The sequence below is a fragment of the Amycolatopsis sp. lyj-109 genome (assembly GCF_046548995.1).
Taxonomy (GTDB): domain Bacteria; phylum Actinomycetota; class Actinomycetes; order Mycobacteriales; family Pseudonocardiaceae; genus Amycolatopsis.
Window position 1 is genome coordinate 335188 of the sequence record NZ_JAJPWR010000005.1, and the last position, 54843, is coordinate 390030.

The following is a 54843-nucleotide window of genomic DNA, read 5'->3' on the forward strand; positions in this document are numbered from 1 at the left end:
GGTCGACGCCGATCGCCGTCTGCACGGTGAAGGACTCGCCGTCGGGCTCGATCCAGCGCAGCGCCGACGTCTCCGCGTCGACGAGCCACAGCTTGTCGCCGTCCACGGCCAAGCCGGACGTCTGTGCGAAGAACGCCTCACCGATGTCGCCGTCGCGCAGGCCTTCGACCGTCGTGCCGGCGAAGCGGCGGATCGTGCCGCTGACCGGGTCGAACACGCTTAGGGTGTGGTTGCCCGCCATGGCGACGACGACCCCGCCGGCCGGGCCCCACCAGGCGACGTCCCACGGGCTCGTGAGGTCGACCTCGGCGCCCTTGCCCGAGTCCGGTCCGGTGCGCCACTGCGCGCCGGTGCCGGCGACCGTCGTCACCTCGCCGGTGATCAGGTCGAGGCCGCGCAGCCGGTGGCCGGCCGTGTCGGCGACGACGGCGTGGTAGCCGACGCGCTCGGCGATGTCGTACGGCAGGAGCGCGATGCCGGACGGCTCGGTGAAGGTCGCGATGTCGAACGGGCCGTCCTGGCCGCCGCGGGCCCCGCTGCCGAAGCGGCGGATGACGGTCTCGCCGTCGGACGCGAACTCGACGATCGCGTGGTGCCCGGTGTCGGCGACCAGGACGCGTCCCTCGGCGGTGGCGACGGCCTTGCTCGGGAACCGCAGCTCGCCGGGCTCCTCCTCGACCGGCACGTACGGGCTGCCGCCGCGGCGGAGCGTTCCCTTCGCTTCATGCTTGGTCACGAGGTCCGCGATGACGCGGCGAAGCGCTTCTTCGTGCCCTTCGCCCGCCGCGACGTGCACGACGTACCCCTCGGGGTCGACGACGACCAGCGTTGGCCACGCGCGGACCGCGTACTGCGACCACAGTTCCATCTCGGGGTCGTTGACCACCGGGTGGTGCACGTCGTACCGGCGGACCGCGGCTTCGATGGAGGCGCGCTCGCCCTCGTGCAGGAACTTCGGCGAGTGGACACCGATGGTGACCAGCACGTCCGCGAACTCGGCCTCCAGCGGCCGCAGCTCGTCGAGCACGTGGAGGCAGTTGATGCAGCCACTGGTCCAGAAGTCCAGCAGCACGACGCGGCCGCGCAGGTCGGCGAGGGTGATCGGGCGGCCGCCGGTGTTCAGCCAGACGTCGCCGCGCAGCTCGGGGGCACGCACGCGGCTCTGCGGTCGTGGAGAAGTCACGGCATGAGTGAACTACACGCGCTCACGCTCTGTTCCACAGTCCGCCCCGATGAGAGAACAAACTCACCCGGCCGTGGGTCCCCAGGTCGGCGGGAAAAAGGACGCGCGGGCGGGTGAGCCGCCGCTTAGGCTCGGGTCATGACCCCCGTCCAACCGGCCGGCGCCCTCACTCCGGAGGAGGCGCGGCACCTGCAGGAGAACCTCCGGGAACCCGTGCGTCCCGGGCTGAGCGAAACCGAGCTCGACGACGTCGAGCGCCGGTTCGGCTTCCGCTTCGCCGCGGACCACCGGACGTTCCTGTCCGCCGGCGTCCCGATCGGCGACCGCTGGCCCGACTGGCGCTGCGGCAACGCCGAGCAGCTGCGCAAACGCTTGGCCTGGCCGGTCGACGGCGTGCTGTACGACGTCGAGCACAACGGCTTCTGGCTGCCGGACTGGGGCACGCGCCCGGTCGGCCCGGAGGACGCGGTCCGCGAGGCCCGCCGGCGCCTGGCCGAAGTGCCGCAGCTGATCCCGGTGTGCGGGCACCGGTACCTGCCCGGCCTGCCGGGCACGGTGGGTTACCCGGTGCTGTCGGTGTACCAGACGGACATCATCGTCTACGGCAGTGACCTGCGGGATTACCTGCACCGCGAGTTCGCGACGGGCGGGATCAGCACGGCCCCGCCGGACGGCCCGCGCTACATCCCGTTCTGGTCCCGCTTCATCGACTAGCTTCGACGACCCGCTTCAGCAAGGTGCTCGAGCAGCGTCATGAATGACTCATTCATGACCTCCGACGCCAGGAATGAGTCATTCAGTGCACCCCCGGCTCAGTTCTCCCGGCGCAACATGCGGCTCACGCCGGCCGCCACGGTCGTCGCCAGGATCCAGCCCGAGGCCGTGAAGCCCGCCGCCACCCAGTTGTCCGATCCGTGCATGTACCAGCGGGACTTGTTGCCGAAGTCCACGATCGGCACCAGCAGGTCCGCCGTGTAGATCACCGGGTTCCACTGCAGCCCGGTGTCCTGCTGATTCACCACGCAGCGCGGGCCGCTGGCCATGAACCGGCCGGACTTGTCGTGGACGCAGTCGTCGGTACCCAAGCCGAACCACAGGCTGCCCAGGACCAGCAGCGTGAGCAGCCAGCCGAGCGCGCGGACCGGGCGGTAGCCGTAGCCGACCATCGAGCGCTGGAGCCAGCTCCACAGCCGCACCCCCGGGCCGAAGAACTTGAAGCCGCGCGCCAGCGCCTCGTAGCGGAACTGCTGTTTGCGCAGGGCCACCGTCGAAGCGTGCTCTTCGTTTCCCGCCGCGCGCAGCATGTGCGCGAGCTGGTCGTACGGCCCTGGCCGGTAGCCGCGCATGGCGTTGCGCAGCAGCTCGATGCGCTCGTCCAGGGCCTTGTCGTCGGCGAGGGGAATGCCCTTCTTGAGGGCGTCGTAGCGGAAGTCCTCCAGCTCGATGCCCTCGGACGCCGCCCAGAACTGCTGGTTGTCGCTCAGCGTTCCGCAGTGGGCTCGCCGGAGGATGATCCGGCCGGTCGGTGGGCTGCTCGGCGTCAGGATGAACTCGTCCGAGGCGACGTCGCCGGCGTCGAGGGCCACGCCGAACGGCGGCAGCGAACCGAGCTGGGATCCGCGCAGGTCGACGCGGCGGGCGACCTGCGCGCCGTCGAGGTTGACGCCGCCTTCGGCCACGAACGGGCGGCCGTTGTTGTCCCGGAGCGTCAGGTCGCGGCCGACCCGGCCGGTCCGGACGTCGAGCGAATAACTGCTGGTCGCGCGCTGGCCCGGGTCGGTGAGCCGGGTGCCCGCGAGGTTGATGCTGCCGCCGACGTCCACACCCTGCAGGCGCAGCGTGCCGTGGATGGTGGCGTCGGTGAGCTGGAAGTTTCCGGCGATCTTCGACCGGCGGGCGGAGAACACGTCCCGGCCGGGGTGGCGGAACATCGAGTTCCAGGCCAGGAAGTTGCCGCCGACGGTGACGTCGGCCAGGCGCAGCTGTCCGGTCGGCACGCGCAGGCTCGTCGCCTCGATGTCGCCGCCGATCTCGGTGCCGTCCAGGTGCAGCGCCCGGTCGTAGTACGGCACCGTCTTGCCGCGCTCGACGCGGATCTCGGCGCCGGCCAGCCGCAGCGAGCCACCGATCCGGGCGTTGACCATGCGCAACGTGCCCAGCGCCTGCAGGCCGTCGGACAGCTCGACGTTGCCGTCGACGCGCATCCGGTCGGCGACCAGCGCCGGCCGCGGGTCGATGTACGGGTCGTTGGACTTCCACGCGTCGATGGCGATCGGCCCGTGCTGGGACACCGTCAGCTTGGCCTCGCGCAGCGAGATGTCGCTGTCCACGGTGGCGCTCGGCAGGTACATGATCCCGGTGGCGGAGAACCGCTTGCGCTGGCTGGCCGGCCCGTAGTTGTCGACCTCGCACAGCAGGCTGCCGCCGATGTGCAGGCCGTTGCCGTTGAGCGCGAAGCCGTCCGGGTTGTTCAGCGTGGCGCCCGAAAAGTTGACGTTACCGCCGGTCCGTACGCCGGGGAGCCGGACTTCGCCGTTCGCGACCATCCGGTAGGCCAGCAGCGCGCCGGTCAGCACGAGCCGGTCGGCCTGGATCGCCTTGCCGTGCGGGTGGGAGATGACGGTGCGGGTGAGCACCATCGAGCCTTCGATGACCGCGTCGGTCAGGTTGACGGCGGCGTTCGGCATGCCGCGTTCGCGGTCGTCGCCGCGCTGGACGGTCGTCTCTTCGATCTCCCGCCGGTCGCCGTCGACCTGGACGACGCTGCGGATCAGCCGGACGTCGTTGCGGCTGCGCATGTTGCGGGCCTTGAGCCCGGGCAGCCAGCACTTGCGGAACACGAGCCCGAGCAGGTTCGCCTCGCGCACGTCCGGCGGCTGCTCGAACCGGCAGCGCTCGAACCGGAACAGGTACTTCAGGTCCGCGGCCCGCAGGTCCAGCGTCCCGGTGATGTAGGCGTCCTCGACGTAGACGATCGGGGCGTTCGTGGCCTGCCGCCGCCAGCGCATCAGGCCCGCGTTGCCGGGTTTCAGCAGCTCGGAGGCCTTGACCTCGTAGCGGCGGTCCGGGATGCCCGCGAACGGGTCGAGAGGGGGCAACGCGCTTTCGGTCGTCAAAACGCCCCGCCCCCTCCCTCACCCGCTTTCAAACTAGCGAATCCGAACGGTTTTCGTCACGCGTTCGGGTTCAGCACCCGGGAGAGGAACTCCTTGGTCCGCTCCTCGCGCGGGCTCCCGATGACCCGTTCGGGCGGCCCTTCTTCGACGACGACGCCGCCGTCCATGAAGAGCACCTTGTCCGCCACCTCGCGCGCGAACTGCATCTCGTGCGTGACGACGACCATGGTCATGCCGTCCTTGGCGAGCTGCTTCATCACGCCGAGGACGTCGCCGACGAGCTCCGGGTCCAGTGCGGACGTCGGCTCGTCGAACAGCATCAGCTTCGGCTGCATCGCCAGCGCCCGGGCGATCGCGACGCGCTGCTGCTGCCCGCCGGACAGCTGCGCCGGGTAGTTCTTCGCCTTGTCGGCGAGGCCGACGCGCTCCAGCAGCTCGTGCGCCCGCTGCCGGACCTGGGCCTTCGGCTCGCGCCGGACCTGGATCGGCGCCTCCATGACGTTCTCGAGCGCCGTCATGTGCGGGAAGAGGTTGAAGCGCTGGAACACCATGCCGATGTCCTTGCGCTGGAACGCGACTTCCTTCTCGGGCAGCTCGTGCAGCTTGTCGCCGCGCTGCTTGTAGCCGACCAGCACGCCGTCGACGTAGAGTCGGCCGGCGTCGATCTTCTCGAGGTGGTTGATGCAGCGCAGCAGCGTCGACTTGCCCGAGCCGGACGGCCCGATCAGGCAGAGCACCTCCCGCTCGTGCACCTCGAGGTTGATGCCCTTGAGGACGTCGACGCTGCCGAAGCTCTTGTAGATCCGCTGCGCGGACACCACGGGGGTCATGTGACGTTCCCTCCACCCCGGCTGAACATCCTCGCCGCCCAGCCCTGGCGCTGGACCACATCACGCGAAGTGCCGCGCGCGAACCGCTTCTCGATCTGGATCTGGATCAACGTCAGCACCGACGTCATGAACAGGTACCAGGCGGCCGCCGTGATGAGCAGCGGGACCGTCTTGTAGTTCTGCGAGTAGATGGTCTGCACCGCGACCATCAGCTCGAAGTACCCGATGGCCACGACCAGCGACGTCGTCTTCAGCATGGAGATCGTCTCGTTGCCGGTCGGCGGAATGATCACCCGCATCGCCTGCGGCAGGATGATCCGCCGCAGCGTCTTCGTCCGGCTCATGCCCAGCGCGCTCGCCGCTTCCAGCTGGCCCGAATCGACCGACTGGATGCCACCGCGCACGATCTCCGCCATGTACGCGGCTTCGTTGAGCCCGAGGCCGAGCAGCGACGCGGTGAACTGCGTGATCAGCTGGTTGGTGTCCCAGCTGACGAACTCCGGCCCGAACGGGATGCCCAGGCCGAGGCGCGGGTAGGCCAGCGCCAGGAAGTTCCAGATCACCAGCTGCGTGATCAGCGGCGTGCCGCGGAACAGCCAGATGTAGATCGACGCCGCCCCCTTCATCAGGGGGTTGGGCGACAGTCGCATCACGGCCAGCAGGATCCCGCCGACGATCCCGATCAGCATCGAGATCACGGTCAGGATCAGGGTGTTCTGCAGGCCCCGCAGCACCCGGTCGTCGAAGAGGTAGTCCCCGACGACCGGCCACTGCAAGGCGTCGTTCGTGATCACGCTGCGGGCCACGATGAACGCGACGAAAAGGATGACCACCCCGGCCACCCAGCGCCCGTAGTGGCGCACCGGGACGGCCTGGATGGGCTCGGCTTCGGTCGGCGCCTCGTCCGGAGGCGCTTCGGAGGAACTCACGAACTACGTCCTAACTCGACAGACTCAGGAGGCCGGGTTGATCTCCGACTTGGTGACCGCGCCGGCCGCGTTGAGACCCCACTTGTCGAGGATCTTCTTGTACGCGCCGCTGTCGATCAGCTTCTGGATCGCGCCCTGGACGGCCTTGCCGAAGTCACCGCTGTTCTTCGGCAGCACGATGCCGTACGGCGCCGTGTCGTACGGCGCGCCGACCGACTCGAGCTGGCCGTTGGTCTGCTTGACCGCGTAGTCGATGACCGGGGAGTCGGCCAGCTCGCCCTGCACGCGCTTGGCGGTGAGGGCCAGGTTGACGTCGGTCTGGGCCTGCAGCTGCGTGACCTCGATGGCGGGCTTGCCGCCGCCGGTGCAGGCGGCGTTCTTCTTGTCGAGGTCCTCGACCTGCGTGGTGCCCTTCTGGACGGCGACCTTCTTGCCGCACAGGTCGTCGGCCTTGAGACCGTCCGGGTTGCCCTTCAGCACGGCCAGCGAGGTGCCCGCGCTGTAGTACGAAATCATGTCGACCGACTGCAGCCGCTCGGCGTTGATGCTGAACGACGACATCGCCAGCTCGTACTTCTTGGCGCCGATGCCCGGGATGATGCCGTCGAACGCGGCGTTCTGGAAGTCCATCTGCACGCCGAGCACCTGGCCGATGGCGGTGCCGAGGTCGACGTCGAAGCCGGCCGGCTTGCCGTTGTCGACGAACTCGTTCGGCGGGTAGCTCTGGTCCTGGCCGACCACGATCTTGCCGTCGGACTTCACGTCGGCGGGCACCAAGGCGGCCAGCGCGTCGTCCTTGGCGACGGTGCCGGCGTCACCCGACCCCGGCGCGGCAGCCGAGCTGCTGGGGCCGACGTTGCCCGCGCCGCTGCCTCCCGCTCCGCACGCCACGGTCAAGCCGACCAGGGCGAACGCAGGCAGCAGGGCGATCGCCTTGAGCTGGGTTCCTCGGGGCACGTCGTCACTCCTCGTAGTTCTCAGTTCGTGAGAGCACGCATATTGCCACTCATCCATACCAAAGCACAGCACTGTGAAGTTACGGCGATGTTTAGACCGGCGCCCGAGCGTCGCGCCCACCCCCGGGCGTGAGTAAGGATGTCGTTCATGAACGCCACCCCGCCGCGGCTGCCCCCGTCCGGTCGACGCGCGAGGAAGGCGGCGACCAGCCGGAGCACCCGTCCGGGCGCCCGGTTCGAGGGGTACCTCTCGCCGGAGCGGCCGCACGCCGGTGCCTACGACGAGATGTTCGCCGCCGACGGCACGGTCCGCGGCCCGTACCGGGCGCTGTACGAATCCATCGCGGCCCTCGACGCGCACGACCTGCAGTCCCGCTCCCAGGCCCTCGACCGGGCGATGGTCGACCAGGGCATCACGTTCTCGCTGTCCGGACAGGAGCGGCCGTTCCCGCTGGACCTGGTCCCGCGGGTGATCCAGGCCGCCGAGTGGACGAAGATCGAGCGCGGCGTGGCCCAGCGCGTGCGCGCACTGGAAGCGTTCCTCGCCGACATCTACGGCGACCGGCAGATCCTGCGCGAAGGCGTGCTGCCGCGGCGGCTGATCACCTCCTGCGAGCACTTCCAGCGGGAGGCGTTCGGCATCACCCCGCCGAACGGCGTGCGCCTCCACGTGTCCGGAGTGGACCTGGTGCGGGACGAGGAGGGCACGTTCCGGGTGCTGGAGGACAACCTCCGCAACCCGTCCGGGGTGTCGTACGTGATGGAGAACCGGCGCACGATGGCCCGGGTCTTCCCGGACCTGTTCGCCCAGCACCGCGTGCGCCCGGTCGGTGACTACGCGTCACACCTGCTCCGGGCCCTGCGTGCGGCGGCCGCGGCGAACGTCGCCGAGCCGACGGTCGTCGTACTCACCCCCGGCATCCACAACTCGGCGTACTTCGAGCACTCGCTGCTGGCCCGGCTGATGGGGGTCGAGCTGGTCGAAGGCCGCGACATGTTCTGCCGCGACAACGTCGTCTACCTGCGGACCACCGAGGGCGAGCGCCAGGTCGACGTCATCTACCGGCGGATCGACGACGAGTTCCTCGATCCCGTGCACTACCGGCCGGACTCCGTGCTCGGCATCGCCGGCGTGCTGAACGCGGCGCGCGCGGGCAACGTCGTCGTCGCGAACGCTGTCGGCAACGGCGTCGGCGACGACAAGCTCGTCTACACCTACGTGCCGGAGATGGTGAAGTACTACCTGAACGAAAAGCCGCTGCTGCCCAATGTGGACACCTTCCGCTGCTGGCTGCCGAACGAGTTCGACCACGTCATGGCCCACCTGGACGAGCTGGTCGTGAAGCCGGTCGAGGGCTCCGGCGGCTACGGGATCGTGTTCGGGCCGGAGGCGACGAAGAAGGAGCTGGACACGCTGCGTCGCAAGGTGCGGGCGCACCGCCGCGGCTGGATCGCGCAGCCGGTGGTCCAGCTCTCGACCGTGCCGGCGAAGGTGGACGACCGGCTCGCCCCGCGGCACGTCGACCTGCGGCCGTTCGCCGTCAACGACGGCAAGGAGATCTTCGTGCTCCCCGGCGGGTTGACGCGGGTGGCGCTGCCGGAGGGCAGCCTGGTCGTCAACTCCTCGCAGGGCGGCGGCTCGAAGGACACGTGGGTGCTGACGACCCGGGCGTCGACGGCCGAGCGGGAGCTGGCGCAGCCCGCACTCGGCGCGATGTCCAGTGTGGATGGACTGGTCGCGGAACAGGGGCCCGAGCTGACGACGTCCCAGCAGCAACAGCAGCAGCAACAGAGCTAGGGAGGTTTCGCATGCTCGCCCGCAACGCGGAGTCGCTGTACTGGATCGGCCGGTACGTCGAACGCGCCGACGACACCTCCCGGATCCTCAACGTCTCGGTCCACCAGCTGCTGGAGGACGCGACCGTCGACCCGGACCACGCGAGCCGCCAGCTCCTGGCCGTCCTGGGCATCGACCCGGCGGGCGCGGAGTCGCTGGACGTGTGGAAGCTGACCGAGCTGGTGGCGTACGGGAAGGACAACCCGGCGTCGATCGTCGGCTCGATCAACTCGGCGCGCGAGAACACCCGCGGCGCCCGCGAAGTCGTCTCGACCGAGCTGTGGGAATGCCTGAACGCGACGTGGAACGCGGTGCCCGACCGGCAGCGCTACGCCCGGCGCGCCGGCCCGCACGCGTTCCTGTCGTTCGTCGAAGAGCGCGCGGCGATGTTCGCCGGGCTGGCCGACTCGACGATGAGCCGCGACGACGGCTGGCTGTTCATGGTGCTGGGCCGCTCGATCGAACGCGCCGACATGGTGGTACGGCTGCTGCTCTCGCGGGTCGCGGACCGCGCGTCGTCGCCGGGCTGGATCACCGTGCTGCGCTCGGCCGGCGCGCAGGACACCTACCTGAGGACGTACCGGGGCGCGCTGGACGCCGGCCGCGTCGTGCAGTTCCTGTTGCGGGACAGGCTGTTCCCGCGTTCGGTGTTCCACGCGCTGCTGCAGGCCGAGGAGTGTCTGCAGCGGCTCGACCCGGGCGGCGGCGCGCGCACCAACGAGCAGTCCGAATCCCTGCGCGAGCTCGGCCGCGCCCGCAGCGAGCTGGAGTTCCTCCGCCCGTCGGAGCTGCTCACCGACCTGCCGCGGCGGCTCGGGGGTTTGCAGACGTCGATCAGGGAAATCGGGGAAGCGGTTTCGATGCAGTACTTCAGCACGTCGCCGTGGGTGGCGTGGAGCGGCGCGGAGGTTTCGCTGTGACGTGGCAGCTGCGCGTGGCGCACCGGACCGGGTACCGGTACGCGACACCGGCGACGCAGTCGTACAACGAGGCTCGGCTGACCCCGCGCTCGGACCGCCGCCAGACGACGGTGGCGACCCGCATCGAGACGGCCCCGGCCACCCGCGCCTACCGGTACACCGACTACTGGGGCACGGTCGTGACGTCGTTCGACCTCCACGCGCCGCACACGGAGTTCACCGTGCTGGCGACCTCGGTCGTCGAGACGGCGGACGAGGCCGAACCGATCCGCACGGCGTCGTGGAAGGACCTCCGCGGTGAGACGGTGATCGACCACCGCACCGAGTACCTGACCCCGACCGACTACACCCCGCGAGACGTCACGTTGGCGCGCGAGGCCCGTTCGCTGCGGACGGGCCTCGACCCGGCGGACGCGGTGCTCGCGGTGTGCGAGTGGGTGAACAAGCAGCTCAAGTACCAGCCGGGCACCACCGGCGTCCACTCGACGGCGACCGACGCCTGGCAGGCGCGCGAAGGCGTCTGCCAGGACTTCGCGCACGTGACCCTGGTGATGCTGCGGGCGATCGGGGTACCGGCGCGGTACGTGTCGGGGTACCTGCACACGAAACCGGACGCGAAGCTCGGCGAGGTGGTCGAAGGCGAGTCCCACGCGTGGGTCGACGTCTGGACCGGCGGGTGGTGGGCGTACGACCCGACGAACGCGATCCCGGTCGGGCCGCGGCACGTGTGGGTGGCCATGGGCCGGGACTACGCCGACGTGGCCCCGTTGAAGGGCATCTTCACCGGGGGTGGGCAGTCCACTTTGGACGTCTCGGTGCACCTGACCCGGCTGGCCTAGGCCGTTCGCTCGTCGAGCAGGTTCCGCAGGTGGTCGATGGTGGCGCGGATGTCGTTTTCCCACTTCCGCGCCTCCTCGTCGCCGCCCTTGGCGGCGTCGAGCTGGGCGAGCACCCAGGTCCGGATCAACGCGGTCGGCTGCACGTTCCGTGCAACGGCGAGCTGCCGGAGTTCTTCGATCCGGTCGACGGGGATGCGCACGCTGTAGACGGCGGTGGGGTTCTTGGACGGTCGCTGGTGTCGCACCCAGTCGACCTCGGCGTCGGCATCCGGATCGGCCTCTCACTCCAGCAACGTATTACGCCGTAATACGGGAACCCGATCGGGGCAATACCCCTACCCCAGCCGGCCTGAGCTTCAGAGCAAGAAGGTCCCGCCTGCCGCTTCGGCCACGTCCGCGCCGAGGGCTGACGCCGGCGTGTGCGCACCCGGCTTGCCTTCGCCGCGGGCCAGGCGAGCCGCCGTTTCGCCCACGACCCCCGCGGTGAAGTCCATGGCTTCGTCCGCGCGCAGCCAGCCCTCGCGGGTGGCTCCGCCGGGCCAGGTCACGATGGCGTGGCCCCAAGTGTGCGTGCGGGGGCGGGGCGCCGACTTCGTCCGGACCGCGGCGAGCCGCCGGACGGCGAACCGGCGCACGGCCGGGATCGACACCAGCCGCCCGAGCAGCGGGAGCAGGGCCCGGACCACCGGCGCGGTCGGGGCGAGCCCGGAGAAGACTGTGACGTCCGGCGCGCCGGACGCGCGCTGGGCGGCGATCAGCTCACCCGAGTCGATGCCCGCCACCTTCGCCGACTCGCCGTCCGGCAGGACGAGGGTGCGCGGGCTCGCGCCCCGGGCCGAAACCGCGGTCACGCCGTCGACGATGCTGGCGGCCAGCGCGACTCCCACGGCCCCCTCTTTGATGGCGACGGAAGCCAGCGCGTCGACCTGCACGCGGCTCGGCGTGTCACGCCCCTCGCACAGCTTCGCGACGACGGCCTCGGTGGCCAGGACGCCGAACCCGGCGCCGGTGACGAACGTGCTGCCGCCGGCCAGGGCCTCGTCGTGCAGGTCGAGCAGCCGCCGGACCGCGACCAGGTCCGCGGCCATGTCCACGTAGTGCCCGCCGGGCAGGCAGGCCCGCGCGATCGCCGGGGCGGTGGCGGCGTACTCGCCGATGGTGTTGATCACGACCGTCGGCCGCTGCCGCCGGATCTCCGCCGCGATCGCCTCGGCGCCGTCGGCGACGACGAACTTCGCGCCGGTCGCGTCCAGACGCTCCCTGCTGCGCCCGACCAGCACGGCCGGCAGGCCCCGGCGCTCGAGTTCGGCGGTGATGGCCCGGCCGGTCCGGCCCAGCGCTCCGAGAACCCAGATCTCCATGTCGACTCCCAGTGACGTCTCAGTGTGTCATCACTGAGGCTAGCACGTGATGACACGCTGAGACGTCACTTGTAGGCTGTCCCGGTGGCCAGATGGGATCCCGGGACCGCGGACCGGCTGCGGAAAGCCGCGCTCGAGCTGTACGCCGAGCACGGCTACGACGCCGTCACCATCACGCAGATCGCCGAGCGCGCCGGAATCACCCGCCGCTCGTACTTCCGCTACTTCCCCGACAAGCGCGAAGTCCTCTTCGCCGGCTCGGAGCAGCTGCCGCCCGCGGTCGGCGAAGCCGTGCTGGCCGCGGAGGAAGGCGAGTCACCCTTGCGCACGGCCCTCGCGGCGCTCGCCGAGGTCGGGACGCGGGTCACGCAGCTGGTCGACCCGTCGCCGGAACGCCGGGCCGTGATCGCCGCGAGCGCCGAACTCCGCGAGCGGGAGCGGAGCAAGGCGGCGGCGATCACCACCGCGCTCCGGGAAGGCCTCGAACAGCGGGGAACACCTCCCGGGCCGGCGAAAGCGGCGGCGCAGGTCGCGACGATCGTCTTCGGCGACGCGTTCGACCGGTGGATCGACGCGGCCGGGAAGCGGGACTTCCCGGCGTGCCTGGAGACGGCCGCCGCGACCTTGCGCGAGGCCTGCGGCTAACCGCGGGCGTGGGCGTCCAGGATGTGCGCGACGGCCTCGGTGACCTGCTGCGCGTAGTCCAGGTGCAGCCACTCGTCCGGCACGTGGATGTTCGAGTCGGCTCCGCACGCGCCGGTGACCAGGAACTGCGCGTCCGGGTACTTCCGCGAGAGCAGACCCATGAACGGGATCGAGCCGCCCATGCCGGTCGCGCGGTGGGGACGGCCGAAGACCTCGTCGCTGAGCGTGCGCAGGGCCTTCGTCAGCCACGGCGACTCGGTCGGCGCGTTCCAGCCGTTCTCCGCCTGCGGGGAGCCGAAGGTGACCTTCGCGCCGTACGGGACGTCGGTGGCCAGGGCACGCTTCACGGCTTCGAGCGCCTTCTCGGCGTCGGCCGTCGGCGGGAGCCGGAAGCTCAGCGTCAGCGTGGTGCTCTCGCGCAGGACGTTCCCGGCGTCGGCGGGCTTCGGGAAGCCGTCGGCGCCGATCACCGACAGCGTTGGGCGCCACGCGTTGTTGAGCATCAGCTCGAGCGCGTCCTCGGTGATCACGCGCCCGCCTTCGACCAGCGGGAACGCCTTCGACATCGCCTCCGGGAAGTCCTGCGAGACGGCCTTGAGCTCCGAGAGCCGGTCCGCCGGGACGTCGACCTTGAGCTCGTCCAGCAGCAATTCCCCGGTCGCGCTGTCCTCGAGGCGTTCGAGCAGGTGCCGCAGGATCCGGAACGAGCTCGCGACGACACCGGACGCGACGCCGGAGTGCTGCGCCGAGCCGAGCAGTTGCACCGTGACGTCGAGGTGCAGCATCCCGCGCAGGCTCGTGACCAGCCACAACCGCTCGTAGTCGCTGCCGCCGGCGTCGAGGCAGACGACCAGCGAGACGTCGCCGATGCGGCCGGCCAGGTGCTCGACGTACGCGGGCAGGTCGGGGCTGCCGGACTCTTCACCGGTCTCCAGCAGCAGCACGATGCGGGCGTGCTCGCCGCCGGCCGCGTGCACGGCCTCGATCGCGGTGGTCGCCGCGTAGCCGGAGTAGCCGTCGTCGACGGACCCGCGGCCGTACAACCGGCCGTCGCGGATCACCGGGGTCCACGGGTCGAGGCCCTCGGACCAGCCGCCGACCGGAGGCTGCTTGTCGAGGTGGCCGTACATCAGGACGGTGCCCTTGTCCGCCGCACCCGGGGTCGCCGGGACGTCGACGAGCAACAGCGGGGTCCGGTCTTCGAGCTGCACGACCTCCAGGCTCGCGCCGGGCAGGTCGCGGGCGGCGATCCACTCGCGGACGTGCTCGACGGCGGCGGCGAGGTGACCGCTCTTGGCCCACTCCGCGTCGAAGGCCGGGGACAGGGCGGGGATCGCCACCAGCCCGGAAAGGCTCGGGATGACGTCGCTGGTCCAGGACGCCACTACGGATTCACGTACGGATTTCTGCTCCACCCGGCCCATCGTGCCACGCACGTCCCAGCGTGCGGCACGTCACAACGTCGCCTCCGGTCGTGAGTGGTAATTCGGGTTAGAACCCGAATTACCACTCACGACCCAGGTGAGGGCGCGCGCTGGTTCCCTACTCTCGTAGGTCCGATGCTCGGGCTTCCTAACGTTTTCCCTGTTCAGGGGCTGTTTCTCAGCAACAAATCAGTATCCGTGACTCACCAAAACGCGGACCTTCGTGCCAGGATGTCCGCGAGAACCGTCAACGCCGACGGTGACCGAGCGCTTCGGACCCGATGCGCTGGTCCCCGCCGGTGCAGTCGCTGTGGTCGCCACAAGCGGCCGCCAGAGGCACCGACACCAAGGAGTACAGCGCATGCCGTCCGAACAGTGGACGCACCCGGAGCCTGGAGACGGCCCCGCCGCGGTCGCGGCGCAGCCCTCCCCCGAACAGGTGATCGCCGGATTGCGAGCGACCAGCGAAGGTGGCGCTGAGCTCACTCAGCTGCTCACCCCCGAAGGCGAACGGGTTCCCTCGCCCCAGTTCGACAAGTACGTCGAGGACGTCGACGCCGAAGCACTCCGCGGCCTGTACCGCGACATGGTGCTGGTCCGGCGGGCCGACCGCGAGGCGAACGCCATGCAGCGCCAGGGCCAGCTCGGCATCTGGGTCCCGCTGCTCGGCCAGGAAGCCGCCCAGATCGGCTCCGGCCGCGCCCTCAAGGCGAACGACATGGCGTTCCCCAGCTACCGCGAACACGGCGTCGCGTACGCGCGCGGGGTCGACATGAAGGACCTGCTGGGCATATTCCGGTGCACCGACCACAGCGGCTGGGACTACAAAGAGCACGGCTTCCACCCGTACTGCATCGTCATCGGCAACCAGGTGCTCAACGCCGCCGGTTACGCGATGGGGCAGCGGTTCGAGGGCAAGGTCGGTGACGACGACGGCGAAGCCACGATCTGCTACTTCGGTGACGGCGCGACCTCGCAGGGTGATGTCCACGAAGGATTCGTCTGGGCCGCCGTCTACGACGCGCCGCTCGTCTTCTTCTGCCAGAACAACCAGTGGGCGATCTCCGAGCCGACCGAGCGCCAGTCGCGCCTGCCGCTGTACCAGCGCGCCCGCGGTTACGGTTTCCCCGGCATCCGCGTCGACGGCAACGACGTCCTCGCCTGCCTGGCGGTGTCGCGCTGGGCGCTCGACGAGTGCCGGCACGGCAACGGCCCGGTGCTGATCGAGGCGTTCACCTACCGGATGGACGCGCACACGACGACCGACGACCCGTCCCGCTACCGGCTCTCCGACGAGCTGGAGGAGTGGAAGCTCAAGGACCCGATCGAGCGGGTCCGCGCGTACCTGGCCCGTGGCGGCTACGCCGACCAGGCGTTCTTCGACAGCGTCCAAGCCGACGCCGACGCCTTCGCCGCGGACCTGCGCGAGTACACGTTCAACATGCCCGAACCGCCGCCGGAGCGGATCTTCAGCAACGTCTACGCCGAGGGCAACCCGGTGCTGGACGCGCAGCGCGAAGAGTTCCTGTCCTACCTCGACGGCTTCGTATCGGCGGGTGAGCACTGATGACCGACCTCCAGAAACTCACCATCGGCAAGGCCATCAACCTCGGCCTGCGCCGCGCGATGGAAGAGGACCCGAAGGTCCTGATCATGGGGGAGGACGTCGGCAAGCTCGGCGGCGTCTTCCGGATCACCGACGGCCTGCAGAAGGACTTCGGCGAGCAGCGCGTGCTCGACACGCCGCTCGCGGAATCCGGCATCATCGGGACCGCGGTCGGCTTGGCCGTGCGCGGTTTCCGGCCGGTGTGCGAGATCCAGTTCGAGGGCTTCATCTTCCCCGGCTTCGACCAGATCTCCTCGCAGCTGGCGAAGCTGCACTACCGGACGCAGGGCAAGATCAAGATGCCGGTCGTGATCCGGGTGCCGTTCGGCGGCGGGATCGGCGCGGTCGAGCACCACTCGGAGTCGCCGGAGTCGCTGTTCGCGCACATCCCCGGCCTGAAGGTCGTCTCGATCTCCAACGCCGTCGACGCCTACTGGGGCATCCAGCAGGCGATCAAGTCGGACGACCCGGTGCTGTTCTTCGAGCCGAAGCGGCTGTACCACTCGGGTGCGCTGCGCGCGGAGATCGATGTGGCCGGCACGCCTGTCCCGTGCTTCTCGTCGCAGGTCGTGCGCGAAGGCACGACGGCGACGGTCGTCGCATACGGCCCGTCGGTGAAGGTCGCCCTCGACGCGGCCGCCGCGGCCGAGGACGAAGGCAAGTCCCTCGAGGTCATCGACCTGCGCACGCTCTCGCCGCTGGACCTCGGGCCGGTGTTCGAGTCGGTGCGCAAGACCGGACGGCTGATCGCGCTGTCGGAGGCGCCGTCGGAGTCGTCGCTGACGTCGGAGATCGCCGCGCGCGTCCAGCAGGAGTGCTTCTACTCGCTGGAAGCGCCCGTCCTCCGGGTGACCGGGTTCGACACGCCGTACCCGCCGGCCAAGCTCGAGGAGCACTACCTCCCCGACCTGGACCGGGTGCTGCACGCCGTCGACCGATCACTCGCCTGGTAAGGGGGATTTCGCGCAATGCCCATGTACAAACAATTCCCCTTGGCCGACACGGCGGAGGGGCTCACCGAAGCCGACATCCTGTCCTGGCACGTGAAGCCGGGCGACACCGTGACGGTGAACCAGATCGTGGTCGAGATCGAGACCGCGAAGGCCGCCGTCGAACTGCCGATCCCGTGGGCCGGGGTCGTCACGGAGCTGCACGTCGAGCCGGGGCAGACGGTGGAGGTCGGCACCGCGATCCTCACCATCGACGTCGACCCGGGTGGTGCGGCCGCGCCCGCGCCTGCCACCGCTGCGCCGGCGCCCGTCGAAGAAGAAGAGATGAAGCCGCTGGTCGGGTACGGCTCGAAGGCCGTGGTCACGCAGCGTCGGACCCGCAAGAGCCCCAATGTGGCCTTGGTTGCGTCTGACGCACCCAAGGTGGCCTTCGGTGCGTCTGACGCACCGAAGGCCACATTGGGGCGCTCGTCTCAGCCTGCCGCTAACCCGCGCGGCGGGTACGTCCCGCTGGCGAAGCCGCCCGTGCGGAAGCTCGCGAAGGACCTCGGCGTCGACCTGCACGCGCTGACCGGTAGCGCCGACGGTGGCGTGATCACCCGGGACGACGTCGAGCGCGCCGCCAACGGAGCTCCAGTCGTCGAGTCCGTTGTGGACAACGGGACGCGCGAACGGCGCGTGCCAATCAAGGGCGTCCGCAAGATGACCGCGGCGGCGATGGTGCAGAGCGCGTACACCGCTCCGCACGTCACGGAGTTCCTGACCATCGACGTCACGCCGATGATGGAGTTCCGCGAGAAGCTGAAGAAGTCGCGGGAGTTCGCCGGGGTGAAGGTCACGCCGCTGACGTTCGCGGCGAAGGCCGTGTGCCTGGCGGCGAAGCGCACGCCGGACATCAACGCGGTGTGGGACGAGGCCGCGCAGGAGATCGTCTTCAAGGACTACGTGCACCTCGGGATCGCGGCGGCGACGCCGCGCGGCCTGATCGTGCCCAAGGTCCGCGACGCCGACTCGATGTCGCTGAAGGAGCTGGCGAACGCGCTGACGACGCTGACCGACGTCGCCCGCGAGGGCAAGACGTCGCCGGCGGACATGGCGAACGGCACGATCACGATCACCAACGTGGGCGTGTTCGGCGTCGACACCGGCACGCCGATCATCAACCCGGGCGAGTCCGCGATCCTGTGCCTCGGCGCGATCAAGGACCAGCCGTGGGTGGTGGACGGCGAGATCAAGGTCCGGAAGGTGCTCCAGCTGTCGCTGAGCTTCGACCACCGCGTGGTCGACGGCCAGCAGGGTTCGGAGTTCCTCGCCGACGTCGGCGCGTTGCTGGCCGACCCGGCGATGGCCATGACGTACTGAGTTTCCGCTGGTGAGGGCCGCCTTCGGGCGGCCCTCACGGCTTTCGGGTCCGGCGCAGCCCCTCGACGGCGTCGCGGAGGAACCGCCGCGGCCCGGAAGGTCGCTCGGGAGCGGGATCGGACGCAGCCGCGATCGGCGGCGGCGCGGGCCGCCGGGCCGCAATCTCCCGCAGCAGCCTGGCCACCTCGCGCTCGTAGTCGGCGAGCAGGGCCTGGACCAGCTGCGAACGCACGTCGGGGTCGAACCCGGCGTACTGCGCGAAGGCCGCCTCCTTGTACCGCTCAGCCGAGGCGCGGAAGACTTCGCCGTCCGTCTCGGTGATCAGCCCCGCGGCCTGCATCTCGAAGATCCGCCGCGCGGCCGGCTCCTCGATCTGGGTCCGCACCAGCGCTTCGAGGTCGTGCGGGTGGTCCGCCATCAACGCCCCCGGTCCCGTCGATCCTGCGCGATCTCGGCTTCGGCACGCAGCTCGGCGATGGACAGGGCGACCCGCGCCTCCTGCTTCGCCGTGGCGACCTTCCGCTCGGCGCCGGCGACGAGCTCGGCCGCCTTCGCCGCGAGGCCCTTGCCGGTCTCGGCCGGGGAGCTCCCGGGCCTTCGGATGAGTTCGGACATGGTCTCCGTCCCGGTCAGTTCCGGCGCAGCTTGGCGATTTCCTTGCGCAGCTCGTCCCGCAGCGCCTGGTTCAGCAGCTGCTTCACCTCCGGGTCCCAGTGCGGGTCGGCGTCGAGCTGCAGGAGGTGCTGGTTGAACCGCTGGGCGGTCACGGTGAAGAGCTTGATGCGGGTGTCCGCCCGCGCGCCCTGCATTTCGATCCGGATCTCGGAGTAGGCCCGGTTGACCGTCAGGACCACCGCACGCGCCAAGGCGATCGTGGGCTGCCCGAGGGCTTGGACCAAGGCCCCGACGACCACGTCACCCAGATCGGCGTCGGCGTTCGCGGCCAGGGCGCCGCTGGTGTCGCGCACTTCGAACGGCAATTGCCTGCCACTTTGTTCGACCTCGAAACCCACCACGCACACTCACCTGTTCAGTCGGTCCACCACAACCCGATCGCGGCCAGGACACCGACGACGAAAACCGTCAAGATCGTCGTTCCGAGTCCTTGCACCAGCGAACTGACCACGATGCACAGCAGCACTTCCACGACGAAGATGTCGAATTTGCTGTCCGGGTCACCTCGCCGGGCCTTCCGCTGCCTGCTCAGCAGGGCGGCCACCGGAAACCCGAGCCCCTGCCGAATCGTTTTCTGGTACCCGGATGCACCCTCCAGCGCGGAAAAAGCCGACAGCAGAACCCACTTGATCAGTGGCAACAGAACGAATCTGGCGATACCGAAAGAAAACAACAGCCACCCGAACGCCAGTAGGCACGCACCCAGGAAAGACCACACAGTGCACCCCTCTCGCGCTCCCGAAACCAGCTTAACCGCACGCGAAGGACAAGTCCGTCCAAAATGGTCTGAAAAAGAACCGGCCGGACGGTCATACTTGGTATCAGTCACCCCGGCGGGCGGACACTGCCGAGATAGGCGGAGATTTCCGCGGCGGCGGCCGAACGCTGCCGCACGCCGTACTTGCGCAGGATCTTGCCGACGTGGGTCTTCACCGTGGGCAGTTCGATGTGCAGCCGTTCCCGGATCTCGTCGTTCGTGAGGCCCTCGGCCAGCAGGCCCGCGACCTCCCGCTCGCGGACACTCAGGGACTCGAACCGCTCGGCGGCCTGCCGGTAGGAGTCGAACTCCATTTCGGCCGTGTCGACCTGGAGCCGTTCGCACTCCCGCACCAGCTCGCGCGCGGACTCCCGCAGGGGGTGGGCGTCCGCCTCGAGCGCGTCCCGCAGATCGGCGGCCGCCGCCCGCACGACGGAGACCCGCTCGACCACGAGGTCGGCCATCGACCGCGAGAGCACCCGGGTCACCGCCGGCCGCTCGCCGTCGTCGAGCGTCTGCAGGAACCGGCGGTTCTCCTCCTCGGTGGACAACATCCGGGCCAGCACCTCGGCGAGCCATTCCAGCGCGGCCAGTTCGGCGTCCCCGTAGCTGTCCGACGTGTAGGTCTGGGCGGAGACGACGCCGATGACCTCGTCGGTCCCCGTCCGGCGCATCGGCACGACGAGCGCGTCCGCCGACCGGCGGCCCCGGTCGCCCCACGGGATGCCCCGGTCGAGCACCGCGCCGCCGTCGTCGCGGTAGCGGTAGGACCGGCGGTTCCGGAACACCCAGCCGGTCGGCCCATCCGGGTTCAGTTCGCGCAGGCCCGGCAGGGCGTAGACCGAGCCGTCGTACTGGTAGGCGTAGAGGACGTGCCCGGGATCGCGGAACAACGCCACGTAGAAGGCGTCGACCTTCATCGCCGAGGCCACCACCTCGCGGAGGTGGTCATAGAGGGCGTGGTGCCCCCGGACGGCGAGCACGGAGAGCGACTTCTGTCCGTCTCGCAGGAGCCGGACCAGGCGTTCGTCGAACGGGTACCCGCGCGTCACGGACACTCTCCTCTGTCGGTTGCCTCCCCTGAAGTCGAGAGGATGACCAGGTCCGTTACGACCTCTCACGGACCGTGACCATGCTTATCCGCTTGACGGAGTGAGCACTCACTCCGCACACTGGTCGCATGACACCAGCACCCGAAACCCGGCGGAGAGCGCCGGGCATGAGCGTCGAAGCCCGGCGCAACATGATCGTGCACGCGGTGCTGCCGCTCCTGATGGAGCACGGCACAGGCGTCACGACCAGCCAGATCGCCCGCGCCGCCGGCATCGGCGAGGGCACCATCTTCCGCGCGTTCAAGGACAAGGACGAGCTCTTCGACGCCTGCACCGCGGAGGCCCTGCGACCCGACCACGTGCTCGACGCGATCGCCGACATCCCGATGGACCAGCCACTGGTGGATCGCCTCGTCGAAGCCGCCGAAGCGCTCGGCGCGCACCTCGAGCGGATGGGCGCGCTGATGGGCGCCCTGCACGCGTCCGGACGGCACAAGCACCGCGACCCCGAACAGCGCCTCAAGGACCGGCGCGGCACCTGGAAGGGCGGGCGCAGCGAGTCGATGGCCGCCATGCGCGGAGCGATGGTCGAGCTGTTCGAGCCGGAGAAGGACCGGCTGCGGCTGCCGCCCGAACAGCTGGCCGCCCTCTTCCTCGCCCTGCTGTTCGGCGGCCGCCGGATGGCGCCGGACGACGACTCGCCCACCACGCGTCAGGTGGTCGAGGTCTTCCTGCACGGCGCCGTGGAGGCCAAGTGATCCCGGGCGGTGGGGGCGGGATGGAGTTCATGATGGCCCGCCGCGGCCGCCGGCGGCACGCGACGACGGTTCCCGAAAGCGGCCTCACCGGACCGGTCGAGATTCCCGAACCGAAGCCGGACGACCAGCCGAAGGACCTGCGCTCCCGGCTGAAGCGCGCGAAGACATCGGTGGCGGGCACCGTCCGTGGCCTGCCGAAGGTCGCGAAGCTGACGTGGCAGGCCAGCCCGGCCCTGACGATCATGCTGGCGCTGATCACCCTGCTGTCGGGCCTCCTGCCGACCGCGACCGCGTACATCGCGAAGCTGCTGCTCGACGCCGTCGTCGCGGCAATCCAGGGCAAGGGGACCACCGGCGACATCGTGAACGTCGCGCTGTTCCAGTTCGGCGTGCTCGCCGCGACCGCGATCAGCAGCGCGCTGACGTCGATCGCGCAGTCGCTGCTGCAGGAGCGCATGACGCTGACCATCCGCCACCAGGTGATGGCACACGCGAGCGAGCTGCACCTCGCGTACTTCGAGGGCTCGACGTCCTACGACATGCTGCGCCAGGCCGCGCAGGAAGCGCCGACGCGGCCGCTGTCGATGATGAACTCCGCGCTGGGGCTCGTGCGGACGCTCATCACGTTCGGCAGCATGATCGCGCTGCTCGTCTCGATCAGCCCGCTGCTGGCCCTGGTCGCGCTGGTGGCGCCGATCCCGGCGTTCATCTCGCAGTCCAAGTACGGCTCGCGCGCGTTCTGGCTGACGTTCCTGATGTCGCCGATCAAGCGGCGGATGGACTACCTGTCGTCACTGGTCACCACGGACACCTACGCCAAGGAGACGAAGCTGTTCGGGCTCGGCCCGTACTTCGTCGACCGCTTCCGCCGGCTGGGCGTGGTCTCCTACGAGCGGCAGCGGAAGCTGACGATCAACCGCAACATCAGTTCGACGTCCTGGGGACTCCTGAGCACGCTCGCGGGCTCGGCGATTGCGCTGTACATCGCCCTGGAGGCGGTCGGCGGGCGGCTCACACTCGGCGACCTGGCGTTGTACACGGCCGCGGCGACGTCCGTGCAGACGTCGGTGTCCGGGCTGTTCACGGCGTTTTCGGGGATGTACGAGAACAACCTCTACCTCGACACGCTGTACCGGTTCCTGGACACGAAGCCGGAGATCACGGCGTCGGCTTCGCCACGCCCTTTCCCGTCCAAAGTGGACGGCCACATCGAGTTCGACTCGGTCACCTTCGCGTACCCGGGTTCGGAGGAGCCGGCGTTGGAGGACGTCAGCTTCGAGATCCAGCCGGGCGAGACGGTGGCGGTGGTGGGCCGCAACGGCGCGGGCAAGTCGACGCTGTTCAAGCTGCTCTGCCGGTTGTACGACCCGACGGCTGGCCGCATCCTGCTCGACGGCGTCGACATCCGCGAATACGACCCGGACGAGCTGCGCCAGAGGATCAGTGCGATGTTCCAGGACTACGTGACGTACCAGGGAACGGCGGCGGAGAACATCGGCCTGGGCGACCTTTCGCGACTGGAGGATCGTCCGCACATCGAGGACTCGGCCCGCCGCGCGGGCGCGGACGAGCGCATCGAGCGGCTGCCTTCCGGCTACGACAGCCCGTTGGGACGTTGGTTCGACCAGGGCGTTTCGCTGTCCGGCGGGGAGTGGCAGAAGATCGCGTTGGCGCGGGCGTTCCAGCGGGAGGCGCCGTTGCTGATCCTCGACGAGCCGACGTCGGCGTTGGACGCGCAAGCCGAGCATGACCTGTTCACGCGGCTGCGGTCGTTGTCCGAGGGGCGCACGACGCTGTACATTTCGCACCGCTTCTCGACCGTGCGGCAGGCGGAGCGGATTCTGTTGCTGGACCACGGGAAGGTGGCGGAGTACGGGACGCACGAAGAGCTGATGGCGGCGAAGGCTGGGTACGCGGACTTGTTCACCCTGCAGGCGCAGGCGTACCTGGACGAGGTCCCGAGCTGAGCCATTCCCCTCCGCGGCGGCGGCGACACCGAGAACCACTCGAGCACGGGGGCGGCCGGGCTGCAGTTCGCACAGGTCCTGGACAACGACGCCGACGCCGACGCCGACGTCGTGATCGAGTCGGTCCGGGCGGAGGTACCGGCCGGGCTGAGCGCCAAGGAGGCCGGGCAGCTGACGCTCGGGTGGTTCACCGAGGGCTACTGGATTACGCCGCCGAAGCTGATTCCCCTGCCGGTCACCGCCCCGGCCGGCCACAAGATCAAGTTCATGGTCCGGTTCCACGTGAGCTGCCCGCCGGCCACCCCGGCCGAGCGCATCCCGTGGCGGCTGTTCTTGACGGTCCAGTCGGGTGCCGTGCGGCAGGAGGTCGAGGTGGGTTCGCTGCGGGCGATCGAGTTGGTGGACAGCGCACTCCCGGAATTCTGCGGCTAGGGAACGAGCACGACCTTGCCGATTCCTTCGCGGCTCTCGACGCGCGCGTGCGCGGCGGCGGCATCGGCGAGGAGTAGGTCCGGTCGATGACATGGGTGAGCGTGCCGTCCGCGACGAGGCCGAGTGCTTCGGCGCGGCCTGCGGCGAACCGCTTCCCGTAGGCGTCCGGGCCGCCGAAGCCGATCAGGATGATGTACCTCGGCCCGGGCGCACCAGCGGCCGAGCGCCTGGCGGCCTTCTTCGACGCGGTGATCGAGCTGGCTTCGGAGAACGTAAAGGTGATGGCGGCGTTCCAGCAGGCATCGACGGACCGCTTGAACAGCCCGACCTACCTGTCGTGGCACGCGCACGTGTCGGGGTTGATCGCTTCGGCGTCATCCGGGTTGGACGCGGACCTGATCGCCCACTTGCTGGGCTCGTTGCACGGCGACCTGATGCTGCGCACAGGCAAGACAGGCCGGCTGACGGCGGGATCCAGCCGATGATCGAGACGTGCTCAGGTGAGCAGGGCACACTTGGGCAGGCAGCGTTGCGGTCGCGATCCGCGCAGGCATTGATCGTTGGTCAATGCGGAGAAATGTCGGAGAACTCGACTAGCCTGCGAGCCGTGGGCACGACACCGTTCAAGATGATCGACCTGTTCGCCGGCTGCGGCGGCATGACATCGGGCTTCATCACCGCAAAGGGCTTCAAGCCCGTGATGTCGGTCGAGTTCGACCTGCATGCCGCAGCGACCTATGCGGCAAATTTCGGTGAGTCACACACCCGCTACGCAGACATCGCCACCATTCCGAACGATCAGATTCCGCTTGTGGACTTGATCATCGGGGGCCCGCCCTGCCAAGGCTTCTCAAACCTCGGCTCGCGAAACGTTCACGATCCACGGAACAAACTCTGGAAGGAATACATCCGCTTCGTACAGCACGCCAAACCAAAAGTCTTCGTCATCGAAAACGTCGACAGGTTCTTCTCTTCGAGCGAGTTCGGCCTCCTCCAGGCCGAGGCGGCTCCGGGTGGACTGCTCGAGGAGTACGAACTGACATCGGGTTTTCTGCTCGCCGCGGACTTCGGCGTACCGCAGCGTCGCAAGCGAACCATCGTGATCGGGTCGAGGGTGGGCCGGATTCCTCTGCCGTCGCCGACCCATGCGCGACCCGGCAGCAGCGGCGGCCTGTCGAAGTGGCACACGACTCGTGACGTACTGACCGGCCTGCCGGAGAAGCCGGACACGACCGAGTTGCCCGCATCCCGCGTCGAGTTCTTCGCCGAAGAGATCCCGGGAATCTTCAAGAGCTCGGACCTGCACATCGGCCGCAACCCGGTGGCACGCTCACTGGAGCGCTACAGCCACGTTCCTCCGGGTGGCGGCCGGTTCGACCTACCCGAACACTTGCTGTCCAAGTGTTGGCGCGAGAAGAAGTCGGGCACCACCGACGTCATGGGGCGCATGAGGTGGGACATGCCGTCACTGACGATTCGCACCGAGTTCTTCAAGCCGGAGAAGGGTCAGTACCTGCATCCGCAGTGGGAGTCGGGACCGAACGGCCATCGCGTCGATCGACCCATCACCCACTGGGAGGCAGCGCGCCTCCAGAGCTTCTCCGACGACTTCCAGTGGTGCGGAACGAAGTTGCAAGTCGCGAAGCAGATCGGCAACGCCGTGCCACCGATGCTGGCCGAGGCGATCGCGCACCACCTCAAGCCGTATCTGCGTGAATCGACGAGCCGAGTGCGCAAAGTCGGCACGTGCCGCTTGTGCAGACACAACCGGTAGATACCTTCACCGAAAGAGCCGCCGGCTCCGACGTACCTCGCGCCGAACTAGTCACGCGCCGCGACCAGACGAGCCTTGGCCTTCTCCAGCGCAGAATCGGACGACAGATGAACGCACCCCCATTTTTTCGCCTTGTCCAGTTCGATGTCAACAAACCGAAAAGAAGGCACGGAACCGGCCAGTAGATCTTCCACGCGATCTTTCCGGCCTTGCAGATCAAATCATTTTTCATGCCGAAAATTCTCGCTGGCAACCCAAATGCTAAAAACCGCGTCATCCATCCAGCTGTCAATCCTGAACAACGCGTCGGCGAGTGGATGAAACCTCACATCAAGCCCGTTTCCGCGCAGATAGACCAGCGTATGCACCTCGCGAAGAAAACTGTAGTAAGCGTTTCCAAAACGCCACCTCAACGCGTCGCTGGCAAGCTTTTCCGAAACGCCGTCTGCCATCCTTTCAGCCTTGTGCCGCCGAGCCGCGATGCCAATCAGCGAGTTACCTTCCTCGGAGCAAAAAGAAAATGATAAAGGTCTTGCCAGGTCGGCAACGAGTTTCGTGTCTCGACGACACTTTCCGCATCTTTTCTCTTGACCAAGCCGAGCGCGTGCTCCGTAGCGTCACAGACTTTCTTCACGTCAGCCAAAGTCAATTGGTACAGATATCTCGTCTCATGGTTCATCACCAGCTCGACGACGCGTGAACGAGATCGATCGTCGATCCAGTGAGTGGATTTTTGCTCCATGGCAGGCGTGACCTTGAAGGTGGAGATCACGCAGTCTGCCGTCGTCACAAGAGACGAAAATGACGCTTCGGCGACAGAAGTCGGCCCGCTGTCACACATTCCGCTACCCAATCGACGCGCGCTGGCAACTCTCTGTCAACTACACCAGCGCTAGTAGGCTATGGTCGGCGCCTTGACCGGAGGATCCTCGGATCGAGCGACCGCGTAAACGCCGTCCGACAAGGTGACCGTCGGCCGGTCGACAGTGCCGTCATCGACCCGAGCGAGACGAATCGAAAGAAAAGTCCCCTTGGCCGGGACCGGGAGGTCGAGGGACCTGGCGACCTCCGGACTCTGGTTCTGGTGCCCGAGAACGACGATGCCTTCATCGGCAAGTCGCCGTCGCGCATCTCGGCACCGCTTGAGTCCGTCCGCCTGGCGGGCGACGGTGACCGCCGTATTGCGATCTATGATTCGCCCCTGCACATTGCGGAGCAACCTGTTGATTCGCTCCTGCCCGGACGAGGAGCCGACGATGGTCTCGACCTGCTTCGCAGGCAAGGACAGGAGTAGATTGCCAGGCAGTTTCTCCTGGCGTGCCAGCCAGACTATCCGACCTCTGGCCGCGGACGTAATCGTGGTTTTTTTGTCCTGATTGAGACCCACATTGAGAACCTCTGGGGTGATTCGGATCAACCCGGCGTCAAACGTGCCCTTTCGGTCATTCGCCGACGTCAATAAACACAGATGTCCGACCGCTTCACCAGGGATCGACCAGGACCCGCGCATGGAAAACTTCGAATCGACTTCGTGACCTTCGACGGAATAGTCCATCCGCTTGCCGCGGGGAAGCTCGAATGCAGCCCGGATGACGATCTCGACTTTGGTACCCAGATAGGTCTTCTCGGTCTTCTCCGCCTGCTCGATATCGTAACGTCCGGTGCGCTGACCATCGAGCACCTCGTCGATGGACTGACGGAGGATCGCCCCGAAAGTCTCGCGCAAACCCTGGTTTCGGCGAAACCACTCGGCGACTTCATCGAGCTCGTCATCCCTCGATGCCTCAGGTGCAGGCCGGGCATCGACTTCGGGGGCGAGGATCGACTCGAGCTGGAAAAGACCGTCGGACACCACTCGACCGTAGCCCGTTTCACCCCGATCGGGTGAGCTGTTTCACCAATGTGACACCATTTGGGCTACGAACACAGAGCACAGTCAGTCGACTACAGCGAGCAACTATCTCGCACGGTAAGGCTCACGCGGCGTGACAACCCAGGCCGAACCCAGGTCTCGGGAGCAAATCGGACAGGCCGTTCGTTGATACGAGTATGGCTGTCGCGTTCCTGCTGTACGTCTTCGCCGAGATCGCCGCAATCTGGGCGGTGGGTTCGGCGGTCGGTGTTCTCGGCACGCTGGCGCTCCTCCTGGCCGGCGCGTTTCTCGGCTCTTGGCTGGCCCGCAGAGAGGGGGGCAAGGCCATGAGAGCGTTCGTCGAGTCGGCCCGGCTGGGACGCCCGGCGGAGAAAGAGCTGACCGACGGCATGCTGATGGGCCTCGGCGGGGTTTTGATCCTGGTGCCGGGGTTCGTGAGCGACGTTTTTGGGTTGCTGCTGATTCTCCCGCCAACGCGCGCGATAGCACGGCGGTTGTGGCTGCGCCGACTGGAGGAGCGAGCTGTTCGGTTTGCGAACCGGCGACGGGGGCCGGTGATGGTGGTGGACAGCGAGGTGGTCCCGGAGACGGCCCGCCGTTCCGATCAGCCGACGGTGATCGAAGGCCGGGTCATCGACGGCTGAGGACCGGAGCCGTCACGCACGGCCGCCGGTTCACTCGATCAGCGTTCGCCCGCCAGAATGTCGGGCGTGAAGCCGCTGGAGACGACGCCCCAGACCCGCGATCGAATGAGCCGCCAGAAGTCGCGGAACACCCAGGTCGAGCTCGCCCTGCGCAAAGCTCTCCACGCAGCCGGGCTGCGATACCGGATCCATCGACGTCCCGTGTCGGGCGTCCGCCGAGAAGCCGACGTCATCTTCGTCGGCGCCAAGGTTGCCGTCTTCGTCGATGGTTGCTTCTGGCACGGCTGCCCGGACCATGCGACTTGGCCGAAGAACAACGCCGAATTCTGGCGAGCCAAGATTGAAGGCAATCGACAACGCGACGTCGACACCGACGCCCGCCTCGCCGAAGCCGGGTGGCTCGCCGTGCGGGTTTGGGAGCACGAAACGACCGACGCGGCCGCTTGCCGGGTCCGTCACGCCGTAACCAGCCGACAGCCTCGCTAGCCGGTCGCCCTCTTCAGACTGTCTACTGATTTTTGACACTGCTGGTCATGTCAAAAATCAGCTGATAGTGTGGCCGCCGTTCCACCACACGGGACACCCGCGCCACCGAAGGAGTACAGAGGATGAGCCTGCAACGGAGGGAGCCGTTCGGCTCTTGGCTGGCGCGCCAGCTCCGGCAGGCCGAACTGACCCAGGCGCAGCTCGCCGAACGAATCCCGATCACCAGGGCCGCGGTCTCCGCGTGGGTCAACAACCGCGCCGAACCCCGTCCGGAGACCCAGCGGAAGATCGCCGAAATTCTCGGTACCGACTCGGCGTCGGTCTACAACCGAACCGACGTCGCGCCCACGATGCCGCTCCGGTGGCACCATCGGCCGGCGCACCTCGACGGGGGGCGTGAGTACGGGAACGCCGCAGCCTTCGCGTTCGACGCCGACCTGTCGGTGCTTGCCCGCGAGGCCACGCAGAACTCGCTCGACGAGCGGCTCGACCCGACCAAGCCGGTTCGTGTGCGCTACACCCTGGAAGAGCTGACCGGAGAGCACCTCGACGCCTTCCTCAAAGCAATACAGTGGCACAGGCTTCGGGTGCACTACGACCGAGCGGCGGCCGCCGAACAGAAGGTCTCAAGGAGTTTGCAGGCCGCCTTGGCCGACCTCGACGACAAGAAGTCGCTCGTCTTACTCCGGGTCGACGACTACAACGCGTCGGGCCTCACCGGGAACGAGTACGACGACGGCCGGTACGCCGCGGTGGTCCGCCGCCAGCTCGACAGCCACAAGGAGTCCGGCAAGCGAGCCGGTGGATCGTACGGACTCGGCAAGGCCACGCTCTGGGCAACCAGCAGGCTCAGCCTGGTCCTGATGAACTCGACGTTGTCCGAGCCGTACGAAGGTCGCACCGAACGGCGTGTCGTCGGACGACTCGACTTGCCCTGGCGCATGGTCGACGGAGAGGCATACGCGGGGCCCGGCTGGTTCGGACAACCCGATACGGAACCGAACCGCAAGACCGTCTCCCGCTCTTGGTGGGCCGACCCGCGGACCGTTCAGGATCTGCACCTGGACCGGCTCACGGACGAACCGGGAACCTCGTTCCTGATCGTCGGGGCCCACGACGCCTCGGGGACGACCGAGTCCTTGCCGGAGATGCACGAGAAACTGGTCAAAGCCCTGGCCGACGGCTTCTGGGCCGCCATGATCGGGGGACGCAAAGAGGGTCCCCTGCTGGAAGCCAGCGTTGTCACCCTACGGAACGGCCGCGTCTTCATCGAAGAAGAACGAGTCGACCCACGCGAATCCCACGCTGCCCTGAGCCGAGCGTTTCAGGCGTACCTGAACGACGAAACCGTCGACGAACTGACGTCCGGCAACCAGGTCGCCCGCGCCGACGTCCGGCTCGTCGTGCCGCCCCGCCGAGGAGAAGCCGGCGGGCAGAAGAAGGGCCGGGAGCACCTGGCTGTTCTGCTCCTCACCCCCGCCGAGGACGGTGACGAGCCCGTCAACCAGGTCGTCCACATGCGCGGCACCCGGATGACGATCATGAAGCGGCGACCCCGCGATCTTCCGATTGGCGCAACACGATTCCACGCGGTTCTGCTCGCCGGATCTGCCACCGACCGGAAGACGGACGACGTCGACTTCGCCGAGCAATTTCTCCGAGCATCCGAACCACCCGAACACGACCGGTGGGAACACACCGAGGAGCTGACATCGGTGTACGCGAGAGGAGCGGTAAGCCGACTGCGAGAGTTTCGTGTCGAGATCGAGGACGCGGTCCGGCGGCTCGTCGGTCGTCGCGTCACCAACTCGGGAGATGGCCCTGCGACGTTGCGGGAGCTGCTGAAGCTCGACGGATTCGGCCCGCGTGGGGTTCACCGAACACAGAACGTCCCGACCGTGCGCAACATCAGGGGGCACGTGGACGGCACCGGCGCCTGGAACGTCTGGGTCGATCTGAAGCTGCCGGAGGCCGACGATCCGTGGTTGCTGACACCTGTGGCGAAGTTCGACGTGCGATCGGGGGGCAGGCCCGCGGTCGAGTGGAAAGACCTGGTTGCCACCGAGAACTGCCGCGAAGAGAACGGCAATCTCGTCGTCGAGCCGGGCGTGCGGTCGGCGGCCTTCTCAGGTGTCACCGATCCATCGAGTCACCCCGTCTCGGGCTCGCTCGCCCGCTTGGTCGTCGACATCCAGAAAGCGCGTGGAGGTGCGGCGTGAAGCCGATCTTCCCCTATCCGACCCTGTTCGGGGCGGTGGACTTCGAAGTCGCGGCCGTCACGGTCGACGGCAGGGACCTGCCGTACTCCCGCGTGTCCAAGCCGGAACGCACCGTGGCGCTCCACGAGACCGGACGCGCCGAATGGGATGTCGCCCGAATCGAACTGAAGGCATCGCTGCCGTCGGCGGAAATCGCCGACGGCCCTTGGTCCGACATCGACTGCTTGGCAGTGCTTTCGGAGACGGCGACAAACGCACGCAGCACTTCCAGACTGACACCCGGTCGCACCGGCGAATGGCACGGGACCATCGAGTTGGTCCACGACCGTCACTTCAACCGGGCCGTCTTGGCACTGACCGTGGTGGCCGAAGTCGATGGTGTGCGGGGACGCCTGATCGGCGCCCCGGACATCGACTGGTACATCGATCTCAAGGCGGCAACACCTCGACGTCAGCATGAGATCGCGATCGTGCAAACGAACTTCCGCGAGGGACCGGAAGAGTGGCTGCGGCCGTTCAAAGACTCGCTATGGATCGTCGAAACGGTCGCCGACACACCGACCGTCTACCTGAACACCACCGCCGTGGAAGGGGTGATCGAAGTGCTCGACGGCACAGGCGGTTCGCCGATGGAGAAGCTCCTGCGCGACATGACGTCGAGCCAGATCGCCCAGGACGTGTGGACGGCGATGTTCCACGCCGCGATCAGCGAACTCGATGTCGACGACGACGGCACGCCGATCATGCCGACCGGCTGGCGGGAACCCGTCCTCCGCATGATGTTGCCGGATGTGCTGCCCGGCAGGCAGCTCACCGACGCGCTGTTCGACATCGACGACCGCCGCGTCAGTGGCTCCGGGTGGCCCGAGCTCCAGACGAACATCCAGTACGCGTCGGGCAAGCGCAGCCAGGTGACCAAGAAGTTGACCAACGCGATCCGGGCTGTCCACCGCACGGAAAAGGACGACGCCCGATGACTGCCGCACTTGCCGTGAATTTCCCGGCCGTCCTCGGTCACCTATCCGACGCGGCCGTCACGAAGTACCTCAGCCGCGGTATGCAGGCAGGACAGGAGACGCCACCTCAGACGGCTCTCCGGAAAGTTGCCGTAGCCCTGCCGGATCATGATCTCCGGTGGCGGACGGCGCCGGTGCGTGAGCTCGTCGAGGAGGCCATGAGCCGCTTCGAGGACCGAGCCGACCGGGCCGACGCCTGGCTCTCACCTCGACTGCACGCGACGTTGCGGATGACCCGCGCCGAGGCCGCGGAGAAGGGTCTTTGGAACTACCTCGCCATGCTCGTCGCACCCGACTACGTGGTATGGCGCCACAAGGGAACGGAGATCGCGAAAACCACACGCTTCTGCGGACTGCACCACGTGCAGGCGTTCGCCCGGCTGTGGTGGGCCGCGGAGCTGTTTCGCGACGGTGCCGACTACGGGCCGGTCGAGACCGTCTTCGCCTACCAGGACACACCGAACAGCATCATGCGGTCCGATGTGATCGATCACCGTCCGACCGCGGCGGCGATGCTGAGGGTGATCCGGCGAATTGTCGACGACAACGTGTCCAGGGGTTCGGACCACGTCAACGCGCTGTCCAAGGCGGTCAACGCGGCAGGCAGCACGCTGGTGTTCGACGTCCTGGCACCGGAAAGCCCGGCCGACGGCGACGCACTTCGCAGTTGGATCGCCGATTCCGCCTCCATGCCCCCGGTTCCCTGGGACCGACTGCCCGACGGCCCCGACGACGGCGCTGTGGATCCGAACTCCGTCGACGCCTTGGTGCCGCTGTTCGAGAAGCTCCTGATGGAAGCGCCGCTTCGAGACAGGTCGAAGGGGGCAGAACCCGAATAGTCGGCGAGCCATCCGAACAAAGCGAACGCGACCGCATCAAGACTGCACAAAGGAGGGGGACCGAATGCCACTGGTATCCCGGTCGAAGCAGCGTTCTTCGACGGACAAACGCCTTGAATCAGTCGAGGTCTGCGCCGGCGCGGGCGGACTTGCGCTCGGACTCGAGCAGGCGGGCTTCGACCCGGTCCTGCTGCTCGACAACTTCGAGGCGCCATGCAAGACCCTGAGCCTCAATCGGCCGACGTGGAACGTGCAGCAGATGGACCTGCTCGAGTTCGACCCGTCGTCGGACAACCGGCGTTTATATGACGTGGATCTGCTGTCGGCGGGCCTGCCCCGGGTGCAGGGGTCGGCAACCATCAACCGCAGTCGCGGCAGCGATGTCGAACTGGAGCTTCTCCGCGCCACGACCTGGCTCGTGCCGGGAATGCAACCGCGCGCGTTGCTCGTCGAGAACTTGTCCGAACTGGTGGAGAAGGACAAGTACGCCGAGGCACGTGAAGAAGTCGAAAAGGAACTCGAGCACCTCGGCTACGACGTACGGTGGTTCGTCGTCGATGCGTCCGACTACGGCGTATCACAGGAACGCCCGCACGGCGTTCTCGTCGCGTTCAAAGGTGGGGCCGGAGACAAGTTCCGGATGCCTCCGGTGCTGCCTCCACCGCCTTCGGTGGGTGAAGTGCTGCGCAAGTCCATGGCGTCCCGGGGCTGGCCCCAGGCGGACGACTGGGCGGCGCAGGCCAACCAGCTCGCCCCCACTCTGGTCGGCGGCTCCTGGGAGCGCGGCGGCCCGGATCTGGGCCCCTCGGGTTCCAAGCGCCGGTGGGCCACCATGGGGGTGAACGGCGGCACCATCGCCGACCTGCCGCCGGGTTCCGATTTTCGCTGGCAGCCCGAAGCCGGGCCTGCGGGCATGGTCAAGCTGACCGTCGAGCAGGCCGCTCTGCTCCAAGGGTTCCCCGTGCACTGGCAACTGTCGGGGGGCAAGACCAGTCGCTACCGCCAGGTCGGCAACGCCACACCGCCACCGGTGGGTCGTGCACTCGGACAGGCGATTCGCGAGGTCCTGGACGCCACCTGACCGCGTCTACTCAGCTCGCGCGGGTGCACGAGATAAGCTCACCCGCATGCTCCTTGAACCGTCCACCTCCGGTCCGTCCGGGCGGATCCACATGGTGGATCTTTTCGCAGGCCCAGGTGGGCTGGATGTCGCCGCGCACTGGCTCGGGCTGGACGTGGACGGGATCGAATGGGACGCGAATGCCTGCGCCACTCGCGCCGCGGCAGGACTCCGGACCTGGCACGAAGACGTTCGCAAGCACAAGCCATCGGACTTCGAAACGGCCACGGTCCTCGCCGGTGGTCCGCCGTGCCAAACATACACAGTGGCCGGCGGCGGGGCAGGCCGACGCGCATTGGACCAGGTGCTCAAGTTCGTCAAGCGCATGGCGGCTGGTGAAGACGTCAGGGAGAACCTCGCCGAGCTGGACGACGACCGAACGGGACTGGTGCTGGAGCCGCTCAGGTGGGCGCTCGAGGCCGTCCGAAACGGACGCCCGTACGACGCGATCGTGCTCGAGCAGGTGCCTGCCGTCCTACCAGTGTGGTACGCCGTTCGAGAAGCGCTGGCCGGAGTCGGGTACAAGGCCGATTGCGGCATCCTGCACACCGAGATGTTCGGGGTGCCGCAGACGCGCCGTCGTGCGATCCTGATCGCACGACGGGACCGCACGCCGAGCCTTCCCACACCGACGCACCGCTTGTACCGCAAAGGCGTCCCCGCGACTCAGGGAGATCCGGCCTTGCTCCCATGGGCGACCATGGGTGAGGCGGTCAAGCGCGAGTCACCCTACGTGGTGATCTCCAACTACGGCACCGGCGGAGACCCCAAGGCTCGAGGCAGGCGTACCTCCGAGGAACCGGCCGCCACCGTGACTGGCAAGGTTTCACGAAACCGTCTGGTCACACGTGACGAGCGGGAACTGCCACGTTTCAGTCCCCAGGAGGCGGGGCGCCTGCAGACGTTCCCGCTCGACTACCCGTGGCAGGGCGGCGATATTTCGCAGCAGATCGGCAATGCCATCCCACCCAGGCTCGCCGCGCACGTGCTGGCCGCGGCCTTGGGATTCGAACTCGACGAGGCAGCGCTCAACGAGGCGGTGAACGGCGATTGGAACGTGACCAAGAGCAGCAAACCCCTTCGTCGGCAGCAGCAGCCGAGCAATGCCCTTGAGCAGGTGGCCAGCGCGCGTCTGTTTTAGCCGCTAATTCGGCGACGATCGACCGTCAGTCCCCGGACGGCTTAGGGATGTCGAAGTAGCTCGAGAACCGCACAGCCGGGGCGTACTCACCCTTCACCTTCACCCGCCCGGTCACGAACATCGCCGCCACCGCCGCGTTGCCCGTGGCCATCCGAATGAAGTCGTCCACCGACAGCGTGATCGTCGTGTCCGGTGTCCGGGACAAGTCCGTCGAGGACACGCACACCCCGTCCTCGATCACCGTCTGGAATCGGTCGAACCCGTCCTCGCCCGAACCCTCGGAAAAGCGCCAAGAAACCACAAAATTCACGTGCCGTGCGCGCGTCGGCGAGAAATGCTCCGACATTCGACGAAAGATCTCGTCCAAAAACACTGCACGCAGCTCCGAATGAGAAGCGATCGCCTTCAGCTGGTCGCGGGATGCGCGGCGGACCACGTCCACCAGGACGTCCGTCGACAGGGAGCTCAGCTCGATGCCGGCGCCCACCTCTCCCAGCATGTGCAGGGTTTCCAGGACCTGGGTGAACTGCCCGGGCGTCAGCCGGCCGATGACCAGCTTCTCCGCGAACGCGTTCACCACGTGGCCGCCGCGGGTGCGGTGGGGTCGCGGGAGGCGCCATTTCGCGTTTCGGGGCACGGGCGGACTATACGGGGTGCGGTAAGTCGAAGAAACCGATCAAGCCGGCGGCGAAGGCCAAGTCACCTTTGACTTTGATTCTTCCCGTGACGAACAACACTGCCGGCGTCGCTTGGTGGGTGATGAGCCGGAAAAAGTCAGTCGGGGCGATGGTGATGGTGACTCGCGCAGCGGAGTGCATCTCGCGGCTCACGGTGCAGGACCCGTGCGCGATCGCCGTCTCGTAGCGGTCGTAGCCGCCTTCGCCTGCTCCGCCCGACAGGCGCCAGTGGACCACCGCCTGCAGGTCGCGGGCTCGGTCAGACCTGATGTGGGCGCCCATGCGGGCGAAGATCTCGTCCAGCACGCGCTCTCGCAGCGGCCGGTCCGCGACGACGCTCTCCAGCTGCGCGCGCGACGCCGAGGCCACCAGGGACGCGAAGCGGGCCGGCTCGACCTTGCTCAGGTCGAACGCCGGGGCTCGCGAAGCCAGCGTGAGCAGGACCGTCAGGAACCGGCGGAAGTCGTCCTTGCGGAGTTCGCCGGGGTCGAGGGCTTCCGTGAGCGCGTTGACGTCGAGGGTGTGGGCCTCCGGGCCCAGGGGGTCGAGCCGCTCCAGGGCGTCGAGCAGTGCCGCCCCGCGGAGCTCCGCGATCCGATCGGCGCTGGTCATCCCGGCGTTTTCGGCCATGGTCACCCCTCTCCAGTTACCCAAGAGTAATACTACTTTCCAGTAGGTAGGCGGGCAAGCGTGCCGAAATCACTCTCACGGGTCCACTGCCGGTACCGTCTCCGGGCAGCAACGAGGAGGTCCAGCGTGTCAGAGGAAGATCAGCGTCCGCCCGAACGGGCCAGGCGGCTGCCGCGTGCGGTGCGCGAGCGGCAGATCCTGGACGCGGCCGTCCAGGTCTTCTCGCGGCACGGCTACCACGCCGCGTCGATGGACGAGATCTCCGACGTCGCCGGGGTCTCGAAGCCGATGATCTACACCTACCTCGGCTCGAAGGAGGACCTCTTCGGTGCGTGCATCCGCCGCGAGGCGACGCGTCTGCTCGAGGCCATCCAGGCCGGCGTGCAGCCCGACCTGCCACCGGACATGCAGCTCTGGCACGGCCTGCGGTCCTTCTACCGCTTCGTCGCCGAATACCGCGAGTCGTGGACGGTCCTGCACCGCCAGGCCCTCACCGTCGGCGGGGCCTTCGCGGCGGAGATCACCGACATGCGGGCGCGCGCCATCCAGCTCGTCGCCGCGCTCGTGGTGTCCGCCGGCACCCGCAAGGGCGTCGGCGAACAGGCCGAGTTCTCCGGCGAAGGGCTGGCCGCGTCGCTGGTCGGAGGGGCCGAGTCGCTGGCCGACTGGGCCCTTGACCACCCCGACATCTCCGACGGCGTGCTGGCTTCCTGGATGATGAACCTCGTCTGGCTCGGCTTCAACGACCTCATCGAGGGCGCGGTCTGGAAGCCGTCAGAGTGAGCTGATCGTCCCCTCCAGGTGCGGCTTCGCCTTGCTCCACAGCTCGAAGGCCCAGCCGTCGTCCACCGACCACGACGTGAAGCCCGCCTTGGCCGGCAGCAGCACCGGCTGCTTGAAGCGGACGTCCACCGTGAACGCCTCCGGCAGCCGGCCTTCGAACGCCGCCAGCGCGTGGGCCTTCGTCCACATGCCGTGGGCGATCGCGCGGGGGAAGCCGAACAGGCGGGCCGTCAGCGGGTGCAGGTGGATCGGGTTGCGGTCGCCCGAGACCTCCGCGTAGCGGCGTCCGATGTCGCCCGGGATGCGCCAGAGCGCGTCCGGGGTCGGCGGGGCCAGCTGGTCCCGCCGGGAAGAGCCCGAGCCGACGCCGCGTCGCAGGTACGTGCTGACGTCCGTCCACACCGTCTCTGGGCCGACCTGGGCTTCGCTGATGACGTCGAACTGCCGCCCCTTCTCGTGCGGGCGCAGGTTCTCCGCCCGCACGCGTACGGTGAGCGGCTCGCTCACCCGCAGCGCGCGGTGCTGGGTGATCCGGTTGGTCACGTGCACCATGCCGAGCAGCGGGAACGGGAAGCCCGGCTCGGTCATCAGCGCCATCTGCAGCGGGAACGCCAGCATGTGCGGGTACGTGGCCGGCAGCTCGTCGCTCAGCCGGAAGCCGCAGACCGTGTTGTACGCGGCAAGGTGCGCCGGGTCGACGACGACGCCCGTGCGCACCAGCTCGGTGTCCGGCAGCTCGCCGCCCGACGGCTTCCGAAGTACCCCTCCGAGCAGCGCCTTCGGGTACAGCGTGGCCAGGCTCGGTGTGCTGTCGAGTTCGCGGATCGCCATGTCAGGCCCCCAGCAGGGCCTGGCCGCAGACGCGGACCACGTTGCCGTTCACCGCGGCCGACGCCGGGTTCGCGTACCAGGCGATCGTCTCGGCGACGTCGACCGGCAGGCCGCCCTGGCCGAGGCTGGACAGCCGCCGGCCGGCTTCGCGGATGAACAGCGGGACCGCGGCCGTCATCTTGGTCTCGATGAAGCCGGGCGCGACGGCGTTGATCGTGCCGCCGTAGGCCGCGAGCTGCGGCGCGCCGACGTTGACCATGCCGATCACGCCCGCTTTCGACGTGGCGTAGTTGGTCTGGCCGACGTTGCCGGCGATGCCCGCGATCGACGAGACGCCGATGATGCGGCCGTTCTCGTTCAGCACGCGGTCGCCGAGGAGCTTGTCGTTCACCGCGAGCTGCGAGGCGAGGTTGACGGCGAGCACCGAGTCCCACGCGCTTTCGCTCATGTTGCCCAGCGTCTTGTCGCGCGTGATGCCCGCGTTGTGCACGACGATGTCGACGCCGTCGTGCCGCTCCTTCAGGTACTCAGCGAGCTTCGCGGGCGCGCTCGGCGAAGTGATGTCTAGCTGTAGCGACGACCCGCCGACCTTGTTGGCCACCTTCGACAAGTCACTGCCCTGGGCGGGGATGTCGAGCGCGACGACGTGCGCGCCGTCGCGGGCCAGCACCTCGGCAATCGCCGCGCCGATGCCGCGGGACGCCCCGGTGACCAGCGCGACCTTGCCGTCCAGGGGCTTCTCCCAGCTGGCCGGCGCGGTGGCGGTCTTGCCCTCGGTGCCGATCCGGATCACCTGCGCGTCGACGAACGCCGACTTCGCCGAGAGCAGGAAGCGCAGCGTCGAGTCCGTGGCCTCTTCGGCGCCGTCGGCGACGTACACGAGCTGGGCGGTCGCGCCGCGCTTCAACTCCTTGCCCACCGAACGGATGAAACCCTCGAGCGCGCGCTGGGCGATCCGCTCGCGGCCCTCGACCTGCTCCGGCGGCGTGCCCAGCACGACGACCCGGCCGGACGGGCCGACGCTGCGGATCACCGGGTGGAAGAAGTCGTAGACCTCGCGCAGGCGAGCGGGATCGGTGATGCCGGTGGCGTCGAAGACCAGCGCCGCGTGCCGGTCGGCGGGGGTGGTGATGACCTCGATGACCGCGTCGGCCAGCTGGTCACGAAGGGTCTTTTCCAGCCGTCCGCCGGGCGCGGCGCCCAGCAGTGCGGGACCCTCGAGGGCGGATTGCCCGGGCTGGTAGCGGCGCAGTGTCGCGGGGTTCGGCAGGCCGAGCTTCGGCACCACGAACTTCCCCACCGGGGTTTTCGTGAACTGCTGGTACCTGTCAGCCATCGGTTGCCTCCCGTGCCGTCTGCGTCACGCCGCAGTCTAACCTACTCCTGAGTAGGTTACAGTGTGCAGGAGCCGACCAGAGAGGTGAAGTTCATGCCGCCGAGGAAAACGCCCGCAGTGCGCAAGGTCGCGATCATCGGGGGCAACCGGATCCCCTTCGCACGGTCGAACGGTCCCTACGCGAAGGCGTCGAACCAAGACATGTTCACCGCCGCCCTCGACGGTCTGGTCAGCCGCTTCTCGCTGCAGGGCGAGGTGATCGGCGAGGTCGCCGCCGGCGCGGTGCTCAAGCACTCGAAGGACTTCAACCTGGCCCGCGAGAGTGTGCTGGGCAGCAAGCTTTCGCCCGCGACGCCCGCGTCCGACGTCCAGATGGCGTGCGGTACCGGCCTGCAGGCGATCGTCAACGTCGCCAACAAGATCGCGCTCGGCCAGCTCGACTCGGCGATCGCCGGCGGCGTCGACACGACCAGCGACGCGCCGCTCGCCGTCAATGAGGACCTGCGCCAGATCCTCATCCAGCTCAACTCGGCCAAGACACTCGGCGACCGCCTCAAGCTCGTCGCGAAGATCCGGCCGGGCCACATCGTCCCGGCGATCCCGCGCAACGAGGAGCCGCGCACCGGGCTGTCGATGGGCGAGCACGCCGCGCTGACGGCCAAGGTCTGGGAGATCACCCGCGAGGCGCAGGACGAACTGGCCGCGAGCAGCCACCAGAAGCTCGCCGCCGCCTACGACCGCGGGTTCTTCGACGACCTCGTGACGCCGTTCCTCAAGCTCGCGCGCGACCAGAACCTGCGGCCGGACTCGACCGCGGAGAAGCTCGCCAAGCTCAAGCCGGCCTTCGGTGGTCCCCAGGGCACGATGACGGCGGGAAACTCGACGCCGCTGACCGACGGCGCGTCGACGGTCCTGCTCGCCACCGACGAGTGGGCGAAGGCGCACAAGCTGCCGGTGCTGGCCTACCTGACGTTCTCGCAGACCGCTGCCGTGGATTACGTGCACGGTGACGAGGGCTTGCTGATGGCGCCCGCCTACGCCGTGCCGCGGATGCTCGCGCGTGCCGGGCTTTCCCTGCAGGACTTCGACTTCTACGAGATCCACGAGGCGTTCGCCTCGCAGGTCCTGGCCACGCTCAAGGCGTGGGAGGACCCGGCGTTCGCCAAGGAGAAGCTGGACCTGGACGAGCCGCTCGGCGCGATCGACCGGGCGAAACTGAACGTCAACGGCTCTTCGCTGGCGGCCGGGCACCCGTTCGCCGCGACCGGCGGCCGGATCGTCGCGACGCTGGCGAAGCTGCTGCACGAGAAGGGGTCCGGCCGCGGCCTGATCTCGATCTGCGCGGCCGGCGGCCAGGGCGTCACCGCGATCCTGGAGAAGTAGCGTGCAAGTTCGTGAAGGCCACCTTGAGGAAGTTTAAGTTCCTGAAGGTGGCCTTCACGAAGGTCGGCGTCAGTGGGGGAGCGACTTCTGGGCCCGCTTGGCGAGCTTGTTCGCGCGCTTCTGGCCCTTGCGGCTCAGCTTCTCGGCCGCGGCCCCGACGTCCTTGGCAGCGTTCCGCGCACGCCAAGCCGCCGACGGCTTCCCGTGCGTGTCGGCGACCGCGAGCAGCAGGCCACCGGCCAGGCTCGCGTTCTTGAAGAACTGGATCTGCTGCTGCTGGCGCTCGCCCGGGTCCTTGATGGTCCAGAAGCTGTGCGTCGAAAGCGTCGTGGGCACCAGGCTGCCGAGGAGCAGCCCCGCCGCGAGCCGCGGCGCCTTGCCGGACGCGAGCGCGAGACCGGCACCGATCTTCACCGCGGCGTCGAGCCGGACGAGCGTCACCGGGTCACGCGGGACCTGCGCGGGGACGACGTCGCCGAACTTCTCGAACGCGTTGTTGAGGAACGGTTCCGCCGCCTTGGCGTGGCCCTCGGCCTGCCTCAGCGCATTGATGCCGCCCGTCACGAAGATCGTGGCGAGCAGGGGACGTGCCACTCGACGGAGTATCACGGTCATAGCCTTCCTCGTACGGGCCGCTGCCTGGTCGAACCTACTCCGTGGATGCCCGCTCGGCCCGTGCTCGAATCCTCATCGGGCTTTCTGCGGAAATATCGCCTTGATGCTAGATAGCACAATAAAGCTCTAGCGGTTTACCTTGACGCGACGTCAACTTCTATCGTCGACATCATGGAGTGGTCGATCCAGGACATCGCCCGCTCGGCGGGGACCACGAGCCGGACGCTGCGCCACTACGGCGCGGTCGGCCTGCTCGAGCCCAGCCGGATCGGCAGCAACGGCTACCGCTACTACGACGAGCAGGCACTCGTCCGGCTGCAGCGGATCCTGCTGCTGCGCGAGCTCGGTCTCGGGCTGCCGGCGATCGCCGAGGTGCTCGCCGGGCAGCGCGACAGCGCCACGGCGCTCGAAACCCACCTGGAGCTGCTCGAAGGGGAGCGGCGGCGGATCGGACGGCAGATCGAGTCGGTCCGCACGACCCTCCGGAAACTGAAGGGAGGTGAACGACTGATGGCAGAAGAAGTGTTCGACGGCTTCGACCACACGAAGTACGAGCAAGAGGTGACTTCGCGGTGGGGCGCCGACGCTTACCGGCGCGGTGACCAGTGGTGGAGCTCGTTGTCGGCCGAGGAGAAGCAGGCCCACCAGCAGGAACAGCTCGACATCTCGGCCGCGTTCGGCGCGGCCCGGGAAGCCGGGCTGACCCCGGACGCCGCCGAGGTCCAGGCGATCACGCGACGGCTGCACGCCTGGGTCCGGCCGGCGGTCTCGTCGGTGTCGGCGGGGTACTTCGCGGGCTTGGGGCAGCTGTACGTCGACGACCCGCGCTACGGGCTCGAAGGCGCGACGGCGGAATTCGTCCGGAACGCGATGAAGATCTATGCGGAACGGAACCTGAGCGACTAGTCGCGCGTCGATAGGTGCGCACTGGGGGTAGAGACGAGCAGGGCTGCAGACCTGTTCGTCTCTATGTACTCGCTTCGAGCTTCCGCGCTGCCGGTCGGATGCCGAGGTCTTCACGCATGCATTCGCGCAGCCGCTCCAAAGTGACCCCGTACTCCACAAGCACCGCGTCGTAGTGCCGAGTTTTTCGCGGCGCATCGGCAGCGGCGAGGTCGCGTAGCTCGCGAAGCTGCCTGAACGCCAGCTTCGCGACCTCGACGACCTTCGCTGGAGCCAGCAGCCCGACTTGTTCCCGTGCGGCGTAGATATTGCCCGCGCGGAACGCTGCACGGGCTTTCGCCGGCTCGGGATCGGCGGTCTCCGAAACGTCGCGAAGTCCTTCGCTGGCGGTATGCAGCGCAGCGAGGTAGTCGCCGTACACCACGCGACGAAGCTCGATGCGCTTGGCGTCCTGCTCCCGTCGCCACCGCCGCCGTTCGGTCCACCACGTGATGACGGCACCCAGGAACGTCCCCACGAGCGCCACTATCGGAGTGATCCAGTTCACATCGAAAGTGTAGAGACCGGCCTGCTGGGCCATCCGGCCGAACTCCGGCGACACGCGCTAGCGGTCTATGGCGGAATATCGGGCTCGCACTAGATACGCCGATAACTTGGCAGAGTGGACCCCATCCGCAACCCCTTCGCGCCGGGCGCCGGGCAACGGCCGCCCGAACTGGCCGGGCGCGAGCGTGAGCTCAAGGCGTTCGAGGTGGTGCTGGAGCGGGTTGCCCGGGGGAGACCCGAACGCAGTCTCGTGCTCACCGGCCTGCGCGGCGTCGGGAAGACCGTGCTCCTCGGGGAGCTGCGGGCGATGGCCGTGCGGCACAAGTGGGGTGCGGGCAAGATCGAGGCGCGGCCGGACGCCGAGCTGCGGCGGCCGCTGTCGGCCGCGCTGCACCGGGCCATCCGGGACCTCGCCGTGCGGCACCGCGCTCCGGACCGCGTCGAAGAGGTGCTCGGGGTCCTGAAAGCGTTCGCGCTGCGGGCCAACAAGCCCGACGCCAAGCTGCGCGAGCGGTGGCAGCCGGGGATCGACGTGCCCGCCGCGCAGGGGCGGGCCGACTCCGGGGACATCGAGATCGACCTCGTCGAGCTGTTCACCGACGTCGCCGAGCTGGCCGCGGACGTCGGGACCGGCGTCGCGCTGCTCATCGACGAGATCCAGGACCTGCAGCCGGACGACGTCTCGGCGTTGTGCGCCGCCTGTCACGAACTCTCGCAGTCCGGCGCGCCGCTCGTCGTCGTCGGAGCCGGGCTGCCGCACGTGCCCGCGGTGCTCTCGGCATCGAAGTCCTACTCCGAGCGGCTCTTCCGGTACGCGCGCATCGACCGGCTCAGCCGCGAGGACGCCGACTTCGCCGTGATGGCACCGATCGAGCGCGAGGACGCCGGGATCGAGCCCGAAGCCCTCGACGCGCTCTTCGACGCGTCCGGCGGCTACCCCTACTTCATCCAGGCCTACGGCAAGGCGGCCTGGGACGCGGCGCCGTCCGACCCGATCACCGTCAAGGACGTCCAGGTCGCGGCGCCCGAAGCGGAGTCGGAGCTGGCGGTCGGCTTCTTCGGGTCGCGCTACGAGCGGGCGACGCCGGCCGAGCGGGAGTACCTGCAGGCGATGGCCTCGCTGACCCAGGGCCGCGACGAGCCCGCCGGCACCGCCGACGTCGCCGTGTTCCTCGGGCGGAAGCCGTCGTCGCTGTCGCCGGCCCGCGACAGCCTCATGAAGAAGGGCCTCGTGTACTCCGCCGAGCGGGGGCAGATCGCCTTCACCGTCCCGCACTTCGGCCACTACCTGCTCGGACGCGACTGACCTGGGCTTTTCCCCTTGTCTCGCGCTCTATGAGCGTCACTACGGCTTTATAGCCTATTCACTAGATAGACCTAGAAGGCGGTAGCCGGTTGCTTCGCCGTGACCGCCGCCACCCCAGATCTCTCCGGCGTACAGCCAGATTTGCCGATGATTCATCGGCAAGTGCGCCAGGTCACCGGATATTCATTGGCATCCTTGTGAAAAAAGGCGCATACTGGACCTACAAGCCACCAAGACCCTCGAAGGGGATGCAGAACCGATGAACAACATCGCCGCCAAGCTCCGGGCACGTCGCGCCGAGGTTCGCACTCGCCGGGCGCTGAACCGGGCGATCGACACCGCCGCCACCGCGACGGTCCGTCAGGAACTCATCGCGATCGCGCAGGCCCGCTCGGCCTACATGCGCTGATCTCTCACCCCGTGGCCGGTCGCTCATTCGAGTGACCTAGGCCACATCGTGCTCACGCTGTAACGTCGCCCGGAGGGGCGTCGATACCCCATACGACCCCGTGATGCTGGCGGACCCCCGACCTGGCAGCATCACGGGGTTTCCCATTTCCCCGAAAAGCCACTTGTCGCGGGCGCTTTCCGCAGTAATCTTTGACTTCGTCAACGAACTTGTTGAGGTGGTCAATGAACGACGCTCAGCTCGCCGACCGGGTCGCCGCGGTCCGCGCCTTCAACCGGCTCTACACCTCGGTCATCGGCGTGCTCGACGAAGGACCGGCGGACGCCGAGTACTCGCTGCCGGAAGCCCGCGTGCTCTTCGAGCTCGCCCACCAGGCCCCGCTACCGGTGACCGACCTGCGGAAACGCCTCGACCTCGACGCCGGCTACGCCAGCAGGCTGCTCACGCGCCTCGAGTCCCGTGGGCTGATCGTGCGCGAACGGTCCGAGGAGGACGCCCGCCGCCAGCTCGTGCGCCCGACCGCGGCGGGCCGGGATGCCTTCGCGGTGCTGAACCGCCGCTCCGCCGACCAGATCGGCGGGCTGCTGCGCCGCTTCGCCGGCGAAGACCAGGAGCGGCTGCTGTCCGCGATGCGCACGATCGGCGACCTGGTCGGCAACCGCCGTCGCGACCCGGCCCTCGTCCTCCGCCCACCACGACCGGGTGACCTCGGTTGGGTGGTGGAACGCCATGGCGCGCTCTACGCCCGCGAGTACGGCTTCGACGCCCGGTTCGAAGCGCTCGTCGCCCGGATCGCCGCCGGCTTCCTCGACGGCCGGGCCGACCCGGGCCAGGCGTTCTGGATCGCCGAGCTGGACGGCGAACGGGTGGGCAGCATCGGCTGCGGCCGCGGGCCGGACGCGGACACCGCGAAACTCCGGCTGCTGCTGCTCGAACCGGCGGCGCGGGGCCACGGCGTGGGCAGGCGGCTGGTCACCGAGTGCGTCGCGTTCGCCAGGGCGCACGGTTACCGCGCGATGGAGCTGTCGACGGTCTCCATCCTCGACGCGGCGCGTTCGATCTACCGCACGGCCGGGTTCGAGCTGGTCGGGGAGAGGGACTTCGACGACTGGGGGCCGAAGCTGACCGACGAGACCTGGCGCCTCGAGTTCTAGCGGGGCGTCCGGCCGAGCAGGTAGAACTCCGGGTTCGGCCGGAGCGCGGTCAGGTGGGCGAGCCGGTTCGACATCGCGAACAACGCCGTGATCGCGCCGACGTCCCAGATCTCGTCTTCGGTCAGGCCGGCGTTGCGCGCGGCTTCGAGGTCACCTTCTCCGAAGAGGGCCGAGTCGTGGGCGAGGGCCAGCGCGAGGTCGACGATGGCGCGGCCGCGTTCGTCCAGCTCGACCTGCCACGGGTTGCTCGACACGCGGTCGGCCAGCTCCGGGTCCTTGGCGCGGATGCGCAGGATCGCACCGTGCGCGACCACGCAGTAGGTGCAGTGGTTGGCACCGGACGTCGCGACGACGACCAGCTCGCGCTCGGCCTTGGAGAGTCCGTCGGTGCGGTCCATCAGGGCGTCGTGGTAGTCGAGGAACGCGCGCAGCTCGGCGGGGCGGTGGCCGAGGGCGCGGAAGATGTTCGGAACGAACCCGGACTTCTCCGCGATCGCGCCGATCCGCTCGCGCAGATCGTCGGGCAGGTCTTCGGGTTCCGTCACCGGGAACCGGCTCACCGCGTCGCTCATGGACTTCACGCTAGCCGTGGTTGGGTGGTTGCGTGACGGACTACGTCGACGGGTACTGCGAACGCGTCGGGCCCGGGCTCTGGGGAGAACCGCTCAACAGTCTCAGCAACCTCGCGTTCCTCGTCGCCGCCGTGCTGGTGTGGCGGCTGGCCGAGGGGGATCGGACCGGGCGGCTGCTCGCCGGGCTGATCGGGCTCGTCTTCGCCGCGAGCACTGCTTTCCACCTGCTTGCGACGCGGTGGGCCGCCGTCGCGGATTCGGTGGCCGTTCTCGGGTTCGTGCTCGTCTACGCCGTGGTGTTCGCGCGCGAGTACTGGAGCCGGCGGTGGGCGTGGGTTGCCGCGCCCGCGTTTCTCGCGCTCACCCTCGTCACGGCGTTGCTGGGCGGTGGGCTCTACCTCGGCACCTTCATCAGCCTCGGCGCCTTCGCCGCCACTCTTGCCTTCATGCGCGACGCCTCTTGGACGCACTTCGCCGTGGCGGGGGCGATCTTCGCGCTCTCGTTGAGCCTGCGCGGGCTCGACCGGGACGTGTGCGACTACGTCCCGGTCGGCACGCACTTCCTCTGGCACCTGCTCGACGGCGTGGTGCTCTACCTCGTCTCACGGACGGTCGTGCGCCCGAACCGTCCTTAGTGGACGCCGATCGGGCGGAGGTCCTTGTCGTGCTCGTCGGCGTGGTAGTCCTCGGGGTTGGTGTCGTCGGTGCCGTTGAACACCTTCAGCTGCCTGGCGATCACCGTGCCGATCGCCGCGACCACCAGGTTGCCGATCAACGCCACGAAACCGACGTAGATCTGGACCGCCGAACCCGCGAACGGGTGCCAGCCGAACAGCGACAGGTTGCCCAGCGACAGCGCCGAACCGCCGAAGTGCTGCTTGCCGTTGGCCGGGTTGGGGATGCCGTACAGCATGATCAGGCCCCAGCCGATGCCGACGATCCAGCCCGCGATCAGGCCCCAGCGGTGGAACCAGCGCGTGTACAGCGCCAGCGCCACGGCCGGCAGCGTCTGCAGGATCAGCACGCCGCCGATGAGCTGGAGGTCGATCGAGAACTGCGGGTCGATCAGGATGATCACGGCCACCGCGCCGAGCTTCACGACCAGCGACGCGAGCTTGGCCTGCTTGGCTTCTTCGGCCGGGGTCGCGTTCTTGCGGATGTACTCCTTGTAGATGTTGCGCGTCCACAGGTTGGCCGCGGCGATCGACATGATCGCGGCGGGCACCAGGGCGCCGATGCCGATCGCGGCGAACGCGATGCCGGCGAACCAGGACGAGAACTGGCTGTCGAACAGCACCGGGACGATCGTGTTGCCGTCCGCCTTGCCGGTCGCCGCGTTCGTCAGCGGCTTGACGCCCGCGGTGATCGCCACGTACCCGAGCAGCGCCAGCAGGCCGAGCACCAGCGAGTACGCCGGCAGCGCGACCATGTTCCGCTTGATCACGCTGCGGCCGCGCGAGGCCAGCACGCTGGTCAGCGAGTGCGGGTACAGGAACAGCGCGAGCGCCGAGCCGAGGGCCAGCGTCGCGTACTGCAGCTGGTTGTTGGCCGTGAGCAGGATCGACCCGGCCGGCTTGCCGGTGGCCGGGCTCGGCGTGCCGAGCTTCTTCGCCGCCGCGTCGAAGATGTGCGACCAGCCGCCGAGCTTCGAGGGCAGGTAGATGATCGCCACCAGGATCACCAGGTAGATCAGGATGTCCTTGACGAACGCGATGAGCGCGGGCGCCCGCAGGCCGGACTGGTAGGTGTAGAAGGCCAGGATGACGAAGGCGACCAGCAGCGGCAGGTGCCCGACGATGCCGGAGCCGTTGATGCCCATCGTCCGCAGCACGGCTTCGAGGCCGACCAGCTGCAGCGCGATGTACGGCATGGTCGCGACGATGCCGGTGATCGCGACCAGCAGCGCGAGGATCGGCGAGCCGAAGCGCCCGCGCACGAAGTCGGCCGGGGTGACGTAGCCGCGGACCCGGGAGACCGACCACATCCGCAGCGCCGGCAGCAGCACGATCGGGTAGACGACGATCGTGTACGGCAGCGCGTAGAGGCCGAGCGCGCCGGCACTGAACACCAGCGCGGGCACCGCGACGAACGTGTACGCCGTGTAGAGGTCGCCGCCGAGCAGGAACCAGGTGACCCACGAGCCGAACTTGCGGCCGCCGAGGCCCCATTCGTCCAGGTGGTCCAGCGAGCTGCCCCGCTGCCAGCGCGACGCCATGAAGCCGAGCACGGTGACCAGGGCGAACAGGATCGTGAAGATGATCAGCTCGGGCCACTGCAGGTTGCTCATCGAGCGTCCCCCTCGTCCAGGTCGTCGACGCTCAGCTTGTCCGGCGCGTCAGCGGTCGTCTTGTCCCGCGTCATCATGTAGACGATCCAGGTGCTCAGCACCCCGACTCCGACGAAGAGGAATTGGAACCAGTAGAAGAACGGCATCCCGAACAACCGCGGACCGTCCATGTTGAACAACGGCGTGACCAGGACCAGCAGCGGAACGATCAGGAGCAGGTTCCACGGGCTGAACTGAAACCCGCGCACCTTTCCGTCGTGCTTCACAGTCGACATCGGACCTCACCCTTGAAACTCCCGTAACCGACCGCCTGACCTTAGGACCTGTGTGACAGCGAGTCACGCTTGTCCGATATCGATTTGATCGCCCCACGGAAAGCTCTCCGACGAACGTGGGTTGCCCCGCCCGTACGGGCCCGATATCAATAGCCCGACTCCGCACGCGCAAACCCAAAAGGGGCAACCGTATGACACGACTCCGCTACGCGGTGGTGATCCCGGCCATCGCCGGCACCCTGCTGGCCGGGTTCACGCCTGCGTTCGCAGGTCAGGAGGTCGCGGCCGGTAAGCAGCCGCTGAACTCCACGAACATCCCGGTGCAGTACGCGAACCAGAAGCTGGACTGGCACAAGTGCGCCGTCCCCTCCGAGCTGCCGACGGCCCCGCCCGCCGGCGCCGAGGACATGGAGTGCGCGACCTACAAGACGCCGCGCAACTGGTACCAGGCGAACGCCCAGATCGACCTGACCATCGCGGTCAGCCGCCTGAAGGCGAAGCAGGACGCGACCGCCAGCGTCATCACCAACCCCGGTGGCCCGGGCGCGCCCGGCCGCAACTTCCCGGCCCGCCTGCGCAACCAGACGAAGCTGCGTGAGCACCAGGAGATCGTCGGCTTCGACCCGCGCGGCACCGGCAAGAGCACCAACATCACCTGCGGCGGCGCCATCGGCACCGGTTCGGACCTGGACCCGCGTGACCGCGACCGCGGCAACCTGAACCTGATCCTGCAGGCGACGAAGTACGCGGCGCTGTCCTGCCAGCAGAAGTCCGGCGAGCTGGGCCCGCTGATCAACACCGACCAGACGGTCAAGGACATCGACCTATTGCGCGTGCTGCTCGGCCGCGACAAGATCAACTGGGTCGGCTACTCGGCCGGCACCTGGATGGGCGCGCACTACGCGCAGGCCTACCCGACGCGCACCGGCCGGTTCGTCCTCGACTCGGCCACCGAGTTCACCACGACCTGGCAGAAGTCCTTCGACTGGCAGCCGCTCGGCTTCGAGCGCCGCTTCCGCCAGGACTTCCTCCCGTGGGTGGCGAAGTACGACAAGCTCTACCACTTCGGCACCACCGGCGAGGCCGCCCGCCAGACCTACGAGCAGGTCCGCTACGCCCTGACCCAGGGCGCGGTCACCCTGCCCGACGGTTCGACCGTCTCGGCCAACGGCCTTGACTCGGCCATCGCGTCGCAGATCTACTCGAAGCGCGCCTTCCCCGGCCTGGCCGACTACCTGGTCAGCGTCCGCACGCTGACCCAGGGCACCGCTTCGGCCCAGGCCAAGACCGCGGCCGCGCAGAAGGTCAAGGCCACCGACAAGAGCACCGAGACCTCCGGTGCCCAGCCGCTGATGGTCCCGACCGACGGTGACTCCTACGACGCCAGCTTCTGGACCATCCCGTGCAACGAGGGTCCGTGGACCGGCTCGCCGAACAGCGCCATCAAGGACTCGCAGAAGCTGATCGACAAGCAGCTGCCGCTCCTGGGTGCCGGCTGGTTCATCCAGCCGTGCCTGTTCTGGAAGAAGCCGCCGTCCCCGCTGCCCGTGCTGGACGGCAAGGGTGTTCCCCCGGTGCTGATCGTCGAGTCGGAGCACGACCCGGCGACGCCGCTCGAGGGCGCGAAGCGTGCGCACAAGGCGTTCGCGGGTTCGCGGATGCTGACGATCACCGGTGAGGGTGACCACGGCATCTACGCCGGCGGCAACGCGGGTGTGGACAAGGTCGTGGAGGCCTACCTGATCGACGGCGTCGTGCCGAACGACCAGAACCTGCCCGGCATGCCACTTCCGGTGCCCGCAGGAGCCTGACACCACCAGGTGTTGTGGGGCCCCGTCGAACTTCGGTTCGGCGGGGCCCTTTCCACACCTGTGCACAGAGTTATCCACAGGCAGTGGACAACTCGTCTGGCACTAGAATCCCTCTCATGGTGCGCGTACCGCTGACGGATGAAGAGCGCGAACGAGGCGAACGCCTCGGCCAGGCGCTGCGGGCGGCACGGGCCGGCCGGAGCATGGTCGACGTCGCCGCCGAGGCGGGGATCTCGGTCGAGACGCTCCGGAAGATCGAAACCGGCCGCATCCCGACGCCGGCGTTCTTCACGGTCGCGGCCATCGCCGACGCCGTCCGCCTGCCGCTGGAGGAGCTGCGCGCGGCCGTCACGCCCGCCGCGTCACCTCCGCTTTCGCAGGCGAGCTGACCGCCCGGACATGCCCTGGCACCTCACCGGCGACATCGACGACTTCCTCGCCCGGACCGGAGACTTCCTGCGCTCGCGGCCCGCGTTGCACACCTCGCAGCTGACCCGGCTCGAGAAGCTGCGGACGCAGGCGGACGAGGGCACGCTCTTCGGCCGGCTGGAGCAGGAGGGCGAGGTCCGCGCGATCTGCTACCGCCGCCGCGCGTCGCAACGCCTGATCCTCACCGCGGTCTCGTCCGACCAGGCGGACGCCCTCGCCGCGCACCTGACCGGCCTCGGCGACACCTTGTGCGGGGTGACCGCGGAGGACGACTCCGCCGCCGCTTTCGCCGAGGCGTGGCAACGGCACACCGGCACGGTGCCGAAGCCCGGGGTGCGGGTCCGGCTCCACCGGCTCGGCACGCTCACCCCACCGGAGCCGATGCCCGAAGGCCACGCTTCGAACGCGCCGGACCGCGCGGAGATCATCCGCTGGTGCAGCGAGTTCGCCACCGCGGTCGGGCAGGCGCCCTTCGCCGACACGCGGTCTTGGGCCGCCTCGAACTTCGCCGACAAGCGGTTCACGTTCTGGGAGGCCGGCGGTCCCGTCGCCATGGCGGGCTCGACCCCGGTGCTGGCGGGCATGGTCCGGATCGACCCCGTCTACACCCCGGCCCGGTTCCGCGGCCGGGGTTACGCGGGCGCGGTGACGGTCGCGGTGAGTCAAGCCGCGCTGGCCGCGGGCGCGACGGACGTGGTCCTCTACACCGATCCCGCCAATGTCACCAGCAACGCCCTGTACCGGCGCATCGGCTTCGTCCCGATCGCCAGTTTCCTCGGGTACGACTTCAGCTAGAGCGGCCGGAGCTGCTTGAGGATGTGCTCGCGGTCGTTGAGGAACGCGCAGCCCGGCACCGGCAGGTCGTAGCTGTTGAGCAGCTTTTCGAAGTCGGAGAACTCGTCGGCGGAAAAGCCGAAACCGAGCCGGTACGCGTGCGCGGCCAGCACGTCGGCCAGTTCCTCCCACTCGCCGGCCCACAGCAGCGTCCGGTAGTGCGTGTAGTCCTCCGGGGAGAGCCGGTTGCCGATCGTGGTCAGCACGCTGTCGGCGAAGAAGCTGATCCGATTTTCCTTGAGGTCGGCGACCGTCGGGTTCGCCGGGTCCCGCGCGGTGTCCGGATTGCGGATCACGCCCGGCCCGGCCACCGGGTAGGCGGTGTGCACGTGCCCGTCCTCCTCGACCAGCACGATCAGGTGGACGTTGAACCGCTCGCCGGCACAGCGCCAGCGGCCGTTGCGCTGCTGCCGCCGGGCCTCGCTGGGGTCGTTGGCGACGTCCTTGATCACGGAGATGATCTGCTCGTCGGTCCAGCCGACCGGGAACTCGCTGGTCGCCCTGCGCCCGACGCCCGGTGCGTGCCCGCCGCCCACTCGCTGCTCCCTTCGTCGCAACGAGCGTAGGTCAAACGGCGGCGGCGAGCAGCACGATGCCGACCAGCTGCAGATCGAGACCGCGGAAGAGCTGCCGGGTGAGGTTGGCGGGCATCGGGCCGACCGGGGTGTCGACGAACCCGGGATTCGCGTAGTCAACGGCGGTGCGGGTGACCGTGCGCAGGATCGAGAGCACCGACAGCGGCACGGCGAGCCACGCCGACGCGGCGAACGACGTCCCACCCGCGAGGGTGACCGCGAGGAGCACTGTCAACCACACGAGACCCACCGCGGCGAGCACCAGGCCGTGGGCGAGCACGAGGTCGCGGTCCGCCGAGCCCAGCCACCGCCGCCGTCCCGGGTTGCGCCAGAGCTCGCCGAGCCCGCCGCCGAACGGCGTCAGCGCGACGTACGCGCCGATGCCGATCAGGACCGCCCCCGGCACCGTCGGCACCGCGATGTGCGCGACGACCACCGCGAGGCCGACCAGCAGCGCCGCACCCGCGTACCGCGCCCGGCCGAGCGTGCCCGCCCAGGCGAGCCGCAGCGGTGTCGGGCGGCGCAGCGAAAGCCCACCCATCGGCGCGGACGGCGGGAGCAGCATCATCGGGTCGAGGAAGGTGACGGCGACCGAGCGCAGCACCCGGCCGTCCCACCCGGCGAGCAGCGCCGCCCGGCCCGCGCGTGACACCGGTTCGCCGCCGAAGGCCAGCGGCAGCGCCGCGACCAGCACTCCAGCTGCAACGATCTGAACGGTCGCCGGGCCGAGGCGGAGCGCGGCGATCCCCAGGCCGAGAACCGCGAGCACCAGCGGACCGAGCGCGTCGCGGCGCAGCGACGTCCGCCGAGCCGAAGCGAAGGCCGCCACCCCGGTCGCGGCGACGATCGCGGCCGCCGCCCGCCACTGCTCCAGCCCGGCGCCGCCGACGGCGAGCAGCAGCGCGGCCAGGTAGCCGGTCACCGCGACCACGCCGGTCCACGCGCCGAGCAGGCGCAGCGTGACGACGCGGCCGCGGTCGACCGGGGCGAAGTCGAGCCAGGTCAGCTCCGCCGGTTCGACCCACGCGAAGCCGCGGCGCAGCAGGCCGCGCCAGCCGACCGCGCAGCAGAGCGTCAGCAGCCCGAGCACGGCGGAGAAATCCACAGTGGACGAACCGTAGAGCGCGGGGCGCCAGCCGTCGACGTGGAAGAACGCGGTGAACAGGAACCCGAAGCCGAACAGGAAGACGAAGCTCGCGGTGTCGCCGCTGAAGATCCCGCCGAACCGCTTGCGGCCCGGGATCCGCATCCGCCTCGGCGTCTTCGTCACCACAGTTCGAGCACGCTGTCCGCGGCTTCGAGCAGCGGCGGGTGGTGGGTGGCCACCACGACCGCCGCGCCGGCCGCCGTCGACCGGGCGATCACCTCGACCAGCCAGTCCTTGCCCGCGGTGTCCAGCGCGCGTTCCGGCTCGTCCAGCAGGAGCACCCGGTGCGGCCGGACGGTGACGCCGAGCAGCAGCAGGCGACGGCGCTGGCCCGCGGAGAAGTGCCCGGACGTCACGCGCATGCGTTCGCCGAGGCCCGCGTCGCGCAACAGCTCTTCGTGGTCGCCGAGGTCGACGCCGAAGGAGCCGGCCAGCAGCTCGAGGTGCTGCAGCGGGGTCAGCTCGGCGAAGAAGTCGGAGTCGTCGAAGAGCACCGACACCTTGCGCCGGAACTCGACGTCCCGCTCGTCCGGCAGCTTGCCGTCGACCAGCACACGACCCCGCTGCGGCTGCTGCATGCCGTAGAAGCAGCGCATCAGGGTCGACTTGCCGACACCGTTGGGCCCGACGATGGCGGCGCACTCGCCGGGATCGACGCTGAAGTCGAGGTCGTCGAACAGCCACAGCTCGCCGGCCCGGACGCCGAGCCCCTTCGCGTCGATCATCGGAGGGCTTCGAGCACCGGGGCGAGCTGGTCCATGTTGTGCTCCAGGACGGTGTAGTAGGTCAGGCCGAACCGCTCGCGGTGTGCGTGGAGCTGCTCGGCGACGGCGGCGGGCGAGCCGACCAGCGCGGTCGGGACGTCGGCGAGCTGGTCGACGCTCAGCACGCCCTGAGTGCGCTTGGCCAGCTCCTCGAGCGCTCCCGCGCGGTCGTCGGTGATGCGCACGAAGTGGCAGAGCAGGTTGAACTCGGCCTCGCGGTCACCGAGCTTCGCCCGGACGAACTTGACGCGCTCGTCGATCTCTTCGGCGCTCGCCGGGACCGGCGCGGCGCCGTCCGGCGTCTTCGTCGTCCCGGTGAAGCCGATGATGTCGGCGTGCTCGGCGGCCAGCGTCAGGCTCCGGTCGCCGCGGCCGGCAAGCAGCAGCGGCGGTCCTTCGGGACGCACGGGCGCGGGCTTGTGCTCCGGGTCGGCGTACAGCCGCTTGAGCTCGGTGATCGTCCGCTCGAGGTGGTCGACGCGCTCGCGCGCGGACGGGAACGGCATCCCGGCGGCCTCGAACTCCTCCTTGACGTACCCGGCGCCGAGGCCGAGCTCCAGCCGGCCGTCGGTGAACTGGTCGGTGCCCGTGACGTCCCGGGCGAGCAGCACCGGGTTGTAGAAGGGCGTGTTGAGCACGAAGGTGGTCAGCTTGACGCGCGAGGTGACCTCGCCGGCCAGCACAAGCGCCGGGAACGGCGGCGCCATGCCCAGGTGGTCGGCCGCGCACAGGACGTCGAACCCCAGGTCCTCGGCCTTGCGGCACTTCTCGACCCAGGCGGCACGGCTGTCCGGCACGATCATGTTGACCCCGAAGCGCAAATCCCCAGTCATGTCGACCAAGGTACTCAGCGGAGCTTTTCGAT

At 68.6% G+C, this 54843-nt stretch carries 60 protein-coding genes (2 of these 60 cut by a window edge); 30 read left to right on the plus strand and 30 right to left on the minus strand.

The features are described from left to right. On the minus strand, positions 1-1156 hold the 5' portion of the coding sequence (locus tag ACLJQF_RS13710; RefSeq protein WP_410609029.1) for an NHL domain-containing thioredoxin family protein. It extends 662 nt beyond the left edge of the window; 1156 of the gene's 1818 nt are visible here — the first part of the coding sequence; the start codon lies at positions 1154-1156; the stop codon falls past the left edge of the window. Between the two features lie 165 nt (positions 1157-1321). On the opposite strand from ACLJQF_RS13710, the gene ACLJQF_RS13715 reads away from it, so the two are divergent. Then, positions 1322-1897 (plus strand): hypothetical protein, encoded by a 576-nt coding sequence (locus ACLJQF_RS13715; RefSeq protein WP_410608742.1) that lies wholly within the window; start codon positions 1322-1324, stop codon positions 1895-1897. Between the two features lie 98 nt (positions 1898-1995). Here ACLJQF_RS13715 and ACLJQF_RS13720 read toward each other — a convergent pair whose 3' ends face one another. The 4 genes from ACLJQF_RS13720 to ACLJQF_RS13735 are packed head-to-tail and all read right to left on the minus strand — an operon-like array spanning position 1996 to position 7015. Further along, positions 1996-4299 (minus strand): oxidoreductase, encoded by a 2304-nt coding sequence (locus tag ACLJQF_RS13720; protein WP_410608744.1) that lies wholly within the window; start codon positions 4297-4299, stop codon positions 1996-1998. A gap of 56 nt (positions 4300-4355) precedes the next feature. After that, positions 4356-5129 carry an amino acid ABC transporter ATP-binding protein gene (locus ACLJQF_RS13725; RefSeq protein WP_410608745.1) on the minus strand — a complete coding sequence of 258 codons (774 nt, stop codon included), beginning with the start codon at positions 5127-5129 and terminating at the stop codon, positions 4356-4358. Then, positions 5126-6058, minus strand: a complete 933-nt coding sequence (locus ACLJQF_RS13730) for an amino acid ABC transporter permease (RefSeq protein WP_410608747.1) — start codon at positions 6056-6058, stop codon at positions 5126-5128. The genes ACLJQF_RS13725 and ACLJQF_RS13730 overlap by 4 nt, the downstream gene beginning before the upstream one ends. Before the next feature lie 24 nt (positions 6059-6082). Then, positions 6083-7015 (minus strand): ABC transporter substrate-binding protein, encoded by a 933-nt coding sequence (locus tag ACLJQF_RS13735; protein WP_410608749.1) that lies wholly within the window; start codon positions 7013-7015, stop codon positions 6083-6085. Between the two features lie 138 nt (positions 7016-7153). Between ACLJQF_RS13735 and ACLJQF_RS13740 the strand changes: the two genes are divergently transcribed. The 3 genes from ACLJQF_RS13740 to ACLJQF_RS13750 are packed head-to-tail and all read left to right on the plus strand — an operon-like array spanning position 7154 to position 10610. Then, on the plus strand, positions 7154-8812 hold the full coding sequence (locus ACLJQF_RS13740) for a circularly permuted type 2 ATP-grasp protein (RefSeq protein ID WP_410608751.1): 1659 nt from the start codon (positions 7154-7156) through the stop codon (positions 8810-8812). 11 nt (positions 8813-8823) lie between these two features. Then, the gene (locus ACLJQF_RS13745; protein ID WP_410608753.1) at positions 8824-9771 is read left to right on the plus strand and encodes an alpha-E domain-containing protein; all 948 of its coding nucleotides are present in this window, start codon (positions 8824-8826) and stop codon (positions 9769-9771) included. Beyond that, positions 9768-10610: a transglutaminase family protein gene (locus ACLJQF_RS13750; protein ID WP_410608755.1), complete on the plus strand. Its 843-nt coding sequence runs from the start codon at positions 9768-9770 to the stop codon at positions 10608-10610. Before ACLJQF_RS13745 ends, ACLJQF_RS13750 begins: the two co-directional genes overlap by 4 nt. On the opposite strand, the gene ACLJQF_RS13755 is transcribed toward ACLJQF_RS13750, so the two are convergent. Further along, entirely contained in the window at positions 10607-10855 is a 249-nt protein-coding gene (locus ACLJQF_RS13755; protein WP_410608757.1) for a hypothetical protein, read from the minus strand. The two genes, ACLJQF_RS13750 and ACLJQF_RS13755, sit on opposite strands and share 4 nt — an antisense overlap. A gap of 111 nt (positions 10856-10966) precedes the next feature. Further along, positions 10967-11971: a hypothetical protein gene (locus ACLJQF_RS13760; RefSeq protein WP_410608759.1), complete on the minus strand. Its 1005-nt coding sequence runs from the start codon at positions 11969-11971 to the stop codon at positions 10967-10969. 84 nt (positions 11972-12055) lie between these two features. On the opposite strand from ACLJQF_RS13760, the gene ACLJQF_RS13765 reads away from it, so the two are divergent. Next, entirely contained in the window at positions 12056-12616 is a 561-nt protein-coding gene (locus ACLJQF_RS13765; protein WP_410608761.1) for a TetR/AcrR family transcriptional regulator, read from the plus strand. Here ACLJQF_RS13765 and ACLJQF_RS13770 read toward each other — a convergent pair. Then, a complete protein-coding gene (locus ACLJQF_RS13770; RefSeq protein WP_410608763.1) occupies positions 12613-14031 on the minus strand; it encodes a M20/M25/M40 family metallo-hydrolase in 1419 nt (472 codons plus the stop codon). The two genes, ACLJQF_RS13765 and ACLJQF_RS13770, sit on opposite strands and share 4 nt — an antisense overlap. 370 nt (positions 14032-14401) lie before the next feature. Here ACLJQF_RS13770 and pdhA point away from each other — a divergent pair, with 370 nt between their 5' ends. Genes pdhA through ACLJQF_RS13785 form a run of 3 tightly spaced genes read left to right on the plus strand, consistent with a single transcriptional unit; the run spans position 14402 to position 17958 of the window. Then, positions 14402-15607, plus strand: a complete 1206-nt coding sequence (gene pdhA / locus ACLJQF_RS13775; protein WP_410608765.1) for a pyruvate dehydrogenase (acetyl-transferring) E1 component subunit alpha — start codon at positions 14402-14404, stop codon at positions 15605-15607. Further along, a complete protein-coding gene (locus tag ACLJQF_RS13780) occupies positions 15607-16599 on the plus strand; it encodes an alpha-ketoacid dehydrogenase subunit beta (protein ID WP_410608767.1) in 993 nt (330 codons plus the stop codon). Before pdhA ends, ACLJQF_RS13780 begins: the two co-directional genes overlap by 1 nt. 15 nt (positions 16600-16614) lie before the next feature. Then, the gene (locus ACLJQF_RS13785; protein ID WP_410608769.1) at positions 16615-17958 is read left to right on the plus strand and encodes a dihydrolipoamide acetyltransferase family protein; all 1344 of its coding nucleotides are present in this window, start codon (positions 16615-16617) and stop codon (positions 17956-17958) included. Between the two features lie 34 nt (positions 17959-17992). On the opposite strand, the gene ACLJQF_RS13790 is transcribed toward ACLJQF_RS13785, so the two are convergent. From ACLJQF_RS13790 to ACLJQF_RS13810, 5 genes are all read right to left on the minus strand, one after another. Next, positions 17993-18376, minus strand: a complete 384-nt coding sequence (locus ACLJQF_RS13790) for a hypothetical protein (RefSeq protein WP_410608771.1) — start codon at positions 18374-18376, stop codon at positions 17993-17995. Then, on the minus strand, positions 18376-18573 hold the full coding sequence (locus tag ACLJQF_RS13795) for a hypothetical protein (RefSeq protein ID WP_410608773.1): 198 nt from the start codon (positions 18571-18573) through the stop codon (positions 18376-18378). Before ACLJQF_RS13795 ends, ACLJQF_RS13790 begins: the two co-directional genes overlap by 1 nt. A gap of 14 nt (positions 18574-18587) precedes the next feature. Beyond that, positions 18588-18974 (minus strand): hypothetical protein, encoded by a 387-nt coding sequence (locus ACLJQF_RS13800; RefSeq protein ID WP_410608774.1) that lies wholly within the window; start codon positions 18972-18974, stop codon positions 18588-18590. 14 nt (positions 18975-18988) lie between these two features. Next, entirely contained in the window at positions 18989-19351 is a 363-nt protein-coding gene (locus tag ACLJQF_RS13805; RefSeq protein ID WP_410608775.1) for a hypothetical protein, read from the minus strand. 107 nt (positions 19352-19458) lie between these two features. Further along, positions 19459-20442, minus strand: coding sequence for a LuxR C-terminal-related transcriptional regulator (locus tag ACLJQF_RS13810; protein WP_410608777.1), 984 nt, complete (start codon positions 20440-20442; stop codon positions 19459-19461). 167 nt (positions 20443-20609) lie between these two features. Here ACLJQF_RS13810 and ACLJQF_RS13815 point away from each other — a divergent pair, with 167 nt between their 5' ends. The 5 genes from ACLJQF_RS13815 to ACLJQF_RS13835 all read left to right on the plus strand — a co-directional run bounded on the left by ACLJQF_RS13815 (position 20610) and on the right by ACLJQF_RS13835 (position 25373). Continuing rightward, positions 20610-21200, plus strand: a complete 591-nt coding sequence (locus tag ACLJQF_RS13815) for a TetR/AcrR family transcriptional regulator (protein WP_410609030.1) — start codon at positions 20610-20612, stop codon at positions 21198-21200. Between the two features lie 20 nt (positions 21201-21220). After that, a complete protein-coding gene (locus tag ACLJQF_RS13820) occupies positions 21221-23167 on the plus strand; it encodes an ABC transporter ATP-binding protein (protein WP_410608779.1) in 1947 nt (648 codons plus the stop codon). Positions 23168-23278: 111 nt separating this feature from the next. Further along, a complete protein-coding gene (locus ACLJQF_RS13825; protein WP_410608781.1) occupies positions 23279-23599 on the plus strand; it encodes a hypothetical protein in 321 nt (106 codons plus the stop codon). Between the two features lie 188 nt (positions 23600-23787). Continuing rightward, positions 23788-24084, plus strand: a complete 297-nt coding sequence (locus ACLJQF_RS13830) for a hypothetical protein (RefSeq protein WP_410608783.1) — start codon at positions 23788-23790, stop codon at positions 24082-24084. A gap of 122 nt (positions 24085-24206) precedes the next feature. Further along, a complete protein-coding gene (locus tag ACLJQF_RS13835; protein ID WP_410608785.1) occupies positions 24207-25373 on the plus strand; it encodes a DNA cytosine methyltransferase in 1167 nt (388 codons plus the stop codon). 221 nt (positions 25374-25594) lie between these two features. Here ACLJQF_RS13835 and ACLJQF_RS13840 read toward each other — a convergent pair whose 3' ends face one another. The 3 genes from ACLJQF_RS13840 to ACLJQF_RS13850 form a co-directional block, all read right to left on the minus strand. Beyond that, positions 25595-25825, minus strand: a complete 231-nt coding sequence (locus ACLJQF_RS13840) for a hypothetical protein (protein ID WP_410608787.1) — start codon at positions 25823-25825, stop codon at positions 25595-25597. Between the two features lie 35 nt (positions 25826-25860). Then, the gene (locus ACLJQF_RS13845; protein WP_410608789.1) at positions 25861-26145 is read right to left on the minus strand and encodes a hypothetical protein; all 285 of its coding nucleotides are present in this window, start codon (positions 26143-26145) and stop codon (positions 25861-25863) included. A gap of 120 nt (positions 26146-26265) precedes the next feature. Further along, on the minus strand, positions 26266-27225 hold the full coding sequence (locus ACLJQF_RS13850; protein ID WP_410608790.1) for a NaeI family type II restriction endonuclease: 960 nt from the start codon (positions 27223-27225) through the stop codon (positions 26266-26268). Positions 27226-27422: 197 nt separating this feature from the next. On the opposite strand from ACLJQF_RS13850, the gene ACLJQF_RS13855 reads away from it, so the two are divergent. The 7 genes from ACLJQF_RS13855 (at position 27423) to ACLJQF_RS13885 (ending at position 34711) form a co-directional block, all read left to right on the plus strand. Beyond that, entirely contained in the window at positions 27423-27890 is a 468-nt protein-coding gene (locus ACLJQF_RS13855; RefSeq protein ID WP_410608792.1) for an FxsA family protein, read from the plus strand. 57 nt (positions 27891-27947) lie between these two features. Then, entirely contained in the window at positions 27948-28376 is a 429-nt protein-coding gene (locus ACLJQF_RS13860) for a very short patch repair endonuclease (protein WP_410608794.1), read from the plus strand. A 122-nt stretch (positions 28377-28498) separates the two neighbouring features. Then, positions 28499-30595: a helix-turn-helix transcriptional regulator gene (locus ACLJQF_RS13865; RefSeq protein ID WP_410608796.1), complete on the plus strand. Its 2097-nt coding sequence runs from the start codon at positions 28499-28501 to the stop codon at positions 30593-30595. Next, on the plus strand, positions 30592-31572 hold the full coding sequence (locus ACLJQF_RS13870) for a hypothetical protein (RefSeq protein ID WP_410608798.1): 981 nt from the start codon (positions 30592-30594) through the stop codon (positions 31570-31572). The genes ACLJQF_RS13865 and ACLJQF_RS13870 overlap by 4 nt, the downstream gene beginning before the upstream one ends. Beyond that, positions 31569-32450 carry a DUF6339 family protein gene (locus tag ACLJQF_RS13875; protein WP_410608800.1) on the plus strand — a complete coding sequence of 294 codons (882 nt, stop codon included), beginning with the start codon at positions 31569-31571 and terminating at the stop codon, positions 32448-32450. Before ACLJQF_RS13870 ends, ACLJQF_RS13875 begins: the two co-directional genes overlap by 4 nt. Positions 32451-32514: 64 nt before the next feature. Beyond that, positions 32515-33531 carry a DNA cytosine methyltransferase gene (locus ACLJQF_RS13880; RefSeq protein ID WP_410608802.1) on the plus strand — a complete coding sequence of 339 codons (1017 nt, stop codon included), beginning with the start codon at positions 32515-32517 and terminating at the stop codon, positions 33529-33531. A 46-nt stretch (positions 33532-33577) separates the two neighbouring features. After that, entirely contained in the window at positions 33578-34711 is a 1134-nt protein-coding gene (locus ACLJQF_RS13885) for a DNA cytosine methyltransferase (RefSeq protein WP_410608804.1), read from the plus strand. A gap of 25 nt (positions 34712-34736) precedes the next feature. Here the strand turns inward: ACLJQF_RS13885 and ACLJQF_RS13890 are convergent, their stop codons facing one another. Together ACLJQF_RS13890 and ACLJQF_RS13895 are read right to left on the minus strand one after the other, a co-directional pair. Next, positions 34737-35288 (minus strand): SCP2 sterol-binding domain-containing protein, encoded by a 552-nt coding sequence (locus ACLJQF_RS13890; RefSeq protein WP_410609032.1) that lies wholly within the window; start codon positions 35286-35288, stop codon positions 34737-34739. Between the two features lie 67 nt (positions 35289-35355). After that, positions 35356-36018 carry an SCP2 sterol-binding domain-containing protein gene (locus ACLJQF_RS13895; RefSeq protein WP_410608806.1) on the minus strand — a complete coding sequence of 221 codons (663 nt, stop codon included), beginning with the start codon at positions 36016-36018 and terminating at the stop codon, positions 35356-35358. A 126-nt stretch (positions 36019-36144) separates the two neighbouring features. Here ACLJQF_RS13895 and ACLJQF_RS13900 point away from each other — a divergent pair, with 126 nt between their 5' ends. After that, positions 36145-36801, plus strand: coding sequence for a TetR/AcrR family transcriptional regulator (locus tag ACLJQF_RS13900; protein WP_086843734.1), 657 nt, complete (start codon positions 36145-36147; stop codon positions 36799-36801). Here the strand turns inward: ACLJQF_RS13900 and ACLJQF_RS13905 are convergent. After that, the gene (locus ACLJQF_RS13905; protein ID WP_410608808.1) at positions 36793-37632 is read right to left on the minus strand and encodes a MaoC family dehydratase; all 840 of its coding nucleotides are present in this window, start codon (positions 37630-37632) and stop codon (positions 36793-36795) included. The genes ACLJQF_RS13900 and ACLJQF_RS13905 overlap by 9 nt on opposite strands. A gap of 1 nt (position 37633) precedes the next feature. After that, positions 37634-38968, minus strand: coding sequence for a 3-oxoacyl-ACP reductase (locus ACLJQF_RS13910; protein ID WP_410608810.1), 1335 nt, complete (start codon positions 38966-38968; stop codon positions 37634-37636). A 93-nt stretch (positions 38969-39061) separates the two neighbouring features. Here ACLJQF_RS13910 and ACLJQF_RS13915 point away from each other — a divergent pair, with 93 nt between their 5' ends. Then, entirely contained in the window at positions 39062-40351 is a 1290-nt protein-coding gene (locus ACLJQF_RS13915) for an acetyl-CoA C-acetyltransferase (RefSeq protein ID WP_410608812.1), read from the plus strand. A gap of 69 nt (positions 40352-40420) precedes the next feature. On the opposite strand, the gene ACLJQF_RS13920 is transcribed toward ACLJQF_RS13915, so the two are convergent. After that, on the minus strand, positions 40421-40966 hold the full coding sequence (locus tag ACLJQF_RS13920) for a DoxX family protein (protein WP_410608814.1): 546 nt from the start codon (positions 40964-40966) through the stop codon (positions 40421-40423). Between the two features lie 171 nt (positions 40967-41137). On the opposite strand from ACLJQF_RS13920, the gene ACLJQF_RS13925 reads away from it, so the two are divergent. Further along, on the plus strand, positions 41138-41872 hold the full coding sequence (locus ACLJQF_RS13925) for a MerR family transcriptional regulator (protein WP_410608816.1): 735 nt from the start codon (positions 41138-41140) through the stop codon (positions 41870-41872). A gap of 61 nt (positions 41873-41933) precedes the next feature. Here the strand turns inward: ACLJQF_RS13925 and ACLJQF_RS13930 are convergent, their stop codons facing one another. After that, positions 41934-42449 (minus strand): hypothetical protein, encoded by a 516-nt coding sequence (locus ACLJQF_RS13930; protein ID WP_410608818.1) that lies wholly within the window; start codon positions 42447-42449, stop codon positions 41934-41936. Between the two features lie 81 nt (positions 42450-42530). Between ACLJQF_RS13930 and ACLJQF_RS13935 the strand changes: the two genes are divergently transcribed. From ACLJQF_RS13935 to ACLJQF_RS13945, 3 genes are all read left to right on the plus strand, one after another. Then, the gene (locus ACLJQF_RS13935) at positions 42531-43721 is read left to right on the plus strand and encodes an AAA family ATPase (RefSeq protein ID WP_410608820.1); all 1191 of its coding nucleotides are present in this window, start codon (positions 42531-42533) and stop codon (positions 43719-43721) included. A gap of 259 nt (positions 43722-43980) precedes the next feature. After that, positions 43981-44130 (plus strand): hypothetical protein, encoded by a 150-nt coding sequence (locus tag ACLJQF_RS13940; protein ID WP_167441331.1) that lies wholly within the window; start codon positions 43981-43983, stop codon positions 44128-44130. A 224-nt stretch (positions 44131-44354) separates the two neighbouring features. Then, complete coding sequence (locus ACLJQF_RS13945) at positions 44355-45284, plus strand: GNAT family N-acetyltransferase (RefSeq protein ID WP_410608822.1); 930 nt, start codon at positions 44355-44357, stop codon at positions 45282-45284. On the opposite strand, the gene ACLJQF_RS13950 is transcribed toward ACLJQF_RS13945, so the two are convergent. Further along, the gene (locus tag ACLJQF_RS13950) at positions 45281-45856 is read right to left on the minus strand and encodes a peroxidase-related enzyme (RefSeq protein ID WP_410608824.1); all 576 of its coding nucleotides are present in this window, start codon (positions 45854-45856) and stop codon (positions 45281-45283) included. The genes ACLJQF_RS13945 and ACLJQF_RS13950 overlap by 4 nt on opposite strands. Positions 45857-45888: 32 nt before the next feature. Here ACLJQF_RS13950 and ACLJQF_RS13955 point away from each other — a divergent pair, with 32 nt between their 5' ends. Further along, entirely contained in the window at positions 45889-46491 is a 603-nt protein-coding gene (locus tag ACLJQF_RS13955; protein WP_410608826.1) for a hypothetical protein, read from the plus strand. On the opposite strand, the gene mctP is transcribed toward ACLJQF_RS13955, so the two are convergent. Next, positions 46488-48143 carry a monocarboxylate uptake permease MctP gene (gene mctP, locus ACLJQF_RS13960; RefSeq protein WP_410608828.1) on the minus strand — a complete coding sequence of 552 codons (1656 nt, stop codon included), beginning with the start codon at positions 48141-48143 and terminating at the stop codon, positions 46488-46490. The genes ACLJQF_RS13955 and mctP overlap by 4 nt on opposite strands. Next, positions 48140-48418 carry a DUF3311 domain-containing protein gene (locus ACLJQF_RS13965; RefSeq protein WP_410608830.1) on the minus strand — a complete coding sequence of 93 codons (279 nt, stop codon included), beginning with the start codon at positions 48416-48418 and terminating at the stop codon, positions 48140-48142. The genes mctP and ACLJQF_RS13965 overlap by 4 nt, the downstream gene beginning before the upstream one ends. A 191-nt stretch (positions 48419-48609) precedes the next feature. On the opposite strand from ACLJQF_RS13965, the gene ACLJQF_RS13970 reads away from it, so the two are divergent. The 3 genes from ACLJQF_RS13970 to ACLJQF_RS13980 all read left to right on the plus strand — a co-directional run bounded on the left by ACLJQF_RS13970 (position 48610) and on the right by ACLJQF_RS13980 (position 51453). Continuing rightward, positions 48610-50229 (plus strand): alpha/beta hydrolase, encoded by a 1620-nt coding sequence (locus tag ACLJQF_RS13970; RefSeq protein WP_410608832.1) that lies wholly within the window; start codon positions 48610-48612, stop codon positions 50227-50229. A 116-nt stretch (positions 50230-50345) separates the two neighbouring features. After that, positions 50346-50618: a helix-turn-helix domain-containing protein gene (locus ACLJQF_RS13975; RefSeq protein ID WP_410608834.1), complete on the plus strand. Its 273-nt coding sequence runs from the start codon at positions 50346-50348 to the stop codon at positions 50616-50618. A 10-nt stretch (positions 50619-50628) separates the two neighbouring features. Next, positions 50629-51453, plus strand: coding sequence for a GNAT family N-acetyltransferase (locus ACLJQF_RS13980; protein ID WP_410608836.1), 825 nt, complete (start codon positions 50629-50631; stop codon positions 51451-51453). Here the strand turns inward: ACLJQF_RS13980 and ACLJQF_RS13985 are convergent. The 5 genes in view from ACLJQF_RS13985 to ACLJQF_RS14005 are tightly spaced (at most 31 nt apart) and all read right to left on the minus strand, a layout consistent with a single transcriptional unit that may run on beyond the window. Then, complete coding sequence (locus ACLJQF_RS13985; protein WP_410608837.1) at positions 51450-52028, minus strand: EndoU domain-containing protein; 579 nt, start codon at positions 52026-52028, stop codon at positions 51450-51452. The genes ACLJQF_RS13980 and ACLJQF_RS13985 overlap by 4 nt on opposite strands. A gap of 31 nt (positions 52029-52059) precedes the next feature. Continuing rightward, a complete protein-coding gene (locus ACLJQF_RS13990; protein ID WP_410608839.1) occupies positions 52060-53340 on the minus strand; it encodes a hypothetical protein in 1281 nt (426 codons plus the stop codon). Next, positions 53334-53939, minus strand: a complete 606-nt coding sequence (locus ACLJQF_RS13995; RefSeq protein ID WP_410608841.1) for an ATP-binding cassette domain-containing protein — start codon at positions 53937-53939, stop codon at positions 53334-53336. The genes ACLJQF_RS13990 and ACLJQF_RS13995 overlap by 7 nt, the downstream gene beginning before the upstream one ends. After that, positions 53936-54811 (minus strand): LLM class F420-dependent oxidoreductase, encoded by an 876-nt coding sequence (locus tag ACLJQF_RS14000; RefSeq protein ID WP_410608843.1) that lies wholly within the window; start codon positions 54809-54811, stop codon positions 53936-53938. Before ACLJQF_RS14000 ends, ACLJQF_RS13995 begins: the two co-directional genes overlap by 4 nt. 14 nt (positions 54812-54825) lie before the next feature. Then, a protein-coding gene (locus ACLJQF_RS14005; RefSeq protein ID WP_410608844.1) for a TIGR03621 family F420-dependent LLM class oxidoreductase crosses the window boundary here: on the minus strand, positions 54826-54843 show its end. 825 nt of this gene lie beyond the right edge of the window; the window shows 18 of its 843 coding nt (coding positions 826-843); its start codon lies beyond the right edge, outside the window — the gene reads right to left on this strand; it ends in the stop codon at positions 54826-54828.

Excerpts from the sequence above, each read along its gene's own strand:
- ACLJQF_RS13715 (WP_410608742.1), top strand. The coding sequence starts at position 1,322 with ATGACCCCCGTCCAACCGGCCGGCGCCCTCACTCCGGAGGAGGCGCGG.
- ACLJQF_RS13725 (WP_410608745.1), bottom strand. The coding sequence starts at position 5,129 with ATGACCCCCGTGGTGTCCGCGCAGCGGATCTACAAGAGCTTCGGCAGC.
- ACLJQF_RS13740 (WP_410608751.1), top strand. The coding sequence starts at position 7,154 with ATGTCGTTCATGAACGCCACCCCGCCGCGGCTGCCCCCGTCCGGTCGA.
- ACLJQF_RS13745 (WP_410608753.1), top strand. The coding sequence starts at position 8,824 with ATGCTCGCCCGCAACGCGGAGTCGCTGTACTGGATCGGCCGGTACGTC.
- ACLJQF_RS13760 (WP_410608759.1), bottom strand. The coding sequence starts at position 11,971 with ATGGAGATCTGGGTTCTCGGAGCGCTGGGCCGGACCGGCCGGGCCATC.
- pdhA (WP_410608765.1), top strand. The coding sequence starts at position 14,402 with ATGCCGTCCGAACAGTGGACGCACCCGGAGCCTGGAGACGGCCCCGCC.
- ACLJQF_RS13780 (WP_410608767.1), top strand. The coding sequence starts at position 15,607 with ATGACCGACCTCCAGAAACTCACCATCGGCAAGGCCATCAACCTCGGC.
- ACLJQF_RS13785 (WP_410608769.1), top strand. The coding sequence starts at position 16,615 with ATGCCCATGTACAAACAATTCCCCTTGGCCGACACGGCGGAGGGGCTC.
- ACLJQF_RS13790 (WP_410608771.1), bottom strand. The coding sequence starts at position 18,376 with ATGGCGGACCACCCGCACGACCTCGAAGCGCTGGTGCGGACCCAGATC.
- ACLJQF_RS13795 (WP_410608773.1), bottom strand. The coding sequence starts at position 18,573 with ATGTCCGAACTCATCCGAAGGCCCGGGAGCTCCCCGGCCGAGACCGGC.
- ACLJQF_RS13815 (WP_410609030.1), top strand. The coding sequence starts at position 20,610 with ATGAGCGTCGAAGCCCGGCGCAACATGATCGTGCACGCGGTGCTGCCG.
- ACLJQF_RS13820 (WP_410608779.1), top strand. The coding sequence starts at position 21,221 with ATGGAGTTCATGATGGCCCGCCGCGGCCGCCGGCGGCACGCGACGACG.
- ACLJQF_RS13830 (WP_410608783.1), top strand. The coding sequence starts at position 23,788 with ATGATGTACCTCGGCCCGGGCGCACCAGCGGCCGAGCGCCTGGCGGCC.
- ACLJQF_RS13840 (WP_410608787.1), bottom strand. The coding sequence starts at position 25,825 with ATGGCAGACGGCGTTTCGGAAAAGCTTGCCAGCGACGCGTTGAGGTGG.
- ACLJQF_RS13855 (WP_410608792.1), top strand. The coding sequence starts at position 27,423 with ATGGCTGTCGCGTTCCTGCTGTACGTCTTCGCCGAGATCGCCGCAATC.
- ACLJQF_RS13860 (WP_410608794.1), top strand. The coding sequence starts at position 27,948 with ATGTCGGGCGTGAAGCCGCTGGAGACGACGCCCCAGACCCGCGATCGA.
- ACLJQF_RS13865 (WP_410608796.1), top strand. The coding sequence starts at position 28,499 with ATGAGCCTGCAACGGAGGGAGCCGTTCGGCTCTTGGCTGGCGCGCCAG.
- ACLJQF_RS13875 (WP_410608800.1), top strand. The coding sequence starts at position 31,569 with ATGACTGCCGCACTTGCCGTGAATTTCCCGGCCGTCCTCGGTCACCTA.
- ACLJQF_RS13880 (WP_410608802.1), top strand. The coding sequence starts at position 32,515 with ATGCCACTGGTATCCCGGTCGAAGCAGCGTTCTTCGACGGACAAACGC.
- ACLJQF_RS13885 (WP_410608804.1), top strand. The coding sequence starts at position 33,578 with ATGCTCCTTGAACCGTCCACCTCCGGTCCGTCCGGGCGGATCCACATG.
- ACLJQF_RS13895 (WP_410608806.1), bottom strand. The coding sequence starts at position 36,018 with ATGGCCGAAAACGCCGGGATGACCAGCGCCGATCGGATCGCGGAGCTC.
- ACLJQF_RS13905 (WP_410608808.1), bottom strand. The coding sequence starts at position 37,632 with ATGGCGATCCGCGAACTCGACAGCACACCGAGCCTGGCCACGCTGTAC.
- ACLJQF_RS13910 (WP_410608810.1), bottom strand. The coding sequence starts at position 38,968 with ATGGCTGACAGGTACCAGCAGTTCACGAAAACCCCGGTGGGGAAGTTC.
- ACLJQF_RS13915 (WP_410608812.1), top strand. The coding sequence starts at position 39,062 with ATGCCGCCGAGGAAAACGCCCGCAGTGCGCAAGGTCGCGATCATCGGG.
- ACLJQF_RS13920 (WP_410608814.1), bottom strand. The coding sequence starts at position 40,966 with ATGACCGTGATACTCCGTCGAGTGGCACGTCCCCTGCTCGCCACGATC.
- ACLJQF_RS13925 (WP_410608816.1), top strand. The coding sequence starts at position 41,138 with ATGGAGTGGTCGATCCAGGACATCGCCCGCTCGGCGGGGACCACGAGC.
- ACLJQF_RS13930 (WP_410608818.1), bottom strand. The coding sequence starts at position 42,449 with ATGGCCCAGCAGGCCGGTCTCTACACTTTCGATGTGAACTGGATCACT.
- ACLJQF_RS13940 (WP_167441331.1), top strand. The coding sequence starts at position 43,981 with ATGAACAACATCGCCGCCAAGCTCCGGGCACGTCGCGCCGAGGTTCGC.
- ACLJQF_RS13945 (WP_410608822.1), top strand. The coding sequence starts at position 44,355 with ATGAACGACGCTCAGCTCGCCGACCGGGTCGCCGCGGTCCGCGCCTTC.
- ACLJQF_RS13950 (WP_410608824.1), bottom strand. The coding sequence starts at position 45,856 with ATGAGCGACGCGGTGAGCCGGTTCCCGGTGACGGAACCCGAAGACCTG.
- mctP (WP_410608828.1), bottom strand. The coding sequence starts at position 48,143 with ATGAGCAACCTGCAGTGGCCCGAGCTGATCATCTTCACGATCCTGTTC.
- ACLJQF_RS13965 (WP_410608830.1), bottom strand. The coding sequence starts at position 48,418 with ATGTCGACTGTGAAGCACGACGGAAAGGTGCGCGGGTTTCAGTTCAGC.
- ACLJQF_RS13970 (WP_410608832.1), top strand. The coding sequence starts at position 48,610 with ATGACACGACTCCGCTACGCGGTGGTGATCCCGGCCATCGCCGGCACC.
- ACLJQF_RS13975 (WP_410608834.1), top strand. The coding sequence starts at position 50,346 with ATGGTGCGCGTACCGCTGACGGATGAAGAGCGCGAACGAGGCGAACGC.
- ACLJQF_RS13980 (WP_410608836.1), top strand. The coding sequence starts at position 50,629 with ATGCCCTGGCACCTCACCGGCGACATCGACGACTTCCTCGCCCGGACC.
- ACLJQF_RS13995 (WP_410608841.1), bottom strand. The coding sequence starts at position 53,939 with ATGATCGACGCGAAGGGGCTCGGCGTCCGGGCCGGCGAGCTGTGGCTG.
- ACLJQF_RS14000 (WP_410608843.1), bottom strand. The coding sequence starts at position 54,811 with ATGACTGGGGATTTGCGCTTCGGGGTCAACATGATCGTGCCGGACAGC.